The sequence below is a fragment of the Streptomyces sp. NPDC092952 genome (genome assembly GCF_044754785.1).
In the GTDB taxonomy this organism is placed as follows: Bacteria; Actinomycetota; Actinomycetes; order Streptomycetales; family Streptomycetaceae; genus Streptomyces.
Map to the genome: position 1 here is coordinate 1 of NZ_JBIVPT010000013.1, position 56319 is coordinate 56319.

48 protein-coding genes, 1 tRNA gene and 1 pseudogene (1 of these 50 only partly in view) are annotated in these 56319 nt (G+C 72.7%); 25 read left to right on the forward strand and 25 right to left on the reverse strand.

Going from position 1 to position 56319, the window contains the following annotated elements; all coding sequences use genetic code 11:
* Positions 1-19: 19 nt before the first annotated feature.
* Positions 20-93 (reverse strand) — tRNA-Pro (locus ACIQGQ_RS26365).
* 53 nt (positions 94-146) lie between these two features.
* A complete protein-coding gene (locus ACIQGQ_RS26370) occupies positions 147-2780 on the reverse strand; it encodes an ATP-binding protein (protein ID WP_402399721.1) in 2634 nt (877 codons plus the stop codon).
* Between the two features lie 108 nt (positions 2781-2888).
* On the opposite strand from ACIQGQ_RS26370, the gene ACIQGQ_RS26375 reads away from it, so the two are divergent.
* Together ACIQGQ_RS26375 and ACIQGQ_RS26380 are read left to right on the forward strand one after the other, a co-directional pair.
* A complete protein-coding gene (locus ACIQGQ_RS26375) occupies positions 2889-3389 on the forward strand; it encodes a DUF309 domain-containing protein (RefSeq protein WP_402399722.1) in 501 nt (166 codons plus the stop codon).
* 91 nt (positions 3390-3480) lie between these two features.
* The gene (locus tag ACIQGQ_RS26380) at positions 3481-3987 is read left to right on the forward strand and encodes a hypothetical protein (protein WP_402399725.1); all 507 of its coding nucleotides are present in this window, start codon (positions 3481-3483) and stop codon (positions 3985-3987) included.
* A gap of 7 nt (positions 3988-3994) precedes the next feature.
* On the opposite strand, the gene ACIQGQ_RS26385 is transcribed toward ACIQGQ_RS26380, so the two are convergent.
* The 3 genes from ACIQGQ_RS26385 to ACIQGQ_RS26395 are packed head-to-tail and all read right to left on the reverse strand — an operon-like array spanning position 3995 to position 8119.
* Positions 3995-5230 (reverse strand): FAD-dependent oxidoreductase, encoded by a 1236-nt coding sequence (locus tag ACIQGQ_RS26385; protein ID WP_402399728.1) that lies wholly within the window; start codon positions 5228-5230, stop codon positions 3995-3997.
* Positions 5227-6666 carry an NAD(P)/FAD-dependent oxidoreductase gene (locus ACIQGQ_RS26390; RefSeq protein ID WP_402400187.1) on the reverse strand — a complete coding sequence of 480 codons (1440 nt, stop codon included), beginning with the start codon at positions 6664-6666 and terminating at the stop codon, positions 5227-5229. Before ACIQGQ_RS26390 ends, ACIQGQ_RS26385 begins: the two co-directional genes overlap by 4 nt.
* Positions 6667-6685: 19 nt before the next feature.
* The gene (locus ACIQGQ_RS26395; protein WP_402399731.1) at positions 6686-8119 is read right to left on the reverse strand and encodes an FGGY family carbohydrate kinase; all 1434 of its coding nucleotides are present in this window, start codon (positions 8117-8119) and stop codon (positions 6686-6688) included.
* A gap of 469 nt (positions 8120-8588) precedes the next feature.
* On the opposite strand from ACIQGQ_RS26395, the gene ACIQGQ_RS26400 reads away from it, so the two are divergent.
* The 5 genes from ACIQGQ_RS26400 (at position 8589) to ACIQGQ_RS26420 (ending at position 15624) form a co-directional block, all read left to right on the forward strand.
* Positions 8589-9596 carry a hypothetical protein gene (locus ACIQGQ_RS26400; RefSeq protein ID WP_402399734.1) on the forward strand — a complete coding sequence of 336 codons (1008 nt, stop codon included), beginning with the start codon at positions 8589-8591 and terminating at the stop codon, positions 9594-9596.
* A 95-nt stretch (positions 9597-9691) separates the two neighbouring features.
* Positions 9692-11221, forward strand: coding sequence for an amino acid permease (locus ACIQGQ_RS26405; protein ID WP_402399736.1), 1530 nt, complete (start codon positions 9692-9694; stop codon positions 11219-11221).
* 181 nt (positions 11222-11402) lie between these two features.
* The gene (locus ACIQGQ_RS26410; RefSeq protein WP_402399739.1) at positions 11403-12515 is read left to right on the forward strand and encodes a substrate-binding domain-containing protein; all 1113 of its coding nucleotides are present in this window, start codon (positions 11403-11405) and stop codon (positions 12513-12515) included.
* A gap of 170 nt (positions 12516-12685) precedes the next feature.
* Complete coding sequence (locus ACIQGQ_RS26415) at positions 12686-13726, forward strand: hydroxyacid dehydrogenase (protein WP_402399742.1); 1041 nt, start codon at positions 12686-12688, stop codon at positions 13724-13726.
* Positions 13723-15624, forward strand: coding sequence for a DUF2264 domain-containing protein (locus ACIQGQ_RS26420; RefSeq protein WP_402399745.1), 1902 nt, complete (start codon positions 13723-13725; stop codon positions 15622-15624). The genes ACIQGQ_RS26415 and ACIQGQ_RS26420 overlap by 4 nt, the downstream gene beginning before the upstream one ends.
* Before the next feature lie 49 nt (positions 15625-15673).
* Here ACIQGQ_RS26420 and ACIQGQ_RS26425 read toward each other — a convergent pair whose 3' ends face one another.
* From ACIQGQ_RS26425 to ACIQGQ_RS26450, 6 genes are all read right to left on the reverse strand, one after another.
* Complete coding sequence (locus tag ACIQGQ_RS26425) at positions 15674-16306, reverse strand: lactate utilization protein C (RefSeq protein ID WP_402399747.1); 633 nt, start codon at positions 16304-16306, stop codon at positions 15674-15676.
* Positions 16303-17844, reverse strand: coding sequence for a lactate utilization protein B (locus ACIQGQ_RS26430; protein WP_402399749.1), 1542 nt, complete (start codon positions 17842-17844; stop codon positions 16303-16305). The genes ACIQGQ_RS26425 and ACIQGQ_RS26430 overlap by 4 nt, the downstream gene beginning before the upstream one ends.
* A complete protein-coding gene (locus ACIQGQ_RS26435) occupies positions 17841-18608 on the reverse strand; it encodes a (Fe-S)-binding protein (protein ID WP_402399752.1) in 768 nt (255 codons plus the stop codon). Before ACIQGQ_RS26435 ends, ACIQGQ_RS26430 begins: the two co-directional genes overlap by 4 nt.
* Before the next feature lie 147 nt (positions 18609-18755).
* The gene (locus ACIQGQ_RS26440; protein WP_402399755.1) at positions 18756-19502 is read right to left on the reverse strand and encodes a FadR/GntR family transcriptional regulator; all 747 of its coding nucleotides are present in this window, start codon (positions 19500-19502) and stop codon (positions 18756-18758) included.
* A 119-nt stretch (positions 19503-19621) separates the two neighbouring features.
* Entirely contained in the window at positions 19622-20671 is a 1050-nt protein-coding gene (locus ACIQGQ_RS26445) for a S66 peptidase family protein (protein ID WP_402399758.1), read from the reverse strand.
* Between the two features lie 69 nt (positions 20672-20740).
* Positions 20741-21520 carry a crotonase/enoyl-CoA hydratase family protein gene (locus tag ACIQGQ_RS26450; RefSeq protein WP_402399761.1) on the reverse strand — a complete coding sequence of 260 codons (780 nt, stop codon included), beginning with the start codon at positions 21518-21520 and terminating at the stop codon, positions 20741-20743.
* A 96-nt stretch (positions 21521-21616) separates the two neighbouring features.
* Here ACIQGQ_RS26450 and ACIQGQ_RS26455 point away from each other — a divergent pair, with 96 nt between their 5' ends.
* Both ACIQGQ_RS26455 and ACIQGQ_RS26460 read left to right on the forward strand, forming a co-directional pair.
* Entirely contained in the window at positions 21617-22519 is a 903-nt protein-coding gene (locus tag ACIQGQ_RS26455) for a DUF2510 domain-containing protein (protein WP_402399764.1), read from the forward strand.
* An 87-nt stretch (positions 22520-22606) separates the two neighbouring features.
* On the forward strand, positions 22607-22918 hold the full coding sequence (locus tag ACIQGQ_RS26460; protein ID WP_402399767.1) for a hypothetical protein: 312 nt from the start codon (positions 22607-22609) through the stop codon (positions 22916-22918).
* A gap of 68 nt (positions 22919-22986) precedes the next feature.
* Here ACIQGQ_RS26460 and ACIQGQ_RS26465 read toward each other — a convergent pair whose 3' ends face one another.
* A complete protein-coding gene (locus ACIQGQ_RS26465) occupies positions 22987-23616 on the reverse strand; it encodes a class I SAM-dependent methyltransferase (RefSeq protein WP_402399770.1) in 630 nt (209 codons plus the stop codon).
* A 463-nt stretch (positions 23617-24079) separates the two neighbouring features.
* Between ACIQGQ_RS26465 and fusA the strand changes: the two genes are divergently transcribed.
* A complete protein-coding gene (gene fusA / locus ACIQGQ_RS26470) occupies positions 24080-26158 on the forward strand; it encodes an elongation factor G (protein ID WP_402399773.1) in 2079 nt (692 codons plus the stop codon).
* A 339-nt stretch (positions 26159-26497) separates the two neighbouring features.
* Positions 26498-27256: a PIG-L deacetylase family protein gene (locus tag ACIQGQ_RS26475; protein WP_402400189.1), complete on the forward strand. Its 759-nt coding sequence runs from the start codon at positions 26498-26500 to the stop codon at positions 27254-27256.
* Positions 27257-27368: 112 nt separating this feature from the next.
* On the opposite strand, the pseudogene ACIQGQ_RS26480 reads toward ACIQGQ_RS26475, so the two are convergent.
* From ACIQGQ_RS26480 to ACIQGQ_RS26495, 4 genes and pseudogenes are all read right to left on the reverse strand, one after another.
* A pseudogene (locus ACIQGQ_RS26480) lies at positions 27369-27614 on the reverse strand (MerR family DNA-binding protein); the annotation flags it as partial.
* A gap of 27 nt (positions 27615-27641) precedes the next feature.
* Positions 27642-28205 carry a YdeI family protein gene (locus ACIQGQ_RS26485; RefSeq protein WP_402399776.1) on the reverse strand — a complete coding sequence of 188 codons (564 nt, stop codon included), beginning with the start codon at positions 28203-28205 and terminating at the stop codon, positions 27642-27644.
* 347 nt (positions 28206-28552) lie between these two features.
* On the reverse strand, positions 28553-30385 hold the full coding sequence (locus ACIQGQ_RS26490) for an APC family permease (protein ID WP_402400192.1): 1833 nt from the start codon (positions 30383-30385) through the stop codon (positions 28553-28555).
* 426 nt (positions 30386-30811) lie between these two features.
* Positions 30812-30967, reverse strand: a complete 156-nt coding sequence (locus ACIQGQ_RS26495; RefSeq protein WP_366295663.1) for a DUF6131 family protein — start codon at positions 30965-30967, stop codon at positions 30812-30814.
* 331 nt (positions 30968-31298) lie between these two features.
* Between ACIQGQ_RS26495 and ACIQGQ_RS26500 the strand changes: the two genes are divergently transcribed.
* The 3 genes from ACIQGQ_RS26500 to ACIQGQ_RS26510 all read left to right on the forward strand — a co-directional run bounded on the left by ACIQGQ_RS26500 (position 31299) and on the right by ACIQGQ_RS26510 (position 36205).
* Positions 31299-32666, forward strand: a complete 1368-nt coding sequence (locus tag ACIQGQ_RS26500) for a GH1 family beta-glucosidase (RefSeq protein ID WP_402399780.1) — start codon at positions 31299-31301, stop codon at positions 32664-32666.
* A gap of 14 nt (positions 32667-32680) precedes the next feature.
* On the forward strand, positions 32681-33934 hold the full coding sequence (locus ACIQGQ_RS26505; protein WP_402399783.1) for an MFS transporter: 1254 nt from the start codon (positions 32681-32683) through the stop codon (positions 33932-33934).
* A gap of 198 nt (positions 33935-34132) precedes the next feature.
* Positions 34133-36205: a discoidin domain-containing protein gene (locus ACIQGQ_RS26510; RefSeq protein WP_402399786.1), complete on the forward strand. Its 2073-nt coding sequence runs from the start codon at positions 34133-34135 to the stop codon at positions 36203-36205.
* 24 nt (positions 36206-36229) lie between these two features.
* Here ACIQGQ_RS26510 and ACIQGQ_RS26515 read toward each other — a convergent pair whose 3' ends face one another.
* A complete protein-coding gene (locus ACIQGQ_RS26515) occupies positions 36230-36886 on the reverse strand; it encodes a TetR/AcrR family transcriptional regulator (RefSeq protein WP_402399789.1) in 657 nt (218 codons plus the stop codon).
* Positions 36887-37111: 225 nt separating this feature from the next.
* Here ACIQGQ_RS26515 and ACIQGQ_RS26520 point away from each other — a divergent pair, with 225 nt between their 5' ends.
* From ACIQGQ_RS26520 to ACIQGQ_RS26535, 4 genes are all read left to right on the forward strand, one after another.
* A complete protein-coding gene (locus ACIQGQ_RS26520) occupies positions 37112-38227 on the forward strand; it encodes an SPFH domain-containing protein (RefSeq protein ID WP_402399792.1) in 1116 nt (371 codons plus the stop codon).
* A 14-nt stretch (positions 38228-38241) separates the two neighbouring features.
* Entirely contained in the window at positions 38242-39357 is a 1116-nt protein-coding gene (locus ACIQGQ_RS26525) for a hypothetical protein (protein ID WP_402399795.1), read from the forward strand.
* A gap of 161 nt (positions 39358-39518) precedes the next feature.
* Positions 39519-40883 (forward strand): condensation domain-containing protein, encoded by a 1365-nt coding sequence (locus ACIQGQ_RS26530; RefSeq protein WP_402399797.1) that lies wholly within the window; start codon positions 39519-39521, stop codon positions 40881-40883.
* Between the two features lie 38 nt (positions 40884-40921).
* A complete protein-coding gene (locus tag ACIQGQ_RS26535; RefSeq protein ID WP_402399799.1) occupies positions 40922-42169 on the forward strand; it encodes an MFS transporter in 1248 nt (415 codons plus the stop codon).
* A gap of 25 nt (positions 42170-42194) precedes the next feature.
* Here ACIQGQ_RS26535 and ACIQGQ_RS26540 read toward each other — a convergent pair whose 3' ends face one another.
* The 5 genes from ACIQGQ_RS26540 to ACIQGQ_RS26560 are packed head-to-tail and all read right to left on the reverse strand — an operon-like array spanning position 42195 to position 46554.
* The gene (locus tag ACIQGQ_RS26540) at positions 42195-42854 is read right to left on the reverse strand and encodes a YdcF family protein (protein ID WP_402399802.1); all 660 of its coding nucleotides are present in this window, start codon (positions 42852-42854) and stop codon (positions 42195-42197) included.
* An 18-nt stretch (positions 42855-42872) separates the two neighbouring features.
* Positions 42873-43922, reverse strand: a complete 1050-nt coding sequence (locus ACIQGQ_RS26545; protein ID WP_402399805.1) for a hypothetical protein — start codon at positions 43920-43922, stop codon at positions 42873-42875.
* Positions 43919-45244, reverse strand: a complete 1326-nt coding sequence (locus ACIQGQ_RS26550; RefSeq protein ID WP_402399808.1) for a hypothetical protein — start codon at positions 45242-45244, stop codon at positions 43919-43921. The genes ACIQGQ_RS26545 and ACIQGQ_RS26550 overlap by 4 nt, the downstream gene beginning before the upstream one ends.
* On the reverse strand, positions 45241-45507 hold the full coding sequence (locus ACIQGQ_RS26555) for an acyl carrier protein (protein WP_402399811.1): 267 nt from the start codon (positions 45505-45507) through the stop codon (positions 45241-45243). Before ACIQGQ_RS26555 ends, ACIQGQ_RS26550 begins: the two co-directional genes overlap by 4 nt.
* 3 nt (positions 45508-45510) lie before the next feature.
* Positions 45511-46554: a radical SAM protein gene (locus ACIQGQ_RS26560; RefSeq protein WP_402399814.1), complete on the reverse strand. Its 1044-nt coding sequence runs from the start codon at positions 46552-46554 to the stop codon at positions 45511-45513.
* 714 nt (positions 46555-47268) lie between these two features.
* On the opposite strand from ACIQGQ_RS26560, the gene ACIQGQ_RS26565 reads away from it, so the two are divergent.
* Entirely contained in the window at positions 47269-48135 is an 867-nt protein-coding gene (locus ACIQGQ_RS26565; protein ID WP_402399817.1) for an SDR family NAD(P)-dependent oxidoreductase, read from the forward strand.
* Positions 48136-48286: 151 nt separating this feature from the next.
* Here ACIQGQ_RS26565 and ACIQGQ_RS26570 read toward each other — a convergent pair whose 3' ends face one another.
* Positions 48287-48709, reverse strand: a complete 423-nt coding sequence (locus tag ACIQGQ_RS26570; RefSeq protein WP_402399820.1) for a YjbQ family protein — start codon at positions 48707-48709, stop codon at positions 48287-48289.
* A 92-nt stretch (positions 48710-48801) separates the two neighbouring features.
* On the opposite strand from ACIQGQ_RS26570, the gene ACIQGQ_RS26575 reads away from it, so the two are divergent.
* The 6 genes from ACIQGQ_RS26575 (at position 48802) to ACIQGQ_RS26600 (ending at position 54162) form a co-directional block, all read left to right on the forward strand.
* A complete protein-coding gene (locus ACIQGQ_RS26575) occupies positions 48802-48885 on the forward strand; it encodes a putative leader peptide (RefSeq protein WP_352274548.1) in 84 nt (27 codons plus the stop codon).
* A 165-nt stretch (positions 48886-49050) separates the two neighbouring features.
* Positions 49051-49944, forward strand: coding sequence for an ABC transporter permease (locus ACIQGQ_RS26580; RefSeq protein ID WP_402399823.1), 894 nt, complete (start codon positions 49051-49053; stop codon positions 49942-49944).
* A complete protein-coding gene (locus ACIQGQ_RS26585) occupies positions 49917-50672 on the forward strand; it encodes an ABC transporter ATP-binding protein (RefSeq protein ID WP_402399826.1) in 756 nt (251 codons plus the stop codon). The genes ACIQGQ_RS26580 and ACIQGQ_RS26585 overlap by 28 nt, the downstream gene beginning before the upstream one ends.
* A gap of 100 nt (positions 50673-50772) precedes the next feature.
* A complete protein-coding gene (locus tag ACIQGQ_RS26590) occupies positions 50773-51801 on the forward strand; it encodes an ABC transporter substrate-binding protein (RefSeq protein WP_402399829.1) in 1029 nt (342 codons plus the stop codon).
* On the forward strand, positions 51798-53006 hold the full coding sequence (locus ACIQGQ_RS26595) for an LLM class flavin-dependent oxidoreductase (RefSeq protein ID WP_402399832.1): 1209 nt from the start codon (positions 51798-51800) through the stop codon (positions 53004-53006). The genes ACIQGQ_RS26590 and ACIQGQ_RS26595 overlap by 4 nt, the downstream gene beginning before the upstream one ends.
* A 67-nt stretch (positions 53007-53073) precedes the next feature.
* Positions 53074-54162 carry an NAD(P)-binding domain-containing protein gene (locus ACIQGQ_RS26600; protein WP_402399835.1) on the forward strand — a complete coding sequence of 363 codons (1089 nt, stop codon included), beginning with the start codon at positions 53074-53076 and terminating at the stop codon, positions 54160-54162.
* A 12-nt stretch (positions 54163-54174) separates the two neighbouring features.
* Here ACIQGQ_RS26600 and mltG read toward each other — a convergent pair whose 3' ends face one another.
* Together mltG and ACIQGQ_RS26610 are read right to left on the reverse strand one after the other, a co-directional pair.
* The gene (mltG, locus tag ACIQGQ_RS26605; protein WP_402399838.1) at positions 54175-55023 is read right to left on the reverse strand and encodes an endolytic transglycosylase MltG; all 849 of its coding nucleotides are present in this window, start codon (positions 55021-55023) and stop codon (positions 54175-54177) included.
* A 421-nt stretch (positions 55024-55444) separates the two neighbouring features.
* Positions 55445-56319, reverse strand: the end of a protein-coding gene (locus tag ACIQGQ_RS26610; RefSeq protein ID WP_402399841.1) for an ABC transporter ATP-binding protein. The gene runs 931 nt beyond the window's last position; 875 of the gene's 1806 nt are visible here — the last part of the coding sequence; its start codon lies off the right edge, out of view; it ends in the stop codon at positions 55445-55447.

Here is a 56319-nt window from a genome sequence, read left to right on the forward strand (position 1 = left end):
GACCTGCGACTGTCTCCAGTCGGGACGACAGGATTTGAACCTGCGACCCCTTGACCCCCAGTCAAGTGCGCTACCAAGCTGCGCCACGTCCCGATGCGATGTTCCGCCCCGGTGTTGCCGGGCGGCCTCGCAGGACAAACATTACCTCACTCCGAGGACCGGATCGACGCCCGTGCCTGGTGGGCGCGGTTCGCCAGGGACTCCGCGCCGCAGGCGGTGGCCAGTTTGTATGCCCGGGCGAGTTCGCGCGGCGAGCGGATCGCGATGCCGTAGTCGACCAGGGCCAGCGCGTGTTCGTACGCGGACGGGGACGACTCCAGGTGGCGGACCGCCTCGGAGAGCAGGCGGGTGGCCTCCTCGGGAGCGGCGAACAGGGCGAGGCAGTGCAGGGCCTCGCCGATCGCGGTCTCCGTGCCGAAGCGCTCGGCGTGCACCCGTGCGGTGGCGGCGAGTTGGGCGGCGCGGTCCGGGTTCTCCTCTGCCAGGGCGCGGGCGAGATCACCGGCCCAGGGCGCCCACACACCGTTGAACCTGCCGCGCGGTTCGAGCTTCTGGCCCGCCGCTTCGAGCTCGACGATCGCTTCCTTGGTCCGGCCCTCGGCCAGCAGCAGCCTGCCGCGTACACAGGGGCCGTCGGGCAGCACCATCGCGCTGGGGTAGGGCGCCTCGAAGGTGTAGCGGTCGGCGATCTCGCGGGCCTCGGTGACCCGGCCCCGGGCGACCAGGGTGTCGATGAGCAGGCAGGCGGCGTCCCAGTGGACCGGCAGTCCGCTGCCCACCCGGTCGGCGAGGCGCAGCCCTTCGCGCAGGAAGCCCTCGGCCTCCGCCAGCCTTCCGCGGCGGCGGTGGACCAGCCCGAGCAGCGTGTGCGCGAACGCGAGGTGCGCGCCGCTCCAGCCGGAGATCTCGAAGGCGCGGACCGCCTCGCCGAAGAGCTCCTCGGCACGGTCGAGATGGTCGGTGAAGGCATAGGTGATGCCGACCAGGGTCGGCAGCTCGAAGCCCCATTCGGCGTCGGTCCAGCCGAGTCCCCTGGCCGGGTGTCCGCCGACCAGGGCGCGTTCGCAGAGGTCTACGACGAGCTGGGCGTTCTCGCCGCGCACCATGGCGTCGAAGGCCCGGAGCGTGAGCAGGGCGCGTTCGGCGTTGTCGCGGCCGTGCAGATGGTCGGCGTTGCGTGCGAGCCGGGCGGAGCGGCCGGGGCCGTCCTCCTCGGTGGCCTGCATGCCCTCCCAGAGGAAGTGGGCGGCCTGGAGCCGCATCAGGCCGGGGCCCGGGGCGGTGCGGGCGGCCTCCGCGGCGAGTGCGCTCGCCGCCTCCTTGAGCTGGTTGTTGTGCGAGTGCGCGGCCGCGAGCCGGTAGGTGGCGTCGACCCGCTGGTCGTCGTCGAGCCCCGGCATGTCGAGCGCGTTGCGCAGGTGCTGGACCGTGGTGGCCGGGGAGCTGAGCAGGGTGGCGCAGCCCAGCTCGTACAGCAGGGTGGCCTGTACGCGCTCGCGCGGGGGTTCGCGCAGGGCGCGTTCGAGGCAGCGGCGGGCGGCCTCCGGGGCGCCGACGGCGAGGTGCTGCTTGGCCGCCTCGCGGAGCTGCTCGACGAGCTCCTGGTCGTCGTCCGGGTGGACCTCCAGCAGGTGCCGGGAGGCCGCGGCGGGGCCGAGTCCGGCCCGGTTGATCGCCCAGGCGGCCCGGCCGTGCATGGCGGTGCGGGTGGCCGGCGGGATGGCGCGGTAGATCGCGCTCGCGATGAGCGGGTGGACGAACTCCAGCGGGTCGAAGCCGGTGACGATCCGGGCCTCGCGCAGCCGCGCCGTGCAGTCGGCGGCCTCGGCCGAGGTCATTCCGGCGAGGGTGGCGGCCAGGTCCTGGGAGATGTCGGTGCCGAGAACGGCCGCGGCCCAGGCGAAGCGGGTGGCGTTGGTGCCGAGCCGTTCGAGCCGGGCGACGAGGCCGCTGCCGCGGGCGGAGGCGCCGAGCTCGCGCAGCAGTCCGGCCGACTCGTCCAGCGGGACCAGCTCGCGGTCCTGCACCTTGGCGACGAGCTCGACCGCCTCGTACGGGTTTCCGCCGGTGACCGCCCACACCTCGCGGCAGAAGGGGTCGTCCGCGTGTTCGCCGAGGGCCGTGCGGACCAGCTCCGCGGTGGCGTCCGGGGTGAGGGCGCGCAGCGCGACGCGGACCTGGGCGGGGTGGGCGCCGCCCACTCCGTCCTCCTTCTCGCGGGCGGCGAACTCCTCCGGGCGGTGGGCCTGGACGACCAGGACCGGGAGCTCGTTCAGGCGGGCGGTGAACGAGGCGAGCCAGGCGAGGGATTCGCCGTCCGCCCAGTGCGCGTCGTCGATGACGAGCAGCAGCGGACGGTGGCTCAGCCGGGAGGCGAGCCGGGCGACGACGTAGTCCAGACCGTCCCGCACGCCCTGCGGATCGGGCTGCGGGCCGGTCGGCTCGGCCAGGCCGAGGGCCGGTGCGGCGACCTCGTACCAGGGGCCGAAGAGGGCCCGCACCTCGTCGGGCGGGAACCGGTCGAACGCGGGCTGGAGCAGTTGGCGCACGACGTGGAACGGCACGGAGGTGACCGTTTCGCCGCCCCGTGCCGACCAGACCGTGCAGCGGTCGGCGGCCATCGCCTGGACCTCGGCGAGCAGCGCGGTCTTGCCGATACCGGCCTCACCGCTGAAGATCAGCAGCCCGCCGACGGCCTGGGCACCGCAGAGTGCGTCCACCGCCTCCGCGGCGGCGGCGAGTTCCGGTTCGCGTTCGTACAGCGGCCGGGACGGCTTCATCCCTACCCTCCCCAAGGGTGATGCGTGTGGTTTTCGACACTAGTCGTGAACACTGGTCCACGGACAGTGGTTCGGACAGTTCAGCGCGGGTGCGGGCACAATCGTGGAGTGGACGGAAATCGCAGGGACCGCGACGCCGGGGGCCGGGCACGCAACGCGCGCCCGCGTGACGGGCTGGGCCGCCCGCTTCCGTACGGGAGCGAGGGGATCGCCCGGCAGCCGGAGGGGGTGGTTCGTACCCCCGAGGAGACCGTGCGCGAGGCGCAGCGGCTCCTGGACGCGGGGATGCCGTTCCATGCCCACGAGGTGTTCGAGGACGCGTGGAAGTCCGGCCCGGAGGCGGAACGGGAGCTGTGGCGGGGGCTCGCGCAGTTGGCGGTGGGGCTGACCCACGCGGCCCGGGGCAATGCGACGGGCGGGGCGCAGCTGCTGCGGCGCGGGGCGGTGGCGCTGGCGGGGTTCGCCCCGGCCCGGCCGTACGGGATCGGGGTCGCCGGGCTGATCGGCTGGGCCGAGGGGCTGGCCGAGCGGGTGGCGGAGGAGGGCGCGGCCGGCCGGCGGATCGATCCGGTGGCGGAGGCCCCGCGGCTGTGCGGTCCGGTGCGTTGAGGGTCCGGGAGCGGTCCGCTCCGGGGCGGATCCGGCGCCCGTCGCACCGAGCGGCGAACAGGGCGGCCCGCAGCCATTACGATCGCGCGTCATGAGCAATTCTGACCAGGACCAGGAGCAGGGCCGGAGCGTGGACGCCCCGATAGCCGCGGACACGGGCGTCGCGGGGGCGAGGACGAAGAAGGAAGCGGGCGCGGAGGCGGACGCCGCGGCGGAGAAGCCGGACACCGGGACGGCCGTCGGCCCGAAGGCGGAGAAGCCGGCGGCCGGGGCAGGGCCGGCCGACGTGGAGGCGGCTTTCGGGGCGGACGCCGGCACCGATGCCGACGAGGCCGGTGACCGCAAGCTGACGCCCCGCCAGGCGAGACGGTTGCGGATGGCGCTGTCGGCGGTGGGGATGGCCGCGATGGCGGTCGTTCTCGCGCTGCGTATCGCCAGCCGGTCGTCCGTCCTGGTGGTCGGGGTGTACGGGCTGGCGCTGATCCTGTGCGGGATCGTGATCGAGCTGAGCCGTAACGGGCGGACCCGACTGGGCAGTTGGCTGCTCGCCGTCGGCCTGGTCGCGGCCATCGGTTCGGACTGGCTGCTGATTCCCTGACGCGTGGTCAGCATGGCGTGATCCGTACGGTGCCGCCGTCCGGCTCGGCCCGCTCCAGCCAGTCGGCGCGCAGCGGGAAGGACCGGCCCGGGACGGCGGTCCGCAGCAGCCGCTCCCGGTGCAGTTCCCGGCCGTCCTGGCGGACGACGAGCAGCGGCGCGGTGAGCCGTTCGGCGGTGCGCAGGAGGAAGCGGCCGCCCGCCGGAAGGGTGCCGTCGGGGCCGACGAGGTTGGGGGCGACCCAGCACAGCGGGGCGTCGACGGCGATGGCCAGCCGGTGGGCGGGCCAGGTACCGGTGATCAGGTGACGCAGTACGGGGGCGGCGACCGCGCGGCCCTCGGCGAAGGCGTGGCCCGCGCTCTCCACCCCGTGCAGCAGGTTGCCGACGGCGAAGATCCCGGTCCGGTCGGTGCGGAGGTCCGGGTCGTGGGCGGGTCCCCGGGTGCCGGGGTCGAGGGTGACGGCGCCGCGCCGGGCCAGTTCGTGTTCGGGGATCCAGTCGCCGGTGAAGACGACGGTGTCGCAGCGCAGCGTGGTGGTGCGGCCGTCGTGGTGGCGGACGGCGACGCCGGTGAGCCGTTTCCGGCCGACGAGGGCGGTGACGGTGGTGCGGGTGAGGACCGGGGTGCGGTCGTTGCCCCGGGTCAGGGCGGCGAACGGGGCGGTCGGCTGGTCGGTGACCAGGGCGGCGACCTCGGCCTCCGCGACGCGCAGGGTTTCGGCGGCGGCCCGGGCGACGGGCCCGTCGCCGATGACGACCGCGCGGCCGCCGATCCGCCGCCCGTGGAGGTGGACGGCCTGCTGGAGTTCGCCGGTGGTGAGGACGCCGGGCGGGCGGTCGCCGGGGACGAGCCGGGCGCTGCGGGGGCGTTCGCGGGCGCCGGTGGCGAGGACGACCGCGCGGGCGGTGATCCGTTCGAGGCCGGTGGGTGCGGTGGTGTCGACGGTGAGCTCTCCGGCCCAGCCGGTGACGGAGACGCCGGTGCGCAGGGCGGCTCCGGCGCGCAGGGCGGTGGCGACGCAGTCGCGGGCGTACGCGGGTCCGGTGGCCGTGCCCCGGCCGATCGTCCGGCCGCCGAATCCGCCGTGGTGGCAGTGGCGGGGGACGCCGCCCGCGGTCTGTTCGCGTTCCAGGATCTCGACCCGGCCCGCGCCGGACGCGGCGAGTTCGGCCCCGGCGCCGAGGCCGGCCGGACCGGCCCCGACGATCAGGACGTCGACGGTGCGTTCGTGCCGGGTCATGACCGGGCCTCCTCGAACAGGGCGCGGACCGCGGCTCCGCAGGAGAAACCCTGGCACCGGCCGTTCCCGGCGCGCGTCCTGCGGCGCAGGCCGTCCGGGGAGCCCGGTGGCACGGTGCTCGCCAGGGCGTCCCTGATCTCGCCGGCGGAGACGCGTTCGCAGTGGCAGACCAGGGTGCCGTACGCCGGGTCCCGGGCGATGAGCGCGGCGTCCTGGTAGGGGCGGGGGAAGGCCTCGCCGAGGTTGGGCAGGGTGACGGGGGGCAGTTCGGCGGGTTCGCCGAGGTCGACGGATTCCCCGAGCAGTCCGACGACATGGGCGGCGATGGCCATGGAGGCGGTGAGTCCGGTGGAGCGGATGCCGCCGACGGTGATGTGGCGTTCGTCGGGGCGGGAGCGGATGCGGTAGTCCTCCTGGCCGGTGGCGGCGCGCAGTCCGGCGTAGACGGCGGTGACCTCCTCGTCGAGGAGGTCGGGCAGGATGCGGCGGCCCTTCTCGCGCAGCAGGGCGAGGGCTTCGGCGGTCGATCCGGTGGCGGTCTTGTCGTCGATGTCCTCGGCGGTGGGGCCGAGGAGCACGTTGCCGAAGACGGTCGGCGCGACCAGTACGCCCTTGCCGGCGGCGGTGGGGACCGGGAGCAGGATGTGGCGGACCAGGTCCCGGGCGAGCTTGTCGAAGACGATGAGCTGGCCCCGGCGCGGGGTGACGGTGAACTCGTCGTGGCCGAGCAGCCGGTCGATCTCGTCGGCGTACAGTCCGGCGGCGTTGATCAGGTGCCGGGTGCGCAGGGTGCCCCGGGAGGTGGTGAGGGTGTGGAGGCCGTCGTCGTCGCCGATGTCCCGTACCCGGCAGTTCAGGTGGAGGTGGACTCCGGCGCGGACGGCCTGGGTGGTGTAGGCGAGGGGGGTCGTCCAGGGGCAGACGAGGCTCTCGTCGGGGATCTCCAGGGCGCCGAGGGCGCCGGGGCCGAGCCTCGGCTCGCGGGCCCGCAGCTCGTCGGCGTCCAGGAGCCGGGCCGCGTGGTACTCGTTGCGTTCGGCCTTCTTCAACAGGCCCGGAAGGGCGGCGAGTTGTTCCTTGTCCCAGGCGACGAGGAGGGCGCCGACGCGTTCGACGGGGATGCCGGCCCCGGCCGCGTAGGCGCGCAGCCGATGGGCTCCTTCCCGGACGAGCCGCGCCTCCAGCGTGCCGGGCACGGCGTCGAAGCCGGTGTGCAGGATCGCGGTGTTGGCCTTCGACGTGCCGTTGGCGATGTCGTCGGAGGCGTCGAGCAGCGCGGTGCGCAGGGGGTGGCGGGCCAGTTCGCGGGCGATGGCGGTGCCGACGACGCCCGCGCCGATGACGGTCACGTCGTAGACCGGCGGGCCGGTTCCGGAGCCCGTTCCCGGCGGGTTCCGGGCCGTCAGGGGTCCGGTGGTGGTGATCGTGGTGCGCATGGTGCGGCTCTCGTACGTGTCAGGCATGGTCCAGCAGGCTCTGTACGCCGGTCCGGAACGCGGCGAGGCGCTCGGCGGCCCGGTCTGCGCCGATACGGGGTTCGTACACGGCGGCGGGCTTCCACTCGGGGACGGCCCGGCGGACGGTGAGGTGCGGGTCGAGGCCGAGCCGGGCGACGGCTCCGACGCCGAGCGCGGTGGCATCGGGGAGCGCGGACACCTCGACGGGGCGTTGCAGCAGGTCGGCCTGGGTCTGCATGAGGAGCTCGGAGCGGGTCAGGCCGCCGTCGACGCGGAGCGAGGTGAGCGGTGTGCCGAGGTCGGTGGCGGCCGCCTCGGTGAGTTCGACGACCTGGGCCGCGATGCCTTCGCACAGGGCGCGCACCAGATGCCCCCGGGTGGTGCCGAGGCCGAGGCCGGTGAGCGATCCGCGCAGGTCGCCGCGCCACCAGGGGGCGGCGAGCCCGGCGAGCGCGGGGACGAAGGTGACGCCGCCGGAGTCGGGGACGGTCCGGCCCACGGGGTCGAGGTCGGCCGCGCCGGAGATGACCCCGAGGCCGGTCAGCCAGTCGACGGCGGAGGCGGCGGTGTAGACCTGCCCGTCGAGGCAGTAGGCCGTACGGTCGCGGAGCCGCCAGGCCACGCAGCCGACCAGTCCGGTGGAGCCGCGGCGCGGGGCGGGGCCGGTCTGGGCGAGGAGGAAGGCGCCGGTCCCGTAGGTGCACTTGGCGTTGCCGGGGTCCAGGGCGTTCTGGGCGAGGAGGGCCGCCTGCTGGTCGACGAGGAGGCCGGTCAGCGGGAGTTCGCCGCCGAAGGCGGTCGTCGTGCCGACCGTGCCGTCGCAGTCGACGACGTCCGGGAGGCGTTCGTCGCCGAGGCCGAAGACGCCCAGGGCCCGGGGCGACCAGCCGACCCGGTCGAGGTCGAGGAGCTGGGTGCGGCCGGCGGTGGCCGCGTCGGTGACGAACGCGCCGGTCAGCTGGTGGACGAGCCAGGCGTCGGTGGTGGTGACGACGCCTTCCCGGGTCAGTTCGCGGCGGATCCAGGCCATCTTCGGCGCGGCGAAGTAGGGGTCGAGGGGGAGCCCGGTGAGCCGGGTCAGCTCCTCCTCGTGCTCGGCGAGTTCGGCGCAGAGCCCGGCGGAGCGGCGGTCCTGCCAGACGATCGCCTCGGTGAGCGGGCGCCCGGTGGCCGGATCCCAGGCGAGCACCGTCTCGCCCTGGTTGGCGAGGCCCACCGCGTGGACCGGCTCGCCCGCCTCCCGTAACGCCCGGCAGCCCGCCTCCACGACCGAGCCGAGCAGCGCGGCGGGGTCGGTCTCGACCGATCCCCCCGATCCGTGGCGCACGGAGACCGGCACGGAAGCGGACGCGATCACACCGCGCTCGGGACAGATCACCAGTGCCTTCGTTCCCGAGGTGCCCTGGTCCACGGCGAGTACCGGGCCTGTCATCGACTCTCCATCGGTGCGAAGGCTCGGCGGATCGAGCGGAACGGTGATCACTGAACTCGCCGCCCAGAGTGGTGCAGACCACCGCGCGCGTCAAGGGCCGACCGGCCCTTGACCGGAACCACCCGAACAATTGATTCGACTTTGAACATCCGTTGGGATGAGCGGACTTGAGTAAGATCCGCGAATCGCGCCGGAGACCGACAGTAATGGCCTTACACTCACCGCCGTGCAACAACCGGACGCCTTGCGGCAGTTCGCTGTTCAACGGCTGCTCAACCCCCCACGTTCCAGAGGATCGATGAAACCGAAACCCTGCCCCGCGCACCGCCCCACCGGCTCCCGCGCCTTCCGTGTCAGCACGGGCTCCATGCCGCCACCGGGTTGCGTGACGTGCTGAGGAGATCTTTCGACCGTCGCGTTCCGGCCTGCGGTCCGGCCCGTCGTAGTCGTACGGGGGCGGGGCAGGTCCATGGGCAACAGTGATTTCCGGCCGGTCTACCATCCGGCCGGCCATGACAACGATCTGCGGGCCGCGTTACAGGATCTGCGCACCGGACGCTGGATGTCCATGCGTGGCCTTCTGGAGAACACACCGGACTGGTCCCTGTGGACCCAGCGCACCCAGGTGCTCGGCGCGGTGGCCGCCGGTTCGGACGCGGTCCAGGCCTGGCTGGCCGAGGAGCCGCAGAGCGTCGCCGCCGCGGTGATGCGGGCGCGGGTCGTCGTCGAACGGGCGGTGCGCGCCCACCGCGAGGGCCACCACCGGGCCCGTGAGCTGTGGCAGGAGGCCTGGCAGGCCTGCCGGACGGCGGCGAACGCCTCGCCCGCGGACCCGGTGCCCTGGGTCTGCCTGCTGGCCCTGTCCCAACTGGACGAGCAGCAGCAGCTGGAGGAGCACCGGCTGCATCCGCCGGGCCCGATGCTCTTCCCCGGCCCGTGGGGCCTGCTGGCGGAGGCCGACAAGCGCGACCCGTACAACCGCGAGGCGTACCACCGGATGCTCCAGTTCGTGTACGCGCGCAGGGCCGGCGGTTCCCTCTCCGAAGCGGTCAACTTCGTCCAGTGGGCCGCTTCCTCGGCCCCGGACGGCTCCGCGCTGCATGTGCTGCCGCTCTATGTGCGGGTCGAGCGCTACCGCCGCGAGCAGGGCCACGAGAAGGCCCTCGACCTGCACTGGGTCACCGAGGACGCGGAGCGGGACGCGGCCCGTGCGCTGGAGCTGTGGTTCCACCGCACGGTTCCGCTCTCACGCTCGCTGCTCGACCTCAACCACCTCGCCCACGCCCTGTGGGGCGCCCTCCAGTTCGCCGACGCGGCAGCGGTGTTCGAGGCGCTCGGCCCGTTCTTCACCTCGATCCCCTGGACGTACCGCACCCGGGACCGCAAGGGCCCCGGGGACGCGGAGGAGGTCTTCCTCCGCGCCCGCGGCCGCTGCCTGACCGCACCCCGCACCCCCGGACGGGGGCAGCGCCGCTGAACGACGGACCGGAGCCGCCGGAACCCCCGGCCGGCCCGTACCCGTGACCTTTCCGCGCGTCCCCCGTTCCCGTACCGCTCATGGAGGTTTTCCCGATGTCCATATCCACCCCGGCCCGGTCGGGCGCGGAGTCCACACCGCCGAGGGACGAGGAGGAGCGGCTGCGCGAGCTGGGCTACCAGCCGGTGCTCGCCCGCCGGATGGGGGGCTTCGGCAACTTCGCCATCAGCTTCTCCGTCATCTCGATCCTCTCCGGCTGCATGACCCTCTACGGCTTCGGCATGTCGACCGGTGGTCCGGCCGTGATGCTCTGGGGCTGGGTCGGTGTCGGGCTCTTCGTGCTCTGCGTCGGCATGGCGCTCGCCGAGGTCACCAGCGCCTACCCGACCTCGGGCGCGCTGTACTACATGGCGGACCGGCTGGGCGGACGGAAGTGGGGCTGGTACACCGGCTGGCTGAATCTGCTCGGTCTGCTGGGTGCGATCGCGGGCATCGACTACGGTGCGGCGCTGTTCACCGGCGCGTTCATGAACCTGCAGTGGGGGTTCACCCCCACCCCGGGGAAGACGATGATCATCTTCCTCTGCATCCTGCTGCTGCACGCGACGCTGAACCTGTTCGGCGTCCGCCTGGTCAGTGTGCTGAACTCCATCAGCGTGTGGTGGCACCTGGCCGGGGTCGCGGTGATCGTCGTCGTGCTCGCGGTGGTGCCCTCGCACCACCAGTCGCCGTCGTTCGTCTTCACCGAGTTCGTCAATGACACCGGCTGGCACAATCCGCTGTACGTGGCGGCGATCGGTCTGCTCCTCGCCCAGTACACCTTCTGCGGGTACGACGCCTCCGCCCACCTGTCGGAGGAGACGTCGAACGCCTCCGTGACGGCCGCCAAGGGCATCGTGCGGGCGATCTGGGTCTCCTGGATCGCCGGTTTCGTGCTGCTCGCCGGGCTCACCTTCGCCATCCAGGACTACGCGGGCACCCAGAACAGCCCCACCGGGGTTCCGCCGGCTCAGATCCTGATCGACGCGCTGGGCACCTCCGGGGCCACCGCGCTGCTGCTGATCGTGATCGCGGCGCAGCTGTTCTGCGGGAACGCCGAGGTCGCCGCCGCGAGCCGGATGGTCTTCGCGTTCAGCCGGGACAACGCGCTGCCCGGTTCGGCGCTGTGGCGCAAGGTCAGCGCCCGTACCCAGACACCGGTCAACGCGGTGTGGCTGTCGGTCGCCGTCGCCGCGGTGCTGGCGCTGCCGTCGCTGTACTCCGCCACCGCGTACGGCGCGGTCACCGCGATCAACGTCATCGGGATCACGCCCGCCTACGCGATCCCGATCTTCCTGAAGCTGCGCTCCGGCCACCGGTTCGAGCGCGGGCCCTGGCACCTGGGGCGGTGGAGCAAGCCGATCGGCTGGATCGCCGTGGTGTGGGTGGCCATCGTGACCGTGCTGTTCCTGCTGCCGCAGTCCTCCCCGGTGACGGTCGACTCGATGAACTACGCCTCGATCGCGCTGATCGCGGTGCTGGTGCTGGCCACCGTGTGGTGGTTCGTCGCCCGCCGCTCGTACAGCACCCCCTCGGCGTACGGGAACGCCCGCGAGCAGGCGGAGATCGAGGAAGGCATCGTCTGACCGGGAGGTCCGCCGTCGGGGCGCCGCGCCGTCCCGACGCCCTCCCGAGCTTTCTCCGGCCCTTCCGGCACGGCGCCCCGACGGGCGGCGGTCCGGGAGGGCCGCTCGCTATGCTGCGGGCCGGACGCCACCGAAAGCGTTCAAACGAACAGTACGACGGTACGGCGAGGGGGCCAGCAGCATGCGGGAGCCGGTGGAACTGAGGCGGCGGCGGATCCTGTCCGTGGTGGAGTCGCGCGGCGCCGTCCGGGTCGCCGTGCTCGCGGCCGAGCTGGACGTCTCGGTGGTCACGGTCCGGCGCGACGTCGAGGAGCTGGCCCGGTCCGGCCGGCTGCGCCGGGGGCACGGGGTGGCCCGCCCGGTCGGCGATCCGGTGGCGGCCGCGACCGCCACGGCGCGCCGTGGCGGGGAGCCGTCCCCGGACGCCGGGGCGGTCGCCCTGGTCGTACCGGAGCGGCACTCCTATCTGTACGAGACCCTGCACGGCGCCCGGTCCGCCCTGGAGGAGGCCGGGATCCGGATCGCGCTGCACATCGCTCCCCCGTCACCCGGGGCCGAACGCCCCCTGGTGGAACGTGCGTTGGCGGAGGGGGCACGCGGGCTGCTGATCGCGCCGCGCTGGCCCGGCGCCCGCGCGGAGGAACAGGACCACGACTGGCTGGCCGAGGTGGGGGTGCCCACGGTGCTGATGGAGCGGCGCCCCCGGCCGGGCAGCCGGCTGCACGCCCTGGACTCCGTCTGTTCCGACCACTGGTACGGGACGCATCTGGCCGTGGAGCACCTGGTCGCGCTGGGGCACCGCCGGATCGTGCTGGCCGCCCGCGACGACAGCCCGACGGCGCGCAGCGTCCGTGCCGCGTTCGCCGGGATCGCCCGGGACCGCCCCGAAGTGACGGACTGGACGGTGGTGCTGAGCTCACCCGAGGCCGCGGCCGACGGCCGGGGCGACGCACCCGATCTCGCCGCGCTGATACGGGAACGGGGCACCACGGCGGCCGTGCTGCACGGCGACGTGGACGCGCTGATGCTGGTCCAGCGGCTGGCGGAGAGCGGGATCGAGGTACCCCGGGACTGCTCGGTGGTGGCGTACGACGACGGGGTCGCGGCGCTCGGGAGCCCGCCGCTGACGGCGGTGGCGCCGCCGAAGGCGGAGATCGGCCGGGCCGCGGCCGAGCTGTTGCTGCTCCGGCTGTCCCGGGCCGCCGGGGCGACCGGTCCGGTGCGCCGGACGGAGCTGCTGCCCGCCCTGGAGGTACGGGGGTCCACCCGGGCCGTGGAACCCGCCACCGACTGATCGTTTGACCGCTTTATTTTCTCTTGATCGATCTATTGACCAGTTCCGGTCGGCCGATCAGGATTTCCCTGAGCCGTTTCAGCGGCCGCGGGAGGTGTACCCGCCCGGTCGGCGAAGCCGTCGAACCGTGCCCGGAGCCCCGGCCGTCCGCACCTCCCACCAGGAGAGAGATGCCCCACCCCGCAACCGGTACCCCGGCCGCCCGCCACCGGCCGCGCGCCGCCTTCGCCATGAGGCCGGCCGCCGCGACCGCGCTGCTCGACGGACCGGCCCTGGCCGCGCTCGGCGCGGTGTGCGAGCCCGCCCCGCTGCCGGTGCTCGACGACTTCACCACCGACCGGGCCCGTTCCGTCCTCGCCGGGACCGAGATCCTGATCACCGGCTGGGGCTGCCCGCCGATCGACGAGGAGGTCCTGGCCTCGGCGCCCGGCCTGCGCGCGGTGGTCCACACCGCGGGCAGCGTCCGCGGCCACATCACCGAGGCGTGCTGGGAACGCGGCATCGAGGTCTCGTCGGCCGCCGCCGCCAACGCACTGCCGGTCGCCGAGTACACCGTCGCGATGATCCTGCTCTCCGGCAAGCGCGTCCTGGAGCGGTCCCACGACTACCGCACCCTGCGCCGCCGGGAGAACTGGCTGGAGCTGCCCGGCCACATCGGCAACTACGGCCGCACCGTGGGCATCCTCTCCGCCTCGATGATCGGCCGCCGCGTCATCGAACTGCTGCGCCCCTACGACCTGCCGGTGCTGCTGCACGACCCGTACGTCTCCGAGGCGGAGGCCGCGGAGCTGGGGGTCCGCCTCGTCGGCCTGGCCGAACTCTTCGGGCAAAGCGACGTGGTGAGCGTCCACACCCCGCTGCTGCCCGCCACCCGCGGGCTCGTCAGCCGGGAGCTGCTCACCTCGATGCGCCCGGACGCCGTGCTCCTGAACACCGCGCGGGGCGCGGTCGTCGACCAGGACGCGCTCGTCGACGTACTCCGCGAGGGCCGTGTCCGGGCCGTCCTCGACGTCACCGACCCCGACGAACTGCCCGCCGCGCACCCGCTCTGGGAGTGCCCGGGCGCCCTGATCACCCCGCACCTCGCCGGCTCCCAGGGCAACGAGCTGCGGCGGCTGGTCGACCTGGCGGCCACCGAGACCGGCCGCTGGGCCGCGGGCGACGGCTTCGCCCACCCCGTACGACGCGAAAGGCTGGCGTTTCTCGCATGACCGCCGCACACCCGACCTCCCCCATCGAACTCCCCGCCGAGGACCGGGTGTCGAGCCCGCACACCGGCTACACCCGGGCCCACTGGGAGGCCGCCGCCGACGGACTGCTGCGGGCCGCCTGGCAGTGGGCCACCCCGGGCGGCGCCCTGCTGGACCTGCCGGGCCGGCCGTCCTCGTCCGGGGTGCGCTCCGACGGCCTGGAGGGGTACGCGCGCACCTTCCTGGCCGCCGCCTTCCGGGTGGCGGGCGCGGAGGGCGGCGACCCGCACGGCTGGCTGGGCCGGTACGCGGACGGGCTGGCCGCCGGGACCCGCTCCCCCGGCCGGGAGGACGCCGAGTCCTGGCCGCTCATCCGCGACCACGGCGTCTTCGGCCAGCCCATGGTCGAGTCCGCCTCGGTCGCCATCGGGCTGCGGCTGACCCGGCCGTGGCTCTGGGACCGGCTGGACGACGGGGTGCGGGACCGGACCGAGGCGTGGCTGCGCGACGCGCTGCGCCACGTCCCCTCCCCCAACAACTGGTACCTGTTCCCGTACTCCGTGGCCGGGTTCCTGGAGTCCGTGGGCCGGGGTGACGCGGAGACCGCCCGGGCCAAGGAACGCGCCCTGGACCTGATGGAGGGCTGGTACCGGGGCGACGGCTGGTACGCGGACGGCGACGGCCGGGCCTTCGACCACTACAACGGCTGGGCGCTGCACCTGTATCCGGTGCTGGACGCGTACCTGTCGGGCGACGCGGAGCTGTCCGCGCGCTACGGGGACCGGCTGCGCGAACACCTGGCGGGCTTCTCGCTGACGTTCGGCGGCGACGGCGCGCCGATCCACTTCGGCCGCTCGCTGACCTACCGGTTCGCGGCCGCCTCCTCGGTCGCGCTGGGCGCCCTCACCGGGCACACCCCGCTCACGCCCGGTGTCTCGCGGCGGCTGGCCAGCGGTGCGCTGCGCTACTTCCTGGACCGGGGCGCGACGGGCACGGACGGGCTGCTGAACCTGGGCTGGCACGGCCCGCACCAGGCCTCGTTGCAGAGCTACTCGGCGCCCGCGTCGCCGTACTGGGCGTCGAAGGCGTTCGTCGCGCTGCTCGCCCCGCAGGGGCATCCGCTGTGGACGGCGACCGAGGAGCCCGCGCCGAGCGAGGGACCCGACCGGGTGCTCGCCCTGCCCGCGCCGGGGCTGCTCGTCCAGTCGACCGGCGCCGACGGGATCGTACGGCTGCACAACCACGGCAGCGACCATGTGCGCGTGCACGAGGGCGAGGGGCAGGTCCAGGACGATCCGCTGTACAGCCGCCAGTCGTACTCCACGGTGACCGGCCCCACGGCCCGGGGCAACGCGGCGGACAACCATCTGGCCGTGGTCGTCGCCGGGGCGCGCAGCGAGCGCCGGATCGTCCGCGCGCTGGGCGCCGGCGGGGGCGAGGGCTGGGGCTGGGCCGCCTCCTGGCACCGTCCGGTCTTCACCTCGGGCTCACCGATGGTGCCGGGGCTGCGGGTGGAGAGCGTCACGGTGGCGCGCGGCCGGTACGAGCTGCGGGTGCACCGGGTGACCGGTGCCCCGGACGGGGCCCTGGTGGAGCAGACCGGCTGGGCGACCGGCCGCGACGACGGCCTCGCCTCCGCCCTGCACGGCCTGCACGGCTGGGAGTCCCAGGACACGGTCCGGGCCCCGCAGGGCACCGCGTACACGCCGTGGGCGGTGGTGCCCCGGCTGTCGGCGCGCGCCGGGGGGACGGCCGTGCTGGTCGCGCTCGCCTCGCTGACCGCGGAGGCGGACGCGGCGCCGCTCGACGCGGTGGTGAGCGGTGTGGTGGTGGACGGGGACACCGTGGAGGTGCGCTGGGCCGGGGACGGGGCGACCACCCGGATCGGCTTCGCGCCGGTGGCCGTCACGCACGGCTGAGTGCCGGGGTGCGCGGCGCGCGGGCGCCGCGCACCCCTACGGCTCCGTGCTACACGTCGGTCCGGATGACCACGGCGAGGGTGCGCGGTCCGTGCACCCCCTCCACCCGCTCCAGTTCGATGTCGGAGGTGGCCGAGGGCCCGCTGATCAGCGTCGTCGGCCGTTCCGGCACCAGCCGGGCGACCGCCTCCGGCACCCCCGCCTCGACGGCCGACAGGTCGACGACGCACACGTGCAGGTCGGGGACGAGGGAGAGGGCCCGCCGCCCCTGGTCCGGCGAGCCGTCCAGGAAGATCGTGCCGGTCTCGGCGCAGCCGACGGCCGAGGCGGTGAGCACCCCGTCCAGTTCGTCGAGCCGGGGGGCCGGGACGTCGGCGGAGTCCCGCCGGACCTCTCCGTCGTACGCGTCGAGCCAGCCCGGGTCGAGACCGGCCGGCACGCCGATCCGCCGGGCCCCGCGCTCGGCCAGCACCTCGGCGACGACCTGGGCGGTCCGGTCGGCGGTGCAGGTGTGCACGGTGGCCTTGTAGTCGACGAGCCGGTCGGTGAAGAGGGCCAGTCGTTCGCCGTCGGGAAGGGTGCGGCCGGTGCGGTAGGCGCGCGCCACGGTGGTCTGCGGTGCGGGGGCGAGTGCGAGGGCGTCCTTGATCCGGCCCAGCACGGTTTCGCGAGCGGTCGTCACTTCCCCTCCTCCTCTTCCTTCTTCTTCCGGTACTCGGCCTCGGCGGCCCGCATCGTCGCGCCGCCCTCCGGCGACGCCAGCCAGGAGCGGAAGGTCTCCTTCGGCGGCGCGGCGATGTCCCGGCTCTCGCTCCAGCCGTCGAACGGCGGGGGCAGATGGGAGATCCGGCCGTCCCGTCCGGCGATGACCCGCCCGATGCCGCCGGCCTTCTGCGCGGCCGTGAAGAGCTTCGGGTGCTTCATGACGGTGGCCGCGGCCTTCATGGCCAGCTTCTCCGCCGTCGTGCCGGTCTGCTCGGTGCTCTGGTGGCGGAGTTCGACCAGCAGCGACGGGATGTCGATCTTGACCGGGCAGGCGTCGAAGCAGGCGCCGCAGAGGCTGGAGGCGTACGGGAGCGAGCTGTTCGGGTCTCCCTTGGCCGCGTGCATCCCGGCGAGCTGCGGGGTGAGGACCGCGCCGATCGGTCCGGGGTAGGTCGATCCGTAGGCGTGGCCGCCGGCCCGCTCGTACACCGGGCAGACGTTGAGGCAGGCAGAGCAGCGGATGCAGTTGAGCGCCTCGCGGCCGATCCGGTCGGCGAGCGCCGCGGTGCGTCCGTTGTCGAGCAGGACCAGATGGAAGTCCTGCGGCCCGTCGCCCGGGGTGACGCCGGTCCACATCGAGGTGTACGGGTTCATCCGCTCCCCGGTGGAGGAGCGCGGCAGCAGCTGGAGGAAGACCTCCAGGTCCTGGTAGCGCGGCAGCACCTTCTCGATGCCCATGACGGTGATCAGGGTGTCGGGCAGGGTGAGGCACATCCGGCCGTTGCCCTCGGACTCCACGACGGCGAGGGTGCCGGTCTCGGCGATGCCGAAGTTGGCGCCGGAGACGGCCACCCTGGTCGTCATGAACTTCTCGCGCAGATAGGCGCGGGCGGTGGCGGCCAGATGGGCGGGCACGTTGTCCAGGCCCGGGTCGACGCCGGGGATCTCCTTGAGGAAGATCTGCCGGATCTCGTCGCGGTTGCGGTGGATCGCGGGGACCAGGATGTGCGAGGGCTTGTCGTGCGCGAGCTGGACAATGAGTTCGGCGAGGTCCGTCTCGTACGGGGTGATGCCGACCGATTCGAGGTGCTCGTTGAGGCCCGTCTCCTGGGTGGCCATCGACTTGACCTTGATGACCTCGCGGCTGCCGGTGGCCTGGACCAGCCGGGCGACGATCTCGTTGGCCTCGGCGCCGTCGCGGGCCCAGTGGACGGTGCCGCCGCGCTCGGTGACCTTCCGCTCCAGCTGTTCCAGCAGCTCGGGGAGGCGGTTCATGGTGTCGGTCTTGATGGCCGAACCCGCCGCGCGCAGTTCCTCCCAGTCGGGCAGCTCGGCGGTGACGTCGAGGCGTTTGGCGCGGATGGTGCGGGTGGCGCGGCCAAGATTGCGGCGGAGCTGTTCGTTGCGCAGTTCGTCGTGGGCGGCCTTGGGGAACGACCGGTCGCCGCGGAGGTTGCCCGTTCCGTACGGGGAGCGGGGCGGGGTCGCGGGCATGCCGAGGAAGGTGCTGCTCATCGGACGGCCTCCGTGGGGACGTACGGCGAGGTACGGGTGGCGGCGAGGATCTGGGCGAGGTGGAGGGTGCGGGTGCCCGACCTGATCCGGGAGAGTCCGCCGCCGATGTGCATCAGGCACGAGGAGTCGCCGGCGGTGCAGACGTCGGCCTCGGTGGCGGAGATGTTGCGCATCTTGTCCTGGAGCATGGCGGTGGAGGTGTCGGCGTTCTTGACCGCGAAGGTGCCGCCGAAGCCGCAGCAGGAGTCGGCCTCCGGCAACTCGACCAGGTCGATCGAGTCGACGGCCCGGAGCAGCTTCAGCGGCTTCTCCCCGACCCGCAGCATCCGCAGCGAGTGACAGGTGGGGTGGTACGTCACCCGGTGCGGGAAGTACGCGCCGACGTCCTCGACGCCCAGCACGTCCACCAGCAGCTCCGACAGCTCGTACGTCTTGGCCTTGACGGCGGCGACGCCCGCGCGCAGCGCCGCGTCCCCGTACCGCTCGGCGACGATCTCGTGCTGGTGGCGGACCGATCCGGCGCACGATCCGGACGGCATGACGACGGCGTCGAACGAGGCGTCGCCGAACTGCTCGGCGAAGTTCCGCACCAGGGGCACGGGTTCGCGCTGGTAGCCGGTGTTGACATGCATCTGGCCGCAGCAGGTCTGCTCCGGCGGGAACACCACGTCGTGGCCCAGGCGGGCGAGCAGGACCGCGGTCGATTTCACCGCCTCGGGGAAGAGCGTGTCTCCCAGACAGGTGGCGAAGAGTCCGATGCGCAAGGGTCTCTCCGTTCGCTACTCCGATTTTATGGTCAGACCATACTAGCCTCAGTCCGGAACATGAAGACGCGACGCGACCGACCCCGAAGAGAAAGTCATGCACCTGACAACTATGGGCATCGACCCTCCCGAGCCCGCTCCCCTTCCTCAGGAATCCGCTTCGTCCCGCCCCGGGTTCTCGTCGACCAGCGTGCCGTGGAGGCTGCGGATGTGCCGCTCGACCAGGTCGGCGGCGGACGGGCCCCGGCCCTCACCCAGCAGCCGCAGCAGTTCGGCGTGCTCGGCGTTGAGCGCGGCGGCCGTGGCCGGCCAGTCCTCGGCCGCCTCCAGCGCCCGCAGGATCAGCGGCCGCACCGATTCACGGACGGCGGAGGTGAGCGTGGAGGTCAGCTCGTTGCCGGAGCTGCGGGCGATGTGCACATGGAACCGGGTGTCCAGGTCGTTGAACTCCGCCACCGCCACGCCCGGCTTCCCCATGGCCTCGACGAGCACCCGCGCCTCGTCGAGATCCTGCGGGGAGGCGTGCCGGGCGGCGGCCTCGAAGCTGGACCGCTCCAGTACGACGCGCGCCTCCAGGACGTCCTCCAGGCTGTAGCTGCCCAGCGCGAAGTGGAGCCGGAGCAGCCGTCCGAGCGCGTCGTCGGGGTTGCGGACGATCCGCGCCCCGGCGTCCGGCCCCCGGCCCGGCTGGGCGACGAGCACACCGATGGTCTCCAGCACCCGCAGCGCCTCGCGCAGCGCGGACCGGCTGACCCCGAGCACCGGCGCGAGCTCGCGCTCGGGCGGCAGCCGGTCACCGGCCTTCAGCTCACCGGCGAACACCCGCTCCTCGATGCTCTGGAGCACCAGCTCATGCGTACGGGACTGCCGTACGGGTTGCCACTCGACGGGCATCGCGCACCCCCTGCCTCGACCGGATCACCCGGTCGCCCTCGCCTCCGCCACCCGGTCTCCCACTATGTCACACACCCCATATGGTCGGACCAAAGACGAAGGGCGGCCGGGCCCGGCCGTCAGTAGGTGACGACGATGCGGCGCCCCACCCCGTCCACCTCGATCTGCCCGCCGTACGGGATGACCAGCTGCGGGTCGGTGTGGCCGAGGTCGACGTCGAGGACCGCCATGGTGTCCGGGGCGTACTCGGCCAGGGCGCGCAGGACGGCCTCGTGCTGCTCCGCGCGGTACCGCTTCCGTTCCTCGGCGTCCAGCGGCCGCTCGAACGACCAGTCCTTGGCGCGGCCCATGAGGAGGGCGGGGAACTGTGCGAGCAGGCCGCGCTCCCCCATGTTGCGCAGGATCCGGTAGACCTCCACCGCCGGGGGCATCTCCTCGCTCGTCTCCAGGAACAGCACCCGGCCCGCGTAACTCTCCACCGGCCCGATCTCCCGGTCGGCCATCAGCAGCCAGGACACGATCACCACTTCCCCGCCCCAGCTCGCCCCCTTCACGGTCCGGCCCTCGGCGTTGTGCCAGATCCAGCCGTCGCAGGGACGCATCCCGGGTTCGGATTCGAAGGTCTCCGGGTCCTCCCAGCGGCGGTCCGCCGTCTTGGTCTCCTCGGCCGGGGAGAGCTCGAAGGGGCCGCTGGTGAAGAGTGCGGCCCTCAGGGCGCCGGTGGTCAGCGGGTGCATCGCGCCGGGGCGCCCGAACTCGCACATCACCGTTCCGCCGTGGTAGCCGACGATGCCCAGACGGTCGAGGAGGACCAGCAGGTTGGTGTTGTCGCTGTACCCGAAGAAGGGCTTGGGGTTGGCACGCAGCAACTCGCGGTCGAGATAGGGCAGTACGGTGATCTGGTCGTCGCCGCCGATGCTGGAGATCACGGCCTTGATGTCCGGGTCGGCGAAGGCGGCGTGGATGTCGGCGGCCCTCTCCTGCGGGGTCGAGCCCATCTTCCGCGTCACCGGATACTCCACGGGGACGAGCCCGAACTCCTCGCGGAGCCTGCGCAGTCCCAGCTCGTAGGGGCGGGGCAGGATGCCGGGGAGGCCGGAGGACGGGGAGATGACGGCGACACGGTCACCGGGGCGCGGCTTGGCCGGATACGTACGAGTGGTCGACATCCGCCGATCCTAGGAGCCGGGCACGGGACCGTCGCGGCAATATCCGCCGGGCCCGTGCCGCCCGGTCCGTCAGTCGTCGAACGAGCCGTGCCGGCCCGCCCCGTCGCCGAACCGCTCGGCCCCGGCCAGCGTCTCGCCCGCGTCCAGCGGCACCGTCCCGTGCCGGAACTCCGCGGCCAGCGCCTCCCGTTCGTCCAGCCCCCACTGCTCGTACACCGAGAGCCGGTCGTGGCGCAGGCACAGCTGGGGGAAGGCGGCGAGCTCCCGCGCCAGCCGCTCGGCCGCCGCACGTGCCCCGCCGGGCGGGACGATCCGGTTGGCGAGCCCCATGGCGTACGCCTCCGGGGCCGGGACCGGCCGCCCGGTGAGGATCATGTCCATGGCCCGGCTCTCCCCGATCAGCCTCGGCAGCCGTACCGTGCCGCCGTCCACCAGCGGTACGCCCCAGCGGCGGCAGAAGACCCCGAACACCGCGTCCTCCTCGGCCACCCTCAGATCGCACCAGAGCGCCAGCTCCAGGCCGCCCGCCACCGCGTGACCGGAGACGGCCGCGACGACCGGCTTGCCCAGCCGCATCCGGGTGGGCCCCATCGGCCCGTCGCCCCCGGCCCGCACCGTGTTGCCGCGCTCCGTGCCGATGCCCTTCAGGTCGGCGCCCGCGCAGAAGGTCCCGCCCTCGCCCCACAGCACGGCGACGGAGGCGTCCGGGTCGGCGTCGAACTCGCGGAAGGCGTCGGCCAGGAGCTTCGCCGTCGGCCCGTCGACCGCGTTGCGCACCTCGGGCCGGTGCAGGATCACGGTGAGGACGGCGCCGTCGCGCTCGATCCGTACCGGCGGCTGTTCACCCATCGTTCGGTCTCCCCTGAGGACGGTGCGGGCCGGCGGCGAGGGCCGCCGGCCGGACGGATTCATGAGATTCTCACGCAATCGCTCTACGGTGGGGGCGTGACCGAGACAAGCCCGCCCGGCTGGCACCCAGACCCCGGGTACACAGGAATTGGCCCCGTCCACGAACGCTGGTGGGACGGGACCCGGTGGACCGACCACCTCCGGCTGCCGCCCGCCGCGGCCCGGAGCCGCCGGACCCGCGTCGCGCTGGGCGTCACCGCCGCCGTGGTGGCCCTCGCCGCCGTGGCGGGCGGCGCCCTCCTGCTGTCGGACACCTCGGACGGCCGGAACGACCACGCGGACCGGACCCCGTCCAACGCGCCTTCGGACGGTCGCCACCGCGGACCGGGCGGACAGGACGGGCAGGGCGGGCAGGGTGGCGGCGAGGACCGTGGCCAGGAGAAGGGCCTGCCGCAGACCGAGGACGGTTACGCCACGGACCTGATGAGCGGGATCGGCCTGCCGGTGCCCGACGGCTGGCAGGGCACCTCCGGGGTCGGCGGCGCGGGCGTGACCACGGGCGAGTACGCCTGCCCCGGCAAGCCCTCCGAGCAGTGCGTGCGCGGCGGGGTGTTCTCCATGCCCGCGAAGTCGCTGAAGCTCGACACCACGACGGCGAAGGCCACCGCCCTGAAGGACATCACGGCCAATGCCTCGGAGTCGTACGGCGAGGAGATCTACGGAGGTATCACCTCGCACAAGGAGCTGAGGTCCGAGGCGGTCACCGTCGCCGGGGAACAGGGCTATCTGGTGCGCTGGAAGGTGGTGACGAAGAACGGCGACGACGGGTACGTCCAGTCGCTGGCCTTCCCCTCGCCCCGCTCCAAGGAGCTGATGATCGTGGTCCGGTCCGGTTTCGACATCAGCGCCGAGGCACCCGCGCTCTCCGTGATGGACGACATCACGAAGGGGATCAAGGCCGTCTCGGGCAGGGGCTCCGGCCCCGGCACCAACGCGTAGCGGAGCCCGGGTCTGAGTACCCGGGCGGTGCGGTCCTGAGTACCCGGCCCGATCCGCCGCGGCGCGGTCGCCGGTCGAATGGGGGGCATGCTTCCCGACACACCGCCGCACGCCCGCATCCGCCACGTCACCTCGGCCGGCACCACGCTGGCGCTGTCCCTGGCCCCCGTGGTGCTCGGTGTCCTGCTCGCCAAGAGCATGGCCATGGACCCGATGTCGCCGGTGAGCGCCCTGGTCACCCGGGGCGGCCCGGGCGTTCCCCTCTCGCCCGCGCAGTTGCGCGGCTGCGGGAGGCAGGCGCTGCGCGACTGGAGGACGCCGCTGACCGGGACCTCGGAGCGGTGGTGCTCCGCGGCCCGGCGCCCCCTCCGCCGACGGCCCCTGTCGGCCGGGCGCTGAACGGCCGGTCCCGCCGGACGGAGGAACCGGCCCGAAGGGCCTGACGCCCGCCCCGCCCGGGGCCGGTGTCAGGCCCTTCGGCAGTGCAGGAACAACTGGGGCTCGGCCGAGGCGCCTTCGTACTCAGGGGTGAAGATCGTGCTCTGCTCCCAGAGCACCGTGAAACCGGCCCCGGTGACGAGCTCGGTGAACTCCTCCGGGCCGAAGCTCGTGGCCCGCACCCGCTGCCCCATGAAGACGACGTCGACGTCCTCGACGTCCAGCGGCACCGTGGCCACGACCAGGTGGCCGCCGGGCACCAGCAGCCGGGCGAGCTTCCGCAGCAGCCGGGACTGGTCCGCGCGCGCCATCTGGAGCAGCGGGAAGTACGCACAGGCCGCGTCGAAACTCCGCTCCTCCAGAGACAGTCGGAGGATGTCGGCACAGGTGAAGGACGCACCGGGCACATTGCGGGCCGCGATTTCGACCATGACGGGCGACACGTCGACCCCGTGCACCTCGTGACCGGCCTCGGACAGGACCTGCGCGGTCGGCCGCCCCGTACCGCTGCCGACGTCCAGGACCCGGCCGTGCGGCGCGAGGTCGTCCAGCAGCCTGCGGAGCGAGGCGTGGTGGGCGGCGGACCGGCCGAACGCCCGCTCGTAGTCGGCGCCCAACGCGTCGAACACCGTGGCGGCGGGGCCGCTTCCCTCGTCCATCGTTGTGGTTCCTTCCTCTTTCCCCCTGCGGTCCCCCGGATCGTTCCATCATTCACCGGCTCCTTCAACGCCCGTTCAGCGGGCGGGACATGGGCCGGAAAAATCGATTCCTCGCGGGCCCGGCGCCTCACTACACTCACCACACATCGCACGCCGCGGCCATGCCGTGGCGCGCACCGTGACCAGTGAGGGGAGACAGGCCGTGCGTCACCACACCACCGCCGTCGTTCCCCCGTCGCGGTACGAGGTGATCCTGGTGTCCCGGTGCGCCCGGTGCGGGCCGCGCGGCCCGCACCGGATCCCCTGACGGACACCCCGCCCTCCTCGCCGCCGCCCGCCGCCACGGCCGGGCCGCGGCCCGCCGGTGCCACGCACCGGCGCGGGGTCCCGGCCCGATGACGGGCCGCTCCGTCCGGGAATCGCGCACCCTTCCGTTCCGGATCACTCCGAAAGGCCATGGGCCGTGCGTACCGAACTCCACCGTCGCCCCACCAGTCCGCTCACCGCCGTCCGCAACCTGGGCATCCTCGCCCACGTCGACGCGGGCAAGACCACCGTCACCGAGCGGATCCTGTACCTCACCGGCGCCGTCCACAAACGGGGCGAGGTCCACGACGGCACGACCGTCACCGACTTCGACCCGCAGGAACGCGACCGCGGGATCACCATCTTCGCGGCGGCGGTGAGCTGTTCCTGGGACGGGCACCGGATCAACCTGCTCGACACCCCGGGCCATGTCGACTTCTCCGACGAGGTGGAGCGCTCGCTGCGGGTGCTCGACGGGGCCGTCGCGGTGTTCGACGCCGTCGCGGGCGTCGAACCGCAGAGCGAGTCGGTGTGGCGGCAGGCGGACCGGCACGGTGTGGCGAGGATCGCGTTCGTCAACAAGCTGGACCGTGCCGGGGCCGACCTCGACACCGCGGTCGCGTCGATCAGGGACCGGCTGCACACCGTTCCGCTCGCTGTCCAGCTGCCGATCGGGGCCGAGGACGGTTTCACCGGGGTGGTCGACCTGCTGCGCATGCGGGCGCTGGTCTGGGCCGACGGGGCCGACGGCTTCGAGGAGGGCCCGGTGCCGGAGGAGCTGCGTACCGAGGCGCTGCGGCGCAGGAGGCTGCTGGACGAGGCGGTGGCGGAGCTCCATCCGGCGGCGCTGGAGGAGTTCTGCGCGGGGGCGTCGCTCTCCGAGGACACGCTGCGGGGAGCGCTGCGCGATCTGACCCGTACCGGGGAGGCCGTGGTGGTGCTGTGCGGCTCGGCCTACCGCAACCGTGGGATCGAACCGCTGCTGGAGGCGGTCGTGGCCTACCTGCCCTCGCCGCTGGACGTTCCGCCGGTGCGCGGCACGCTGGGCGACGCGGTGCAGGAGCGGGCCGCCGATCCGTCGGCGCCGTTCGCGGCGCTGGTGTTCAAGGTCAACTCGACGGCCACGGGACGGCTGACGTTCCTGCGGGTCTATTCGGGCACGGTCCGGAAGGGGGACACGGTGCTGGAGGCGGCGGTACGGCGCCACGAGCGCATCGGGCGGATCCTGCGGGTGCAGGCGGGGCGGCACACGGACGTGGACACGGCGGTGGCCGGGGACATCGTCGCGGTGATCGGGCTCAAGGCGGCCCGTGCCGGGGCCACGCTCTGCGCGCCTTCGGCCCCGCTGGTGCTCGAACCGCCCTCCGCCGCCGCCCCGGTGGTCTCGGTGGCGGTCGAGGCTCGGCGGAGCACCGACACCGAACGGCTGGTGACGGCGCTGGCGCGGATCGTCGAGGAGGACCCCTCGCTGACGGTCCGGACCGACCCCGAGACCGGTCAGACGGTGCTGTCGGGGATGGGCGAACTGCATCTGGAGGTCGCGGTGGAGAAGATCCGGCGCGCGCACGAGCTGGAGATCGGCGTCGGCCGGCCGCAGGTGGCGTACCGGGAGACGGTGGCCCGCGGGGTGTCGGGGTTGGTGTACCGGCATGTGAAGCAGGACGGCGGGGCGGGTCAGTTCGCCCATGTCGTCCTCGACGTCGAGCCGTTGGAGGCCGGGGACGGGGACGGCGGCGAGGCCGGTTTCGTGTTCCGGTCGACGGTCGTCGGCGGCCGGGTGCCGCAGGAGTACGTCCGGGCGGTGGCGGCCGGCTGCCGGGACGCGCTGGCCGAGGGCCCCCTCGGCGGGCATCCGGTGACCGGGGTGCGGGTCACGCTGACCGACGGGGCGACCCACTCCAAGGACTCCTCGGAGATGGCGTTCCGCACGGCCGGCCGGTTCGGGCTCCGCGAGGCGCTGCGGGCGAGCGCGATGGTGCTGCTGGAGCCGGTGGCGGAGGTCACCGTGACGGTGCCCGACGACGCCGTGGGCGGGGTGCTCGGCGATCTGGCGGCCCGGCGCGGCCGGGTCTCCGGCCAGGCCGCCCGTTCGGGCACGGCGGTGCTCACGGCGACCGTGCCGCTGGCGGAGCTGTTCGGCTACGCGACCCGGCTGCGCAGCCGGACCCAGGGGCGCGGCACCTTCACCTCCCGCCCCACCGGCTACGCCCCGGCCCCGGTGGCACCGGGCCGGTAGCCGGCGGCCGGGCCGGTCCCTCCCGTACGCGGGCGGGACCGGCCCGGTCCGGGTAGCTGTCCGCACTCCGTCCCCGGGGACGTCGGCCCGGGGGCGGGCGGGCAGTCCCCCGGACGAACGGATGCGCCCGGTCACCGCCGCGACCCCGGCTTCCTCCCCGTGACGATGCGAACCGCCCCGCACGTCCTGCCCGCCTCGAAGCCGTTGCGCGACCGGGTCCGGCACGTTCTCCAGACATGTCGTCCGCCGGCGGCGGCACCGTCCCGCGCCCCGGCCGGTCGCCGTGGTCCGAACCGTTCCGAAACGAGGGAGCCCCCAGTGGCACCACCGTCCACCGCCATGCCGTCGCTGCTCGGTGTGTTCGGCCACCCCGACGACGAGAGCCTCCTCGCCGGTGGCGTGCTCGCCCAGCACGCCGCCGGACACGCGCGCACCGGGGTGGTCACCTTGACCTGGAGCCCCGACAGCCCGCGCGCCGCCGAACTCGCCGACGCACTGCGCCTGCTCGGCGCGGGCCCGCCCCGGATGCTCGGGTACGGTGACGCCCGCAACCCGCGCGCGGCTCCCGGCCGGCCCCGGCTCGTCGACGCGCCGCTGGACGAGGTGGTCTCCGCCCTGGTGCGCCGGATCCGGTCGTTCCGTCCCGATGTCGTGGTGACGCACGATGCCGTGGGCCAGCTGACCGGTCACCCGGACCACCGCCGCACCCATCAGGCCGCGCTCCTCGCCGTCCACGAAGCGGGGATCGCACGACTGCATCCGGAGGCCGGTGAGCCCTGGCGGCCGGGCGCCCTGTACTGCGCCACGCACCCGGAGTCGGGGGCCGACGGCCTGGGGCCGCTGCTGGAGAGCGTCGGCAAGCAGGTGCTCACGGTCCCGGACGCGTACGCCACCACTGCGGTCGATGTCACTCCCTGGCTGGAGCGGAAGTGGTCAGCGATCCTCGCCCATCGCGGGGAGGTCGCGCGTGAACGTCCGCTGCCCGGACTCCTCGCCCGGCTGCCGGAGGAGGCCCGTCGCGCCGCCCTCGCGACCGAGTACTTCACCCGGCTCACCCCGGGCCCCGTCCCCGGCGCACCGCATCGGCTCACCCCCTGACAGCGACCGTCCGGTCCGGCCTCCCGGGACTCCAGCGTTTCAAAATGCGGGCGCGTGTTGCCACTTCTCATCGACAGAGCCAGGTAGTTGCATGGCCGCCGAGCATGTGCGGTCAGGGTGCCACGTCCGTGGTGTCGAGCAGTACGCACTGATCGAATTTCATGCAGCCGCACTCCAGGCAGTCCGCAACTGCCTGCCGCAGGGCCTGGGTCTGCGCGATGTGACGATCGAGTTCGGGCAGCTTGCGCGTAGCCATGTCCCGCCGCTGACGGGTTGCGGATGGCGTGGTGTCTTCGGCCAGCAGTCGCGTGATCTCGGCGAGGGTGAAGCCCGCCCGCTGCGCCATCCTGATCAGGGCGAGCCGGCGGACGGTTGTGGCGGGCCCTCAGGTTCCAGGTCGCCGGAACGGCTTGAGCCGCACCCCCTCCAGGCTGTCGGCGATCAGCCGGTCCAACCGCCGCTCCCGAGTCTCGTCCCGCTTGGCACTGGTCACATGGTGGATGGCCGACTTGCGGTAGGACGGCGCCTGCCCGCTGAACCACTCCCACGCCCGCGGTTCCGCCTGGAAGCGAGCCAGCTGCGCCGCCTCGAACTCCAGGACCGGTTTCTCCTCGCGATCCCGGTCACGGGCTTCGAACACCGCGGTGCCGGCCGGCCGCATGAGCCCCTGCGCGGTCAGCTCCTCGATCTTGCGGAGGTTGACCAGGCTCCAGTTGCTGCGCGGTCTGCGCGGAGTGAACCGGATCGTCCAGGAGAAGTCGTCGATCGGGCTCTGCCGGCCGTCGATCCAGCCGTAGCACAGGGCCTGGTCGACCGCCTCCGACCAGCTCAGCGTGGGCTTGCCCGCTCCCTTCCTCCACATGCCCACCCGGCATTCGGAGGCAGTCGCGTGGTGCTCCTCCAGCCAGTCCCGGAACTCTCCAGGACTTGAGAAGAAGATTGGCTCCATGCGCGGTGCTCCCGTCGGTCGTCTCGTCGGTTCCATTGAACCTGTCGGGTACGACAGTCCGAGAGTTTCACCGCGCCGCCCGGGCTCCGTACCGGGGTGCCGTCACCATGACGGGCAGGCAACCACAGGAGCCGAGCGGGGACGGATCGGCCGCAGGCCGCCACCACACGACCTGAATGCCGGCGTGGGCATCCCGGTGCGCCGGCTGAACGTGCCACACCTCTTCGGCGTAGCGCGACATCCGGGAGGCGGGAGTGCCGATGCGAACCGGCCGGTTTCGCAGCACGAGCAGAACATGTCATCGGCGGGCCAAGGAACGTCCTCGCCCAGGGCAGGGGCAGCGCCGCTCAGTGGGGCAGGTGGAACGGGACCGTGGTGATGACGATCTTCGGCAGGTGGCGCAGGGCACGGCGCAGGCGGGCGGCGGTGCGGCTGTGGAGGAGCTGGTGCCGCCGGTGCCGGGTGACGATCTCGGGGAGGATCACCGTCAGGGTCAGGTCGGGGTTGAGGCGGTGGAGGGTCTCGATGTAGTTCACCAGGGGCGCGACGACGGCGCGGTAGGGCGAGAGGACGGTCTGCAGGGGAAGGTGGTCGCCCCACAGCTCCCAGTAGGCGCGGAAGCGCCGCTCCTCGTCCTCCGTGGTGCTGATGTGGACGGCGAGGGCGGGCTGCCCGAGGGAGGCGGCGTACGCGAGGGTCCGCATGGCGGCGAGGTCGAGGGTGGCGACGGCGACCACCGACAGATGGCGGATCTCCCCGGGCGTCTCCTCGGTCTCGCGGTCGGCCGGGGCCCGCTCCGTCCGGGCGGCCGGGGCCAGCGGGCCGGCACCGGTGCGGGCGGGGAGTTCGGCGGCGTGGGGCCGCAGGCGCAGGGTCTCCCGCGCGGCCGTGTAGTGGCGCTTGATCCCGGTGGTGACGAGCAGGAAGAGGGCGATGGCGATGAGCGCGACCCAGGCGCCCGAGGTGAACTTGCTGATCCCGGCGGTCAGCAGGACCAGCCCGGACAGGACGGCGCCGGTGGCGTTGAAGACGAGGCTCTTGCGCCAGTGCGCGTCGCGCAGCCGCCACCAGCGCACGACCATTCCGGTCTGGGAGAGCGTGAAGGCGAGGAACACCCCGACTGCGTAGAGCGGGATGAGGGCGTTGGTCTGCCCCTCGAACGCGACGTACACCAGGGCGGCGGCCAGGGACAGCAGTACGATTCCGCCGCTGTACGCGAGCCGGTCCCCGAGCCTCAGGAACGTCTTGGGCGCGTAGTCGTCGCGGGCCAGCAACGACAGGACCCGGGGAAAGTCGTTGTACGCGGTGTTGGCGGCGAGCAGGAGCACGGCCGCGGTGGCCGCCTGGACGTACACGTAGAGCCATCCCCGCCCGAAGGAGAGGTGGGCGAGCTGGGAGAGGACGGTCTCCCGGGAGCCGGGAACGACTCCGGTGAGGTGGATCAGTGCGACGATGCCGACGAACATCGCGATCAGCAGCCCGACCATCCAGCTGAGGGTGGTGCGGGCGTTGCGCCACTCCACCGGCCGGAAGGCGGGAACGGCGTTGGAGATCGCCTCGATTCCCGTCATGGCCGTCGCCCCCGAGGAGAAGGCCCGGGAGATCAGCAGCAGCCCGACGGTCTCCGTGACGGGCACGTGGGGCGCGGGCACCGGCTGGAAGCCGTCGCGCGCCGAGTCGACGAGCCCGGCCGCGACCAGGGCGAACATGGCGACGACGAACGCGTAGGTGGGGGCGGCGAACAGGGCGCCCGCCTGCCGGATGCCCCGCAGGTTCCCGGCCAGGAGCACCACGATCACCAGCACGCCCAGCGGCACCGTCCACGGGGTCAGCCCAGGCAGCGCCGAGGTGATGGCCGCGACCCCGGACGCGATCGACACCGCGACGGTCAGGACGTAGTCCGTCATCAGCCCGGCCGCCGCCACCAGCCCCGCGACCGGCCCCAGGTTGTCCCCCGCCACGATGTACGAGCCCCCGCCGTGCGGATAGGCCCGGATCGTCTGACGGTACGACACCCCCACCGCCAGCATCAGGAAGACGATCACCCCGGCGACCGGCAGGGAGTGGGCCAGCCCCGCCGCGCCCGCCAGCACCAGGACCGTGAGCATGGCCTCCGGCCCGTAGGCGACCGACGACAGCGCGTCCGCCGACAGCACGGGCAGCGCCACCAGCTTCCGCATCCGCTCCGTGACGAAGGCCGAACTCGCCAGCGGCGCCCCGACCAGCACCCTGCGGATCCACGGCCCCGCCTCCGCCCGCTCCTGGGCGGCCCGCGCCCGCAGCGGCGAGAGCGGCACCAGCCGCCCGAACCATGCCGATTCGGCCTCCGCCGACCTCGGGAACGCGCCCACGTCCGGTTCCGCCGGAAGGGCCCGCCGCCACACCTCGGGCGGTGCCGACACCCGTCCCCATGCCCTGCCCACCCGGCGCAGCGCCCGGACCTGTTCCTCGCTCAGGCCGGGCAGTACGGCGGTCGGGCCGGGAGGTCCGGCCTCACTGCCACCGGTATGCCCTTCGTGCCTGTTCGTTCCTGTCACCCGGCAAGCCTGGTGCAGCGGTCCCGCCCGGTACGGGAACGACACCGCCGGACCGCGGGCGGCGGCCGGTCACCAGTAGTGCCGGTGTCCCGCGACCGCATGCCCCATTCCGCCGAGGATCCACAGGACCAGGCCGATGACGGCAAGGACGATCCCGATGGTCCACAGGATGGAGATACCGGTGACGAATCCGATGACGAGCAGAATGACTCCGAGAATGATCACAACACACTCCCTTCTCGTGTGTCCTCCTCTTCCACCTTGTCCCTCCTGGCCCTTCGCGGCAAATGCCTGGAATTTTCCGGCCGCTCGTTCCGCGTGGGCGCTCACACCGCTTCCCGGCCTCCGCAGCCCGGTCCGCCGGAGGGGCATCCCGTCCCGGTCCCGTCGACCCATAGAACATGAACGTGCGTTCATGTTACGGTGCGGCCCACCTCGGGCGGCGTGCCCCGGCCACGGAACGCCGCCCCCGGGCCGCCGGTCGGCAGAGTTCCGGAGCCATGCGCGGACGGCCGGATCCGGACGGCCCGCACCTCACCCACGAAGGCAGGCGCCAGTGACGACGAGTTCCATCGATGCCACCCGCTCCCCCCGGCTCCCGGCCGGCTTCGTCTGGGGCGCGTCGACCGCCGCGTACCAGATCGAGGGCGCGGCCGAGGCGGACGGCAAGGGGGCATCCATCTGGGACACCTTCGTGCGGCGCCCCGGGGCCGTGCGCGACGGTCACACCGGTGACATCGCCTGCGACCACCACCGCAGGTTCGAGGAGGACGTCGCGCTGATGCGCCGCCTCGGGCTCGACGCCTACCGGTTCTCCCTCTCCTGGCCCCGGGTGCTGCCGGCCGGCGCGGGCCGGGTCGAACCGCGCGGACTGGACTTCTACGACCGCCTGGTCGACTCCCTGCTCGACGCCGGGATCGAGCCCACGCCCACCCTGTTCCACTGGGACCTGCCGCAGGCCCTGGAGGACGGGGGCGGGTGGCTGAACCGCGAGACCGCCCACCGGTTCGCCGAGTACGCGACCGTGGTCGCCGAGCGGCTGGGCGACCGCGTCACGCGGTGGATCACCCTGAACGAGCCCTTCGTCCACATGTCCTTCGGCTACGGCTTCGGCGTCCACGCCCCCGGCCACGCGCTGATGCTGGACGCGCTGCCCGTGGCACACCACCAGCTGCTCGGCCACGGCCTCGCGACCGCGGCGCTGCGGGCCGCCGTCCCGAACGCCCAGGTGCTGATCGCCAACAACTGCACCCCCGTCCGGCTGCGCCCCGACGCCCGGCGCGACGAGGACGCGGCAGCCGCGCACGCCTACGACGTTCTGCACAACCGCCTCTTCAACGACCCGATCCTGTCGGGGAGTTATCCGGACCTCTCGGCCTACGGCATGACCGACAGCAGCTGGGGAGGCGTGGTGCGCGAGGGCGACCTCGCCACGATCTCCGCCCCGCTGGACGGGCTGGGCGTCAACTACTACAACCCCACCTGGGTGACCGCCCCCGCCGATCCCGCCGCCGCGCTCCCCTTCGACCTGGCCGAACCCGTGGAGCCGTACGAGCGGACCACGTTCGACTGGCCGGTGGTCCCCGACGGACTCACGGAGCTGCTCACCGGCCTCCAGGACCGCTACGGCGACCGCCTTCCGCCGGTGTGGATCACCGAGAACGGCTGCTCCCAGCCGGCCGGGCTGCACGACCGGGCGCGCATCGACTACCTCGCCGGGCACATCGCCGCGATCGCCCGCGCCGTCGACCTCGGGGTTGACGTACGCGGCTACTTCACCTGGTCACTGCTCGACAACTTCGAGTGGGCCGAGGGCTACCACCAGCGCTTCGGCCTGGTCGAGGTCGACTTCGCCACCGGTCGCCGCACCCCCCGGGACAGCTTCGGGTGGTACCGCGACCTGATTGCCTCCCAGCGGTCCTGAGCGACGGAGTCGCCATGTCCCACGCCTCCGCGGCGGACGCCGCCGTCTTCGCCGAGCCCACCACCCCGGTCAAGGCCGGCTGGACGGCGAACCTCTCGCTGGCCACGCTCGCCGTCTTCATGGCGTTCATGACGCCCATCCAGATCCTGCTGCCCCTTCAGCTGGAACACATCGACCCACAGGGCAAGAACGGCGCGCTCTCCCTGGTCACCGGCCTCGGTGCGCTCGTGGCCGTCCTGGCCAACCCGCTCGCCGGGGCGTGGTCGGACCGCACCACCGGCCGGTTCGGCCGCCGCCGGCCCTGGATCCTCGGCGGCGGCCTCGCCGGGGCGGCGGGGCTGGCGTTCACCGCCACCCAGCAGACCGTGGCCGGGGTCGCCGTCGGCTGGTGCCTCGCGCAGGCGGGCCTGAACGCGATGCTGGCCGGGGTCACCACCCCGATCGCCGACCGCGTGCCGCTCACCCAGCGCGCCCAGGTGTCCGGGTGGACCGGCCTCATGCAGTCCTTCGGCCTCGTCCTCGGCGCGCTGCTCACCACGCAGCTGATCACCGGCGTCCGCTCCGGCTACGGCATGCTCGCCGTGCTCACCGTCGCGCTCGCCCTCCCCTTCGTACTGCGCCACTCCGAGCCGCCCCTGCCCCGGGAGCTGCGCCCGGCGCTCGACGCCCGCGCCTTCGTCCGCTCGCTCTGGGTGAGCCCCCGGGAACACCCGGACTTCGGCTGGGCCTGGCTCACCCGCTTCCTGATCAACCTCGGCAACGCCCTCGGCACCCTCTACCTGTTCTACTTCCTCGCCGACGCGGTCCACTACGGCGATCCCGGCACCGGGGTGCTGATCCTCACGGTGGTCTACACCCTCTGCGCCGCGCTCACGGCCGTCCCCGCCGGCGCCCTGTCCGACCGCGTCGGGCGCCGCAAGGTGTTCGTCGTCCTGTGCTCACTGGTCATGGCCGTGGCGGCGGTGCTGCTCGCCCTGTTCCACACCTGGCCCGCCGCCCTCGCCGCCGCGGCCGTCCTCGGCGCGGGCTACGGCGTCTACCTCGCCGTCGACCAGGCCCTGGTCACGCAGGTCCTGCCCGACGCCGCCGACCGCGCCAAGGACCTCGGCGTCATCAACATCGCCAACTCGGGCCCGCAGGTCCTCGCCCCCGCCCTCGCCGCACCGGTCATCGCCCACCTCGGCGGCTACACCGGCCTCTACACCGCCACCGCCCTCGTCACCCTCATCGGCGGCCTCCTGGTCCACCGGATCCGCGGCGTGGCCTGACGGAGGCCGCGGGGCCGCAGCCATCCACACAGGCCGTCAGCATGTGACTGACCATCAACTCACTACCGTTCAGCGCGAGTTGGAGAAAGATGAGAAATTCTCATCTTTCTCGACCCGAACCGTTGACTCCGCCGACCGTGGTCGCGATTCTGAAAAACCCGCCAGTAACTTGAATGCACATGTCAATCAAGGTGAGTGATGACCATGGTTCGACCCCCACGCCGCAGACTCGGTTCCCTCACGGTGGTGTCACTGCTCCTCGCCGTGATGGCGCTGGTGCTCGGCCCGCTGCCCAGCTCCGCGGCGGAGTCCGACCCGGGCTGGTGGAATCCGACCGCGCGGCCCGCGCCCGACTCCCGGATCGACGTGACGGGCGAGCCCTTCAAGGGCACCGACGCCCAGGGCCGCGTACGGGGCTTCGTCGACGCCCATGACCACATCATGTCCAACGAGGGCTTCGGCGGCCGGCTGATCTGCGGCAAGCCGTTCTCCGAACAGGGCGTCGCCGACGCGCTCAAGGACTGCCCCGAGCACTACCCCGACGGCTCGCTCGCCGTCTTCGACATGATCACCAAGGGCGGCGACGGCAAGCACGACCCCGACGGGTGGCCCACCTTCAAGGACTGGCCCGCCCACGACTCGCTGACCCATCAGCAGAACTACTACGCCTGGATCGAGCGGGCCTGGCGCGGCGGCCAGCGGGTGCTGGTGAACAACCTGGTCACCAACGGTGTGATCTGCTCGGTCTACTTCTTCAAGGACCGCGGCTGCGACGAAATGGCCGCCATCCGCCTCGAAGCGAAGAAGACGTACGACATGCAGACCTTCATCGACTCGATGTACGGCGGGCCCGGCAAGGGCTGGTTCCGGATCGTCACCAGCAGCACGCAGGCCCGCCAGGTCGTCGAGCAGGGCAAGCTGGCCGTCGTCATGGGCGTCGAGACCTCGGAACCGTTCGGCTGCAAGCAGATCCTGGACGTCGCGCAGTGCAGCGAGCAGGACATCGACCGCGGCCTGGACGAGCTGCGCGGGCTGGGCGTGAGCAGCATGTTCCTGTGCCACAAGTTCGACAACGCCCTGTGCGGGGTGCGTTTCGACTCCGGCGCGCTCGGAACGGCGATCAACGTGGGCCAGTTCCTGTCGACCGGCACGTTCTGGAAGACGGAGGACTGCCGCGGTCCGCAGCACGACAACCCCATCGGCAACGCGACGGCGGCGGAGGCGGAGAGCCGGCTGCCCAAGGGGGTGGCAGTCCCGTCGTACGCCTCGGGCGCGCAGTGCAACACCCGCGGGCTGACCGATCTGGGCGCTTACGCCGTACGCGGCATGATGAAGCGTCACATGATGCTGGAACTCGACCACATGAGCGTCAAGGCCGCCGGTCAGGCCTTCGACATCCTCGAATCCGAGGCGTACCCCGGCGCCATCTCCTCGCACAGCTGGATGGACCTGGGCTGGACCGAGCGCCTCTACAAGCTGGGCGGGTTCGCCGCGCAGTACATGGGCGGCTCCGAGGGCTTCAGCGCGGAGGCCCGTCGCACCGAGGCGCTGCGCGAGAAGTACCAGGTCGGCTACGGCTTCGGTACCGACATGAACGGTGTGGGCGGCTGGCCGGCCCCGCGGGGCGCCGACACGCCGAACCCGGTGAAGTACCCGTTCCGCAGCACCGACGGCGGCTCGGTGATCGACAAGCAGACCACCGGCGACCGCACCTGGGACTTCAACACCGACGGCGGCGCCCACTACGGCATGGTCCCGGACTGGATCGAGGACATCCGGATCGTCGGCGGCCAGAAGGTCGTGGACGACCTCTTCCAGGGGGCCGAGTCCTACCTGCGCACCTGGGGCAGCACCGAGAAGCACGCGTCCGGAGCCGATCTTGCCTCGGGTGCGGCCGTCTCGGCGTCCACGACCCAGTGGTGGAACCCGTTCGTCGACTTCGCCGCGGGGAAGGCCGTGGACGGGGACAGGTCCACCCGCTGGGCCAGCGAGTGGAAGGACGACCAGTGGCTGAGGATCGACCTCGGCGCGGTGAAGCCGGTCAAGCGCGTCACCCTCGACTGGGAGGCGGCGTACGCGAAGGCGTACCGCGTCGAACTGTCCCAGGACGGTGAGGACTGGCGGGCGGTCTGGTCGACCACCACCGGTGACGGCGGCCTGGACACGGCGTGGTTCGCCCGGACCCCGGCACGCTATGTGCGGATCCAGTGCGTGGAGCGCGGCACCGACTGGGGCATCTCGCTGAAGGAGGTCGGGGTCCACAGCGACTGACGGCGAGCGGCTGACGGCCCCGGTTCACCCCTCGGCCGTCAGCCGCCCGGTCAGGTCGGCCCAGTAGGCGTTCAGCATCCGCTTGAGCTCGTCCACGGTCTCCGGGTCCGGGTCGCCTTCGCCGCTGAACACCTCGTGCAGCACGGCGTTGGCGGCCCACACCACCATCCGCGTCGCCCGCTCGGCCCGGTCCCCGCCGGACGCGCCGGTGAGGTGCTCCACGATGCGCCGCAGCCCCTCGGCGATGTACGCGTTGCTCGCCGCGTCGGCCCGTGCGAGCTCTGGGCTGAGATGGCGCCCGGCCCACAGGGCCGTGCCGCCCTCCTGGGACCGGAAGATCTCCGCGTAGCTGTCGACCATCGTGCCCACCGGATCGGTCAGCCCGCCCTGGAGGGCGCGCTCGACGAGTCCGTCGATGGCGGCCTTGAACGCGTCGAGGTAGCGCCGGCCGAGCGCGTCCACGACGGCGCTCTTGTCGGAGTAGAACTGGTAGATGCTGCCGACCGGCGTGCCCGCCTCCTCGGCGATCCGCCGCATCGTCAGCGCCTCGTACCCCTCCTGGGAGAGGATCCGGTCGGCCGCGGCGAGGACGGCCTCGACCCGGGCGCGGCTGCGTGCCTGCTGGGGCCGCCTCCTCAGCCGTGCCTGCGGCGTCGGCTGCGGTCCGCCTGCTTCCGTCACCTGCGCGCCCCCGGTCGTCCGATGACGCGAACGTAGCACGCGGCCGTGGGGCGGGGCCGGGAGCGGCCCGTCCGGTGCCCCGGCGGCCGAAGCGGCGTCCGGGAGCGTCCGGCACCCCGTCCGAGCAGCGAGAACACCGGAGCGGCCCGGCTGTCCGCCGGTGCCGGTTGCTATCGTTCCCTGTCAGATCGGAAGCGGGGCGCATCAGCGAGCGGGGGAAGTTCCATGGGGCTGTTCGACAGCATCCGCGGGGAATTCATCGACATCATCGAGTGGACCGACGACAGCCGGGACACCATCGTGTGGCGTTTTCCGCGCCACGACAACGAGATCAAGATGGGCGCCAAGCTCGTCGTCCGCGAGTCCCAGACCGCGGTCTTCGTCAACGAGGGCCGAATAGCGGACGTCTTCCAGCCGGGCACGTACACCCTGCAGACGCAGAACATGCCGGTGCTGTCCACGCTGAAGGGCTGGAGGTACGGCTTCGACTCGCCGTTCAAGGCCGAGGTGTACTTCGTCACCACCCGTCAGTTCACCGACATGAAGTGGGGTACGCAGAACCCCGTCATCGTCCGCGACCCCGAGTTCGGCATGGTGCGGCTGCGGGCCTTCGGCGCCTACGCGGCACGGGTCGTCGACCCGGCGGCGCTGCTGCGCGAGCTGGCCGGTACGGACCCGCAGTTCCGTACCGAGGAGGTGCAGCAGTACCTCCGCCAGCTGATCGTCGGCAAGCTGGGCGGCGCGCTCGCCTCCTCGGGGGTGCCGATGCTGGATCTGGCGACCCAGCAGGAGGCCATCGGCGCCAGACTCGCGGGGGTGCTCACCCAGGAGCTGCAGCCGGTCGGCATCGCCGTCCCCACGTTCGTCATCGAGAACATCTCGCTGCCGCCGGAGGTCGAGGAGGCCATCGACACCCGCTCCCGGATGGGCATCGCGGGCAATCTCGACCAGTACACCCAGCTCCGGGCGGCCGACGCGCTGGCCGCCGCCGCGAACACGCCCGGCAGCGGTGTCGGTGACGGCATGGGACTCGGGCTCGGGATGGCCGCCGGGCAGCGGATGGCCGCCGGGCTCGCCCCGCAGCCCGCTGCCGCCGCTCCCGTGCCCCCGGCGGGCCCGCCGCCGCTGCCCGTGGCGGAGCAGTGGTTCCTCGGCGTCAACGGCACCCAGCAGGGGCCCTACGACCGGGCGGCGCTGGCCGGCCTGGTGAGCGCGGGCACCCTGACCCGGACGGTGCTCGTCTGGAAGGAAGGGATGTCCGGCTGGCTCCCCGCCGGACAGGTGCCCGACGTCGACGGGCTCTTCGGGGCCGTGCCCCCGCCGCTCCCGCCGCAGGGCTGAGGGGCGGTACGACGGTGGACACCGAAGAGCAGAGCGCCCAGGGCCCCGGCGCCGGTTCCCGTTCCTATCCCTGTACGGCGTGCGGCGCCGCGGTGGTGTTCGCGCCGGGCTCCGACGCCATGCACTGCCCGTACTGCGGTCATGAGCAGGCGGTGGCCGCGGCGGGGCGCGAGGTCCGCGAGCACAGCTTCGACGAGCTGGCCGCCCTGCCCGTCCCGGAGCGGAGCGCCCCGGCCGAGGGGACGCACACCTATGTCTGTCCGGGCTGCGGCGCCCACACCGAGAGCGACGCCCTCTCCCTGCGCTGCCAGTTCTGCGACACCGCGCTGGTAGCCGACGCCTCGGCCGCCGAGCGGGTGCGGCCGGAGGCCGTGCTCCCCTTCGGCCTGGACCGGGACGCGGCCCGGGAGGCGCTGCGCGCCTGGACCTCGTCCCGCTGGTTCGCGCCCTCCCGGCTGAAGAAGGTCGGCGAGGCGGAGACGTTCAGGGGCAGCTACCTGCCGCACTGGACCTACGACGCACAGACGCTCACCCACTACCGGGGCCAGCGCGGCGACTACTACTACGTCACCGAGACGTACACCACCACCGAGAACGGCGAGACCGTCACCAAGACCCGTGAGGTGCGCCGGACCCGCTGGTCCCCCGCTTCCGGGACGGTCGGCCGCGCGTTCGACGACGTCCTCGTCGCCGGGACCACCCACGTCGGCAACGAGCAGCTCGACAAGCTCACCCCGTGGCCGCTGGAGGAGGCCAGACCGTTCCAGGAGGAGTACCTGGCCGGATTCCAGACCGTGCGGTACGACATCGAGCCCGAGGACGGGCTGGTGACGGCCAAGGAGCGGATGGCCACCGTCATCAGGTCCGACTGCCGGGCCGACATCGGCGGTGACGAGCAGCGGGTCAGCTCGACGGACACGCGGTACTCGGCGCTGACGTTCAAGCTGATGCTGCTGCCCGTGTGGTTCCTGACCTATCTGTACGCGGGAACCAGCTGGCAGGTCATGGTGAACGCCCGCACCGCCGAGGTCATCGGCGAACGCCCGTACAGCAAGGCCAAGATCGCCGCGGCGGTGCTGGGCGTGCTGGCCCTCGCCGCGCTGATCACCTTCCTGGTGATGCGCAGGTAGCACGCCCCGGGGACGACGACCGGACAGGAGCCACGGACGGCAGCGGTGCCGCCCGTGGCTCTTGCCGTGATCCCGGCGAGGACCTAGCATCCCCTCTCGATCGACAAAATTGGTCCAGTCCATTCTGGTTCGAGGCTGAACACCACGTCGGGAGAATCTCGTTGCCCCCGTTCCCGCTCGCTCCGGAACAACGGAGCATGCTCTTCCTGGAGGGCCTCTTCGGCCCCGGGATCTTCCGCAACACACTCGTCTCCCTCCCCCTCCGACCAGGGGTGACCGGGGCCCGGATCCGGTCCGCGATCGCACGCCTGGAGCGGCGGCAGGAGGCGCTGCGCAGCGCCCTGGTCGGGCGTGCGCCCTACCTCCAGCGGATCGAGGACGTCACGCCCCGGCTGCGCACCGTCGTCGCGCGCCCCGGTGAGAGCGCGGGCGAGCTGCTGGCCGCCCGGAAGGCCGCCTGCCTGGGGTCGCCGCAGGTGCGCGAGGTCCCCGGCCGTGCCGAGTACGAGCTGATCGAGGACTCGGCCGGGCTGGAGCGGTTCCTGCTGGTGACCCTCGACCATCTCGTCTGCGACGGGCATGCCGAGCGGGTCCTGACGGCCGAGCTGACGGCCCTGCTGGCCGACGAGCCCGGCCGGACCGGCATCGGACCGGCCGAACTCCCGTTGGGGTACCGGGAGTTGTGTGAACAGCGGGTCGAGGCCGCGACGCGGGCCGAGCGCGAGACCCGGTACTGGTCCCGCACCCTGGACGGCCTCGAACCGGTTGCGGGGCTGATCCCCCGGACCGGCGGACCGGGCGCCGGGCGGGCGGGCGATCTCTCACTGGGCCAGGTCCAGAAGCTCTACCGGGGGCCGGCTCTGCACACGCTGGTCGACACCGTCGGCCGGGCCCACGGGGCCACCGCCTTCGCGGTCCTGGCGGCACTGACCGCAGCGGCGATCTGGCACCGCGGCGGGCCGCGTACGCTCGCGCTGTTCACGCCGGTCTCCACGCGGCAGCGGCCCGGGTTCGACGTCGCGGCCGGCTGCTTCGTCCACGACCGTCCGGTGGTCTGCCGCATCGATCCCGACCAGGCCGTGAAGGACTGCTTCGCCTCCGTCATGGGCCAGAATCTGCCCGCCCTCCGCTTCTCCGCGCTGAGCGTCGCGGATCTCGCCCGTGCCGTACCGCCGTTGGGCGCGGCGCTGCTCTCCGACGGTGTCGACTACGTACAGCTGCACGTCGGGACGGCGGGCGGGGCCGCTCCGCCTTCCGCCGGCGCCACCGGCCGGGTGCCGGAACCGGACGAGCGCGCCCCTCGCGATCTGGGCCCGTTCCGCCCGGCCCTGGACCTGAGCGTCACCACCCTGCGCTTCGAGTTCACCCCCGAGGTGACGACCGCGCGGGCCTTCTGCGGGGGCCCACCCGGCGGGCTGGCCGTGGCCGAGGGGATCGCCGACGACGTACTGGCGCTGCTGGCCGGCGCGGCGCGCGACCCGGACGGCACGGTCGCGTCCCTGGTCGAGAGCGTGTTGCCGCGGTGAGTGCGCGGGCGCGCCCCGGAACCGGCGGTGACGTGGCGGTGGATGAGCGTGACCGGCGGCTGTGGTCACGGGACTTCGGGCTGTTCTTCCTCTCCCGTGCCGTGGCCCGGCTCGGCGACACGATGCTGCCGGTTGCGCTGGCCGGAGGGCTGCTGCAGCAGGGCCACAGCACCACGTCGGTCGGTGTGGCCATGGCGGTGCCCACGGTGTCCTGGGCCGTCCTGGTCGTCTTCGCGGGGGTGATCGCCGACCGGGTCGATCCCCGGCGGCTGATGATCGGGGCGGATCTGCTCCGGCTGGTGAGCCAGTCCTGCGCGGCGGGTCTCTTCTTCTCCGGCCGGGTGGCGCTCTGGCAGATCGTGGTGATCGGTCTCGTCAACGGTGGCGCCGCCGCGGTCTTCCAGCCCGGAGTGGCCGGGACGGTACGCCAACTGTCCTCGGACACCCAGCGGGGCAACGGGGCGATCCGCACCGTCGAGGCGGTGATGTCGCTCGCCGGTCCGACGGCCGCCGGGCTGCTGGTCGCCGTGGCGTCGGCCGGCAGCGTCTTCGCCGCGCACGCCGGGACCTACGCGGCCAGCGCCCTGTGCCTGTGGGCGATGCGGCTGCCGGGCCGTACGGCGCGGCCGGAGAAACGGGCCGGGGGAACGGGGGCGGCGCGGTCCGTGACCGGCTCCATGCGCCAGGGGCTGGAAGAGGGCTGGCGGGCGGTCCGGGTGCGGCCGTGGCTGTGGGGTGTCCTGGCGTTGTGGAGCTTCTTCGCGCTGACGGCGCGCGGCCCCACCGCCCCGCTGGTCGCCACGGAGATGGTCCAGCGGCACGGTGTGACCGACTACGGCCTCGTCAACTCGGCGCTCGGCTGCGGCACCGTCGCCGGCGGCCTCCTCGCGATGCGGCTCCGGCCCGTCTTCCAACTGCGGGCCGGAGCCGTGGGGGTGGGGCTGTTCGCCGTCTTCCCGTTCGTGGTGGGCAGCGGGCTGCCGGTACCGGCGATCGCGGCGGGCGCCGCCGTCGGCGGTCTGGGAATCGCGTTCTGGGGGGTGATGTGGGCGACCAGCATCCAGACCCAGGTGCCGCACGAGGTGCTCAACCGCGTGTACGCCTACGACATCGCGGGCTCGATCGCCTTCCTGCCGGTCGGCGAGGCGCTGGCCGGGCCCGCCGCGGAGCTGTTCGGCCGGCGGTCCGTGCTGCTGGCCGGTGCGGTGTGCACCGTGGCCGTGTCGGCGGCGCTGCTCGCCGTGCCGTCGATCCGGCGGCTGCGCCGGGTCGACGACCGGGACTGAGACGGACCGTGCGACGGCCGCCCGGTCACGCCCTGACCAGGCGGCTGTCGTACCCGGCGCGCACCAGACGGTCGTAGGCCCCGAGGACCGGGGCGGGGACCGGCTGCTCGGTCGCGAAGCCGAGCCGCGGGTACTCCTGGATGCGCTGCAACTCGCCGACCAGCATGTCGATGACGAGCTTGCGGTCTCCGATGACCTCCAGGTAGTCCGCCAGGCCGATGCGTTCGGACGCGCACCCGACAGCGACCTCCGGCCACAGCTTGCGGCAGGTGGCGTACGCCCGTCGCTCCATGTACGGCTTGCAGACGAGCAGTACGGAGTCGACGGCCAGGCCCCGCTGGTCCAGCAACGCCCGCGTGTAGGTGATGTTCTGCCCGGTGTTGGCGGCGCGCGGTTCGACCAGCACGGCGTCCTCGGGGACGCCGAGGGAGATCGCGTGCTCCCGGTAGTGCACCGCTTCGCCGCGCGGGAACCGGTCCTTGGTGGTGGGGCTGTTGCCTCCGGTGAACACGAGCGTCGGGAAGAGCCCGGCGCGGTAGTGGCCGGCCGCGGTCGTCGCGACCCCGAGGTCGTGGCTGCCGAGTCCGATCGCGGCGGAGCAGGGGCGGACCGGGCTGTCGAGGAGCAGGTAGTCCCAGATCCGCTGTGCGGCCCGCAGGTCCTGGTCATGGATGGTGGTGGTCATGGGTGTTCCGCCTTCGCCTCAGGTTCGCGGGGTCAGCAGGCCGTCGAGCAGGTTGCACGGCCGGGCGGCGGCACCGAGCAGCGCCCGGTGCAGGGGCTCCAGGCGTTCGGGGGCGAAGCCGTCGGCACGCCAGTCGTCGTAGGACAGGGCGAAGCCGAGCTGCCGCCACAGCCTTCCGTTGGCGGCCTCGTGGCCGCCCGCCGGCTCCAGCAGGACCAGCGGGGTGGCCGTCCAGAGGCTGTCGAGCAGGGTCCCGCCGCCCGGTTTGCTGACGATGGCGCTCGCCGACCGGGCCAGTTCGTACGACAGCTGCCGCCCCTGTCCCGGGGAATCCGCGGGGCGCCCGGGTTCCGTGGGGACTTCGAGCAGCGGCGGCAGACCGTCGTCGTGCCAGGGGTGCCAGTCGGGGTCGAGGGTGAAACACCGGGCCCCTTCGACGGCCGCGGACGCCTCGGGCACTATCAGGTCGAGCGGCAGACCGGCCCCCGCCAGTTCCCGCGCCCGCTCCCGGTAGCTGCCGATGGCCCAGCCGCCGCCGTGGACCAGCAGCCGTCCCCCGCGCGCGGACCAGGGGACCGGCGGGCGGGTGTCGACGGGGATGGTCCAGGGCAGGGTGCCGTCCTCGCGGGCCAGCCACACGTGCTCGGCCCCGGGCGCGTAGCGGCCCGCCCGCCGGTACGACGGCGAGACCACGGCGTCGACATGGCAGGCGACGGTGCGTGTCGGCCGGCGGTCGAGGTAGCCGTCGAGGAGGCGCAGCCAGAAGCCGGAGAACACCACGAAGGTCTCCACCCCCTGTTCCTCCCAGTGCTTCTCCAGCGCCGCCACGGTCCGCGGTGCGACGTCGTCGACCGGGTCGGTCGCCAGACCCTGGGCGGCCACCGCGAAGCGCAGATCCCGCTGGAAGCACCGGCGGGACTCCACGACGGCCGCCAGCCGATCGGGGGGCAGCCTGCGTTCCAGTACGTCGACCATGACGTCCGCGCCGCGCTCCCGCAGCCGCTGGGCCAGGCGCAGGCCCGGGACATGGGCGCCCAGCGCCACCCCGGAGGTGAGGACGGCGATCATCCGGTGGGCACCTCCGCGCGTGTCGTGGAGATCCCGGCGGTCGCCGCACAGTCCTCGGTACGGGCGCGCAGCGCCGGGAAGTCGCCCGGTGCGCAGAGCGCGGCGCAGACGAGCCGGCCCCTCGGAGTGCGCAGCGTGCCGCCGGACAGGGGCAGGACCCCGGGCCGGGCGCCGCCGCCGTAGAGCAGTCCCGCCGTACGCAGCGCGGACAGGAGCGAGGTCACGTCGGCTCCGGGTTCCACGAACATGTCCTGTTGCCACAGATGCGCCCGCAGGCCGTGCGGCCGGACGCGTTCGTCGAGCTCCAGGGTCAGCAGCCCCATCGACATCCGGGCGTTGATCTCCAGCACGGGCAGCCAGCCGCCGTCGGCCAGCAGCATGGAGTCGATTCCGGCGGGGCCGGAGTAGCCCGCCGCCGCGAGGGCGCCCGCCACCCGCTCCAGGACGGCCGGATAGCCGCGCCGGTCGAGTTCGGCGGGCAGCCCCGGCGGCACCGGGTGGGAGACCGCGTGCCGGTAGCCGCCGTTGGTCATGCCCTGCAGGCCGCGCAGGGACCAGGTGCCGTCGCGGCGCACCTCCAGATGGGCGGAGAAGTCGTGGGCCCGCTCGTAGCGGCGCTGCACCACCAGTTCGGTGTGCAGCCCCTCGTCCTCCTGGGTCCGCAGTCTGCGTACCAGCCGGCGCAGCGCCCCCGGCCCGGTGAGTTCGACGGTGCCCCGGCCGGCCACCCCGTAGGGGTCCTTCACCAGGACGGTGCCCGCGAGCCGCTCCACGGCGGCGGTGAGTTCGTCCGCGGAGCGGACCACGGTGCCCGCTCCGGGCAGTCCGAGCGCGGCCGCCAGCTCCGACGACCACGCCTTGCCGTTGACCTGCTGGACCACGGAGGGGGGCGGCAGTTCGCTGGTTCCTCCGGGATGCCGCCGCAGCAGCCGCGCGGTCGCCGGGAGTACCGCGTAGGGCCGGATGTCCGCGGTCGTGGCCAGGGCGGCGCGCAGGGCGGGATCGTCGGCGAGCGCCTGCTCCACGACGGCTCCGGCGTCGCCCGTCGTGGCTTCTCCGGCCGCCAGGGACCGGAAGGTGATGCCGGCCGCGCCGAGTGCGTCGAGGTGGGCCGGGGCCAGGGCGCCCCGGGTGACCAGCAGGTCGTCGGGCCGGCAGGCCGCGGCGAGCGTCTCGTCCAGGCCGGCGACCACCGAGTGGGCCCCGGCGCCCGCCAGGCTGGGTAACCGGGCGAGGGAGGCGGGGCGCCAGAGCCGCTCCGCGTCGAAGGTGCCGAAGCGGGCGGTGCCCCGGGGCCGCCGCGGTCCCGCTTCGACCGTCACCGGGAGGGCTCCCGGCGCGCGACGACCTCGGCGCTGAAGGTACGGACCGAATTGAGCTGCTGCAGGCTCAGGTTCTCGAAGTCCAGCTCGATGTCGAATTCGTCCTCGATCTGCAGAAGGAATTCGATGGCTTCCAGCGAATCCAGGCCGAGGCCGGCGACCATGTCGACGTCGGGCGATATCTCTACGGGCTCGGTTCTACGGCTGAGCGCCTTGGCCAGCACGTTCATCACACGGGTCTCGATGTCGTTCAGTTCCTGCACCGTTCACACCCCGTTCATGTAGAGAAGAATGCACTTCGAGCAGACCGGCATCATTCCCGTCTCCGCGAGGATGGTCCGGACGCGGCGGAACCGCTCGCTCTGCCACAGTTGCAGCGTCGGTGTCTCGTAGAGATTCCCGACGACGAACTCCGGGAAGAACTTGCACGAACTCACGTTTCCGTCCGCGTGCACTTCCATGCGGTTGGTGACGGCCAGGCAGCGGGTGCGGCTCTGCGCCGGGCGCGAGGTACCGAGAATGAACGGCTCCACCTCGTCCTCCGCCAGTTCCGGCTGATAGCGGATCCGGGGCGACCAGGTGCGGGAGGCCAGTCGCGCCATGGACTCCCGCAGCACCGGCAGCAGCTCCTCCGGCAGCCGGTACGTGTAGGAGTGCCAGGTGGGACGGGCGGTCCCGGTGTCGGGCTCCAGCCAGGCGAAGTGCTCGCGGTAGACGTCGTCCATCGCCTCGGCGACCTGCGGGCTGATGTACCAGGGGAACTGGAAGTAGACGGTGTTGACCCCGACTTCCTCCGCCCATTCCATGAACTCGTACATCCGGTGCACGGTGACATGGGAAACCATGCACCCGACCGAGACCTGGCCGCGGTACTCGCCTTTTCGCTGGAGGTCGAGCATGGCCTCCATGTTCTTCATCGTCCGTTTGAACGTGCCGCGCCCGCGCAGTTCGTCGTGATCGGAATCCAGCCCGTCCAGGCTCACGAGAAGGTTGAGATGCTCCCCGATGCGCAGCAGATCGTCCATGTGGCGCTGGAAGAGCAGACCGTTGGTGCACATGGTCACGGTGCGCGGATAACGTTCGATCAGACGCGACACCTCGTCGAACCTGCTGTGCATCAGGGGCTCGCCGCCCCAGATGTACAGACGCCCGGGCACCCCCGACGTCTCCCGCAGGATGTTCTCGATCAGTTCCGGGGCGAGTTCCTGCCGCTGCTTGTCGATTCCCCAGTCCCGGAAGAACCCCTGCTCGTTCCACTGGTAGCAGTGCGTGCAGCGAAGGTTGCACTTGTAGGTGAGTTGCAGACTCACCTCACGCGGAATATCCGCCGCGTAGGAACGGTCGGCACGTAATCCCGCCCGGGAAGCAGAGCGAATAGCGACCGTTTGCTTGATGTCCGCAAATTCCTTGTCGGTGAGCTTGCGACTCGTCCTGGGGGACATCTCTCTCCTCGGTTCGACTGGCAAGGCAAAGCGAATTCGTGGAGCAATGCGACGCATCGTGGCGCGTGCACGCCGCCACTGTCAACCATCCCCCGGCCCTCCGGACACGAGCGTCAACTCCCCTCCAGTCGCTTGACGTTCGCAGGCACCACCCCAGGTGGAGGGCTTGACACCCATAGATGGTCTAGGCCATTATTCCCAAGTCTCACCCTGCCCACCGGCATGGGTGACCACTTGATCCGGATTACCGCCCCGGAGGCCGGTCGTGGAATCGAGCGCATTGGACAGCCCTGCCACGACTGCAATTCAGACCGAATTCACCAGACCCACGGCCGACGCAATATAGGCGTCCCGAAAGAGGTCACCACACCGGGCACCCGAGGGGCGATTCACCGCCACCGGCGAGGCCCGCCACCACCCGCACCCACGGAGCCCCTCCGGGTGACGACCGGACCTCGGTGCGCCGCACGGCATGACACGGAACGCAGGAGTGGCATTTTGTGCCATCGGGCGTAGGGTGGTTCCGGAGCATCGGCGAGGTGCGGCGGCGCTCCGAAGAGCACGTGAAGGAGTGTGGCGGTCATGGTGGGTACGGAGAACGCGGGCGCGGCGAACGCGGCGGAGCTCTTCCGCGGCAAGTCGGTGGTGATCACCGGTGCCTCGACCGGAATCGGGTCCGGGTTCGCGCGGCACGCGGCCGCGCTCGGCATGCGCGTGGTGCTCGCCGACATCGCCGAGGAGCCACTGCGGGCGCTCGCCGCCGAACTGCGCGAGGCCGGCGCACAGGCCGAGGCCGTACGCACCGACGTGTCCGACGCCGGGGCGGTGGCCGCCCTCGCCGACCGGGCCGACGAGCTCTTCGGCGGTACCGACATGCTGATCAACAACGCCGGGATCATGGCGATGGGCTACTCCTGGGAGATCCCCCTGGAGCGCTGGGAGGCGATGCTGCGGATCAACACCGGAGGCGTCGTCAACGGCCTGCACGCCTTCGTCCCCCGGATGCTGGAACGCGGCACCCGGGCCTGGATCCTCAACCTGTCCTCGGTGGGCGGCTTCGCGGCGGCCCCGTTGATGGCCCCCTACAGCGCCACCAAGTTCGCCAACCTCGCGCTCACCGAGAGCCTCCACCTCGAAATGCAGATGCGCGGGGCCCCGATCCAGGTGTCGGTGGTGACCCCCGGATCGGTCAAGAGTGAGATCTTCTCCACCGCGCGCACCACCGAGACCGACGTGAAGCCCGAAGTCGCCGCGATGAACGGCCAGTTGCAGCGCCTCGCCGACGAGCACGGCATCTCCCCCGAGGAGCACGCCCGGCGCGTCTTCGAACAGGTGGCGGAGGGCCGCTTCTGGGTGGTCCCGCAGCCCGACCAGCTCGACCCGATGCTCCGCCCCCGGACCGAGATGATCCTCTCCCGCACCGACCCCCGGCTCCCGGGCGAGTTCTGAGGCCGATACGGCAGCAGGACGGAGCAGGACACCCACAGGGCTTCCGCGCCGACCGGTCGGGACATCGAACGCCCCGGCCGACGGCACGGGAGCCCTGCCCCTTGCGCCCGCCCCTCACGTCGGCCGGGACTCGCCTCAGGAAGACCTCGGGTCACCCCAGGAACGACAGCCGCACCTGACGCTCCGGATTGTCCTTGTTCGTGTCGACCAGGCACACCGACTGCCACGTCCCCAGCTCCAGCCGGCCGCCGATCACCGGGAGCGTCGCGTGCGGCGGTACCAGGGCGGGAAGTACATGGTCGCGGCCGTGGCCCGGGCTGCCGTGGCGGTGCTGCCAGCGGTCGTCGGCGGGCAGGAGGGCGTGGAGGGCGGCCAGCAGATCGTCGTCGCTCCCCGCCCCGGTCTCCAGGACGGCGATGCCGGCGGTCGCATGGGGTACGAAGACGTTGAGCAGGCCGTCCCCGGAACCGGCGTGCCGGGCGAGGAAGCGCTCGCAGTCGGCGGTCAGGTCGGTGACGGTCTCCGTCGTGCCGGTGATGACGTGCAGAACGCTGGTGGCGAAGGCGTGGGGCATGGGCCCATCTTCCCGCCCGTACGAGGACGCCGCGCGTCCGGCTGCCGAGACACCGTTGACCGCTCCGCTCATGGATCGCTACGTTCGGCGCCATGTTCCGTTCAGCTCTGCTCACTTCGCGCGGTCACATCGACCTGCTGCGGGTGGCCTCCGCCGCGTGTCGCCGCGGCCGCTGACGCTCCCTCAACCTTTCCGCCGCCGGTGAGCGAGGGCCTTCGCAGCCCGTTCCGCCCACCGTACGCGGCTGCCCCCACGCGTCCCGGACCGTAACGCTCCCTGCGCGGCACCGTTCCGTGCCCCGGGCGCCGGGCTCCCCTTCCCGGACTGTTCACGGAGGTCCCATGACCCTCGACCATGCCGTCATACCACCGGATATATCACCTGAATGCAGTAAATCCTCTGCTCCTCCAGGTCCCCGGCCGCTCGATCTGGAGCCCCTGGTCCCGGCTTCCGCGCGCGCCACCCGTCTGCGCGCCGTGCCGCGCTGGGTCCGGCGTGCCACCGGGCCGCTGCTGCTGTTGGTGCTCTGGCAGGTGCTCAGCTCCACCGGTGTCCTGCACGCCGATGTGCTCGCCTCGCCCGGCACCATCGCCCGTGCCGGAGGGCGGCTGGTGGCCGACGGGACGCTGCCGTCCGCGATGGGGATCTCGCTCCGGCGGGTCGCCGCCGGGCTGCTGATCGGCGGCGCCGTCGGCACCGCCCTCGCGCTGGTTTCCGGGCTCTCCCGGCTCGGCGAGGACCTGGTGGACGCGAGTGTGCAGATGCTGCGCACCGTGCCCTGGGTAGGGCTCATCCCGCTCTTCATCATCTGGCTGGGAATCGGCGAGGCGCCGAAGGTGGCGCTGATCGCGCTCGGTGTCGCCTTCCATCTGTACCTCAACGTCTACGCGGGGGTCCGTGGCGTCGACGCCCAGCTCATCGAGGCGGGCGAGTCGCTGGGGCTCGGCCGGTGGGGGCTGGTCCGGCACGTGGTGCTGCCGGGCGCGCTGCCCGGGGCCATGACCGGGCTGCGCTACTCGCTCGCCACCGCCTGGCTGGCCCTGGTCTTCGGCGAGTCCGTCAACGCCGACGCCGGGATCGGCTTCCTGATGAACCAGGCCCGCGAGTTCTTCCGTACCGACGTGATCGTGGTCTGCCTGGTCGTCTATGCCTTCCTCGGCCTCACCGCCGATGCCGTCGTCCGCGTACTCGAAAGGCTGCTGCTGCAATGGCGACCGACCTTCACGGGGCAGTGAGCCCCGAAGCTCCCGCCGACCCGGCGACCGTCGCGGTACGGGTCGAGGGGCTGACCCGGTCCTTCGAGGGCAGGGCCGTCGTCGACGGACTCGATCTCACCCTGCGCGCCGGGGAGTTCACCGCGCTGCTCGGGCACAGCGGCTGCGGGAAGTCGACCCTGCTCCGGGTGCTCGCCGGGCTGGACCGCGAGATCGAGGGCACGGTGCTCGTGCCGAAGCGGCGGGCGGTCGCCTTCCAGGCGCCCCGGCTCATGCCGTGGAAGCGGGTCTGGCGCAATGTGCTGCTCGGACTCCCCGGGAAGCCCGGACGGGCGCTCGCCGAGCGGGCCCTGGCGGAGGTGGGGCTCGGGGAGCGGTCCGGGGCCTGGCCGAGGACGCTCTCCGGGGGCGAGGCGCAGCGCGTCTCGCTGGCCCGTGCCCTGGTGCGCGAACCGGATCTGCTGCTGCTCGACGAGCCGTTCGGCGCGCTGGACGCGTTGACCCGGCTGCGGGCGCAGCGGCTGGTGGCCGAGGTCTGGCAGCGGCGCGGCTGCGCCGTGCTGCTGGTCACCCATGACGTGGACGAGGCGCTGCTGCTGGCCGACCGGGCGCTGGTGATGCGGGACGGGGTGATCGCGTACGAGACACCGGTGGCGCTGGACCGGCCGCGCGGTGCGGGCGGCCCGAGGTTCACGGCGCTGCGCTCCCGGTTGCTGGCCGAGCTGGGCGTCGAGGGTGGCACCGCCTGAGCGGGGCGTACGGCGTACGCACCCGCGCGCGTCCCGCCGCTCGAAGCACGGCACGCACGAAGCACGAAGCACGAAGCTCGTCACAGCGAAGGAGCAACCGATGAGAATCCGCGCCCTGGCCGCCCTGCTGCTGCCCCTGGCCCTGCTGGCGACCGCCTGCGGAGGGGCCTCGTCCGCCTCGTCCGCCGGCGCCACCGACGGAACGGGCGACGTCGTCCTCGGCGTCGGGGACCAGAAGGGCGGCTACGAGGCCATCCTCCGCGCCTCCGGCGAACTGGACGACCTCGACTACCGCATCAAGTGGTCCACCTTCTCCTCCGGCCCGCCTCTGCTGGAGGCGGTCCAGGCCGAGGCCGTGGACATCGGGGGCGTCGGCAACACGCCTCCGGTCTTCGCGGCGGGGTCCGGTTCCCGGATCACCGTGGTGGGCGCCACCCACGGCTCGTCGGCCGGGGAGGCGATCGTGGTCCCCAAGGACTCCCCGCTCACCTCCCCCGAGCAGCTCAGGGGCCGGTCGGTCGCGGTGGCCCAGGGCAGTTCGGCCCACTACCAGCTGATCGCCTCGCTGAAGAGGGCGGGGCTGGGCATCGACGACGTGAAGCTCAGGTACCTCCAGCCGGCCGACGCGCTGGCCGCGTTCAGCCGGGGCAGGGTCGATGCCTGGGCGATCTGGGACCCGTACACCTCGCAGGTGCTCCGGAGTACCGGAGCCCGGGTGCTGACCACCGGCGAGGGGGTGGTGAACGGCCTCGGGTTCCAGGTGGCCTCGCCCGCCGCGCTGAAGGATCCCGGGAAGTCCCGGGCGATCGGCGATCTGCTGCTGCGTCTGAAGCGGGCGCAGGCGTGGGTGTTCAAGCATCCGGAGGAGTGGGCGAAGGTCTGGGCGAAGGAGACCGGGCTGCCCTACGAGGTCGCCCTGGACTCGGTGGAGCGCAGCCACGGGACCCGGGTGTCGGTCGCCGTCGATCCGGCCGCCGTCGCCTCCGAGCAGCGGATCGCCGACACCTTCGCCGATCTCGGGCTCGTCCCGCGGCGCTTCGACTTCGCGGACTTCGTCGACACCCGCTTCAACCGCGACCTGCCCCCGTCCACCACCGCTCCCCGTTCGTACGGAAAGGCCACCTCATGAACGTCCGTCTGCACTGGTTCCTGCCCACCGGCGGCGACGGCCGCACGCTCGTCGACCGGCACGCCTACACCGACGGCGGGATCAAGCGGAGCCGGATCACCCCGGCCGGCGGAGTGCGCGCACCCGACATCGAGTATCTGGCGCAGATCGCCAAGGCGGCCGAGCAGTTGGGCTTCGAGGCCGTGCTGACGCCCACCGGGACCTGGTGCGAGGACGCCTGGCTGACGACCGCGGCGCTGTCCCAGCACACCCGGCGGCTGAAGTTCCTGGTGGCGTTCCGGCCCGGGGTGATCTCGCCGGTGCTCGCCGCGCAGATGGCCGCGACGTATCAGCGGATCACCCGGGGGCGGCTGCTGCTCAATGTCGTCACGGGCGGCGACTCGACGGAGCAGCGGCGGTTCGGGGACCATCTGGACCACGACCGGCGGTACGCGCGCACCGCGGAGTTCCTGTCGGTGCTGCGGGGTGTGTGGGGCGGTCGCCCCTTCGACTTCCACGGGGAGCACTACCAGGTGGAGGGCGGGCTGACGGCGCTGCCGCCGGACCCGGTTCCGGACATCTTCTTCGGCGGCTCGTCCGCGGCGGCCGGTCCGGTGGCCGCCGCTCACACGGACGTCTATCTGACCTGGGGGGAGCCGCCCGCCGCGGTGAAGGAGAAGATCGACTGGATCCGCGGCCTCGCCGAGGAGCAGGGGCGTACGGTCCGCTTCGGGATCCGGCTGCACACGATCTCGCGGGACTCCTCGCGCGAGGCCTGGGCGACGGCGAACCGGCTGCTGGACGACCTCGATCCGGAGACGGTCGCCGCCGCGCAGCAGGCGCTGGGGCGGAGCGAGTCGGTCGGGCAGCGGCGGATGCTGGCCCTGCACGGCGGTTCGCGCGAGGGGCTGGAGATCGCGCCGAACCTGTGGGCGGGTGTCGGGCTGGTCCGGGGCGGTGCGGGCACCGCGCTGGTCGGCAGTCACGCGGAGGTCGCCGACCGGATCGAGGAGTACCACTCCCTGGGGGTGGAGCACTTCGTGCTGTCGGGGTATCCGCATCTGGAGGAGGCGTACTGGTTCGGCGAGGGTGTCACGCCCGAGCTGGCGGCCCGCGGTCTGCTGTCGACCGTCCCCGCCTCGCCGCTGCTCGGGGTGCCCGCCGTGAACGGCGGGCCGGCGTCGGCGCCGGGCGGGGCTCCGCTGCTGGTCGCCGGGGGACGCTGAACGAGGACGCACGGCCGGGAAGATCTCCCCACCCCGCACGGTTAGTAGAAACGTGAACGATTCTGGGGTGGCCACCGCACGCGAGACCGAGGTCGTCGTGATCGGCGCCGGGCAGGCAGGGCTGTCCGGCGCCTTCCATCTGCGCCGCACCGGCCTGGAGCCGGACCGCGACTTCGTCGTGCTCGACCATTCCCCGCGTCCGGGCGGCGCCTGGCAGTTCCGCTGGCCCTCGCTGACCTACGGCAAGGTGCACGGCATGCACTCCCTGCCCGGCATGGAGCTGACCGGGGCCGACGACAGCCGCCCGTCCTCCGAGGTGATCGGCGCCTACTTCGACCGGTACGAATCCGCCTTCGGCCTGCGGGTCCACCGCCCGGTCGACGTGACCGCGGTACGGGAGGGGCCCGAGGGGCGGCTGCTGGTGGAGAGCTCCGAGGGCACGTACGCCACCCGGGCGCTGATCAACGCCACCGGCACCTGGGACCGGCCGTTCTGGCCGCGCTATCCGGGCCAGGAGAGCTTCCGGGGCCGGCAGGTGCACACGGCGGGATATCCGGGCCCGGACGCCTTCGCCGGGCAGCGGGTGGTGGTGGTCGGCGGCGGCGCCTCGGGAACGCAGCACCTGATGGAGATCGCCGAGGTGGCGGCCGAGACGTACTGGGTGACGCGACGGCCGCCGGTCTTCCGGGAGGGGCCCTTCGACGCCGACCGGGGGCGGGCCGCGGTGGCGCTGGTGGAGGAGCGGGTACGGCGCGGGCTGCCGCCGCGGAGCGTGGTGAGCGTGACCGGGCTGCCGCTCACGGACGCGGTGCGCCGCGCCCGCGCGTCGGGGGTGCTGGACCGGCTGCCGATGTTCGACCGGATCACCCCGGACGGGGTCGCCTGGGACGACGGGCGGACGGTCGGGGCGGACGCCATCCTCTGGGCCACCGGATTCCGGCCCGTGATCGACCATCTCGCGCCGCTGAAACTGCGCGAGCCGGGCGGCGGCATCCGGGTCGAGGGCACCCGCGCGGTGCGCGACCCCCGCGTCCATCTCGTCGGCTACGGGCCCTCCGCGAGCACGATCGGCGCCAACCGGGCGGGGCGGGCCGCGGCGCACGACATCGGCCGGCTGCTGGGACGCCCGGGGGCGGCGACGCCCGTCGCGGTCTGACGGGCCGGGCGCTCAGCCGCCGGAGCCGCTGCGGTGGTTGCGGTTGAACTCCTCGACGTTCCGCTGCTGTTCCGTATAGCTGCTGGTGAAACGGGTGTCGCCGGGCGCGACCGTGACGAAGTACAGCCATGTCCCGGGAGTGGGATCGATCGCGGCCGTCATCGCCTGCTCCCCCGGGTTCCCGATGGGCGTGGGCGGCAGGCCCTTGCGTTCGTAGCTGTTGTACGGGCTGTCGATCCTCGTGTCGCCCTTGGTCGTGTGCAGGGTGCTGCGGTTCAGGGCGTAGTTGATCGTGGAGTCCATCTGGAGCGGCATGCCGAGGCGCAGCCGGTTGTGGATCACCCGGGCGACCTTGCCCATGTCGGCCACGCTGTCCGCCTCGGCCTGGACGATGCTGGCGATCACCACCGTCTCGTACACCGACACGCCGTTGCGCCGGGCGCCCTCGGCGATGTGGTCCGCGCCGAACCGCTGGAGCGCGGTGTCGACCATGTACCGGAGCAGTCCCCGCGCGGTCGTGGCGGAGGTGACGGGGTACGTCGCCGGGAAGAGGTAGCCCTCGGGGTTGCCCTTCGCCTCGGCGGGGAGCGGCAGGTCCGCCGTACCGGCGGCCTTCTCGGCGGTTCCGGGCTCGATCGCGAGCGCCTTGTCGACCGCCGCGTACACCTGGGAGGCCCGCCACCCCTCGGGGATCACGAGCGAACGGGCCCGCTCGACCTCGGGCCCCCTCGTCAGCAGCGGTACGAGGACGGCGGCCGCCACGGCGAGGACGAGCACGAGGCCGATGAACAGCGCCAGGCGGCCGCGCCGGGTCGGGCGGAGTCCGCGGCGGGGCCGGGCGGGCGTGGGCTCGTTCACCATGCGGGCACGCTATCCCGGTCTCTGGAGGCTGGACGGAAGGACACGGAACCACTCCCGCTCCTCCCGGCACCCCCACCCCTCCCGTCAATGGAACATACGAACAGGGGATCGTGTGTTCGCTGGAACGCGTGATCGTCCCTTCATTCGTTGCTCAACTCCCTTACGGCGAAGGATGATTACAGGGCGCAAGCGACGGGCTGCAGACCGCGATCGCGCTGTCCCACATATGCATCACGCACAAGGAGAAACACCGACATGAACATCCTCACCAACCTGCTCGCCGGCATCGTCCACTTCGTGGGTTGGCTCGTCTGACCGTTGCTCCGCACGGCGCCGTCGCTCCCCGTCCCACGGGAGCGGCGGCGTCGCCGCGTTTCCGGTCCGCGTGCACGGGTGTGGGCGCGGGACCGGTCCGGGCGGGTCAGCCGGCCACGGGGTCCGGTTGCGTGTCCCGCCCGACCAGCGCGGCGTAGCGGCCGTCCTGCCGGAGGAGATCTTCGTGGCTGCCCCGCTCGACGGTGCGGCCGCCGTCCAGGACAACGATCTGGTCGGCGTCCCGGATGGTGGAGAGCCGGTGCGCGATGGTGATCGTGGTGCGGCCCTCGGAGAGCGCGTCGATCGCCTCCTGCACCGCCAGCTCCGTACGCGTGTCGAGGGCGCTGGTCGCCTCGTCGAGGACCAGGACGGGCGGGTCGCGCAGAATCGTGCGGGCGATGGCGAGCCGCTGCTTCTCCCCGCCCGAGAACCGGTAGCCGCGCTCGCCGACCAGCGTGTCGTAGCCGTCGGGCAGACCGGCGATGTGGTCGTGGATCTGCGCGGCGCGGGCCGCCGCCTCGATCTCGGCGTCGGTCGCGTCCGGTTTGGCGAAGCGCAGGTTGTCTGCGACCGAGGCGTGGAAGAGGTAGGTCTCCTGGGAGACCACGCCGACGGCCCGCGCCAGGGTGTCGAAGTCCAGCTCGCGCACATCGACCCCGTCGAGCGTGACCCGGCCTCCGGTGACGTCGTAGAGCCGGGGCACCAGGTAGCTGAGGGTGGACTTGCCGGAGCCGGTCGCCCCGACGACCGCCAGGCCGCTGCCCGCCGGGACGGTGAGGTCGATGCCGCTGAGGGTCGGCCCGCTCCTCTCGTCGTAGCTGAAGTCGACGCCCTCGAAGCGGACCTCGCCGCGTATGCGCTCCAGGCGGACCGGGTTCTCCGGCTCGGTGATCTCCACGTCGAGATCGAGGTACTCGAAGATCCGCTGGAAGAGCGCCAGGGACGTCTGCATGTCGACCCCGGTGGAGAGCAGGCTCACGG

What these genes read in the sequence shown, in the direction of transcription:
- ACIQGQ_RS26410 (WP_402399739.1), top strand. Translation starts at nt 11,403, where the DNA reads ATGCGGGAGCCGGTGGAACTGAGGCGGCGGCGGATCCTGTCCGTGGTG.
- ACIQGQ_RS26580 (WP_402399823.1), top strand. Translation starts at nt 49,051, where the DNA reads ATGACCCTCGACCATGCCGTCATACCACCGGATATATCACCTGAATGC.
- ACIQGQ_RS26420 (WP_402399745.1), top strand. Translation starts at nt 13,723, where the DNA reads ATGACCGCCGCACACCCGACCTCCCCCATCGAACTCCCCGCCGAGGAC.
- ACIQGQ_RS26485 (WP_402399776.1), bottom strand. Translation starts at nt 28,205, where the DNA reads ATGGAGCCAATCTTCTTCTCAAGTCCTGGAGAGTTCCGGGACTGGCTG.
- ACIQGQ_RS26510 (WP_402399786.1), top strand. Translation starts at nt 34,133, where the DNA reads ATGACCATGGTTCGACCCCCACGCCGCAGACTCGGTTCCCTCACGGTG.
- ACIQGQ_RS26570 (WP_402399820.1), bottom strand. Translation starts at nt 48,709, where the DNA reads ATGCCCCACGCCTTCGCCACCAGCGTTCTGCACGTCATCACCGGCACG.
- ACIQGQ_RS26370 (WP_402399721.1), bottom strand. Translation starts at nt 2,780, where the DNA reads ATGAAGCCGTCCCGGCCGCTGTACGAACGCGAACCGGAACTCGCCGCC.
- ACIQGQ_RS26520 (WP_402399792.1), top strand. Translation starts at nt 37,112, where the DNA reads ATGGGGCTGTTCGACAGCATCCGCGGGGAATTCATCGACATCATCGAG.
- ACIQGQ_RS26505 (WP_402399783.1), top strand. Translation starts at nt 32,681, where the DNA reads ATGTCCCACGCCTCCGCGGCGGACGCCGCCGTCTTCGCCGAGCCCACC.
- ACIQGQ_RS26490 (WP_402400192.1), bottom strand. Translation starts at nt 30,385, where the DNA reads ATGCGGAAGCTGGTGGCGCTGCCCGTGCTGTCGGCGGACGCGCTGTCG.
- ACIQGQ_RS26395 (WP_402399731.1), bottom strand. Translation starts at nt 8,119, where the DNA reads ATGACAGGCCCGGTACTCGCCGTGGACCAGGGCACCTCGGGAACGAAG.
- ACIQGQ_RS26385 (WP_402399728.1), bottom strand. Translation starts at nt 5,230, where the DNA reads ATGACCCGGCACGAACGCACCGTCGACGTCCTGATCGTCGGGGCCGGT.
- ACIQGQ_RS26540 (WP_402399802.1), bottom strand. Translation starts at nt 42,854, where the DNA reads ATGACCACCACCATCCATGACCAGGACCTGCGGGCCGCACAGCGGATC.
- ACIQGQ_RS26415 (WP_402399742.1), top strand. Translation starts at nt 12,686, where the DNA reads ATGCCCCACCCCGCAACCGGTACCCCGGCCGCCCGCCACCGGCCGCGC.
- ACIQGQ_RS26465 (WP_402399770.1), bottom strand. Translation starts at nt 23,616, where the DNA reads ATGGACGAGGGAAGCGGCCCCGCCGCCACGGTGTTCGACGCGTTGGGC.
- ACIQGQ_RS26575 (WP_352274548.1), top strand. Translation starts at nt 48,802, where the DNA reads ATGTTCCGTTCAGCTCTGCTCACTTCGCGCGGTCACATCGACCTGCTG.
- ACIQGQ_RS26595 (WP_402399832.1), top strand. Translation starts at nt 51,798, where the DNA reads ATGAACGTCCGTCTGCACTGGTTCCTGCCCACCGGCGGCGACGGCCGC.
- ACIQGQ_RS26445 (WP_402399758.1), bottom strand. Translation starts at nt 20,671, where the DNA reads ATGTCGACCACTCGTACGTATCCGGCCAAGCCGCGCCCCGGTGACCGT.
- ACIQGQ_RS26565 (WP_402399817.1), top strand. Translation starts at nt 47,269, where the DNA reads ATGGTGGGTACGGAGAACGCGGGCGCGGCGAACGCGGCGGAGCTCTTC.
- ACIQGQ_RS26450 (WP_402399761.1), bottom strand. Translation starts at nt 21,520, where the DNA reads ATGGGTGAACAGCCGCCGGTACGGATCGAGCGCGACGGCGCCGTCCTC.
- ACIQGQ_RS26390 (WP_402400187.1), bottom strand. Translation starts at nt 6,666, where the DNA reads ATGCGCACCACGATCACCACCACCGGACCCCTGACGGCCCGGAACCCG.
- mltG (WP_402399838.1), bottom strand. Translation starts at nt 55,023, where the DNA reads ATGGTGAACGAGCCCACGCCCGCCCGGCCCCGCCGCGGACTCCGCCCG.
- ACIQGQ_RS26460 (WP_402399767.1), top strand. Translation starts at nt 22,607, where the DNA reads ATGCTTCCCGACACACCGCCGCACGCCCGCATCCGCCACGTCACCTCG.
- ACIQGQ_RS26400 (WP_402399734.1), top strand. Translation starts at nt 8,589, where the DNA reads ATGGGCAACAGTGATTTCCGGCCGGTCTACCATCCGGCCGGCCATGAC.
- ACIQGQ_RS26440 (WP_402399755.1), bottom strand. Translation starts at nt 19,502, where the DNA reads ATGCCCGTCGAGTGGCAACCCGTACGGCAGTCCCGTACGCATGAGCTG.
- ACIQGQ_RS26405 (WP_402399736.1), top strand. Translation starts at nt 9,692, where the DNA reads ATGTCCATATCCACCCCGGCCCGGTCGGGCGCGGAGTCCACACCGCCG.
- ACIQGQ_RS26430 (WP_402399749.1), bottom strand. Translation starts at nt 17,844, where the DNA reads ATGAGCAGCACCTTCCTCGGCATGCCCGCGACCCCGCCCCGCTCCCCG.
- ACIQGQ_RS26475 (WP_402400189.1), top strand. Translation starts at nt 26,498, where the DNA reads ATGCCGTCGCTGCTCGGTGTGTTCGGCCACCCCGACGACGAGAGCCTC.
- ACIQGQ_RS26380 (WP_402399725.1), top strand. Translation starts at nt 3,481, where the DNA reads ATGAGCAATTCTGACCAGGACCAGGAGCAGGGCCGGAGCGTGGACGCC.
- ACIQGQ_RS26590 (WP_402399829.1), top strand. Translation starts at nt 50,773, where the DNA reads ATGAGAATCCGCGCCCTGGCCGCCCTGCTGCTGCCCCTGGCCCTGCTG.
- ACIQGQ_RS26585 (WP_402399826.1), top strand. Translation starts at nt 49,917, where the DNA reads ATGGCGACCGACCTTCACGGGGCAGTGAGCCCCGAAGCTCCCGCCGAC.
- ACIQGQ_RS26545 (WP_402399805.1), bottom strand. Translation starts at nt 43,922, where the DNA reads ATGATCGCCGTCCTCACCTCCGGGGTGGCGCTGGGCGCCCATGTCCCG.